Origin of the sequence: Acinetobacter sp. V89_7 (assembly GCF_029967895.1) — a bacterium.
GTDB classification, from domain to species: Bacteria; Pseudomonadota; Gammaproteobacteria; order Pseudomonadales; family Moraxellaceae; genus Acinetobacter; species Acinetobacter soli.
Genome location: NZ_JASCAJ010000030.1, coordinates 173,015 through 230,685, shown reverse-complemented (window position 1 = coordinate 230,685; position 57,671 = coordinate 173,015). Strand labels below are relative to the sequence as shown.

Below are 57,671 nucleotides of genomic sequence, written 5' to 3'. Positions count from 1 at the left end.
ATTGATCTGCTCGTTCAAAACAATAAAAATTACGCTGCAACATCTTATTTAACTTAAAATCTTTCGCTTTTGAGTTAATTGTTCTATTTAAAATAAAAGTTCATATCAGCGAGACTTAATGTTTGATATCTCATGAAACACAGATTTAAATTATGTAGTGCTTATCATTCGAACTATCAAAACATCATAGATTAATGAAATAGATAAACTATTAAATTTAATCATTTTAAATAGCCATTACACCTACATTGAATATACATTGTAATTACAAAAGACATTCAAATTCCATTACTTGCTACAGTAAAAAGCCAGCGCTTGAGGCTGGCTTTAATCAAAGTAAATATAAAGACTTAATAATAGTGATGTTTAGGACGAGCATGCAAAAATGCAGGAATTAACCCCGTGAGTGCAGCGCGAATATCCGCTCGCTCATTAATTAACTGATGCGAGCCTTCTTCAAGCATGAGTAAGGTTTGCAAACGAAACTTACGCCGAATGAACTCAATGTTATAGCGCCAATCGACAGTTTGATCGAGTGCGCCTTGTGCTAACCACACCGGGATCCTACAAGGTGGTCGCTCTTCCATTTCAAACATCCATTTAGACATTGCCAGAATCCAGTCCATCCCCATCATACGTGGTTGTAACGGATCTTTAAGACGCACAAAACGTAAAAATTCAGGATTATGATTGTTGCGTCTAAAGTGTCTTGGTACTTGACGGCGTATTCTGCGAATAATGCCAAGCCCGACCGGATTATGCCACCATGCCGTCTTGGCAGGTCGGATTAAAGGTGAAAGCAATAACACCCGATCTACAATAGGATCTTGGCGTTTCTGTGCATATTCTAGTAAATGATGCATCCAGATTGCACCACCCGTACTTTGTCCAATACCGACCCAAGGCTTTGGCAGCTGGTTTGCATGCTTCACGTACTGATAAACTGCTAGCAACACGTGTTGGTAATGATCAAAATTTTGAATACTCGCCGGCGAGCCATCACTCAAACCATGACCCGGTAAATCGTAAGTGAGTACACTAAAACCCTGATCCAGAATTTCTCGGATAATCGGCTGATAAATACCGCTATGCTCTAAATAACCATGCAGTAAAAAGACAGTACCCAATGGAACATCACGTTCAGGTTGAAACACCTGAACATGCAATTTAAACAGTGGCATTTGAATGTAGCCTTGCCAGTGCTTCGCAGACAATTGATCGAGTCCGTACAGTTTCTTATAGGCCAGTAAATCCCGAGATGGTTGCATTTCGTGATTCAGATTCAGTTGTGGCAAAATCTGTGGAGTCTGCTCACGATTCGGGACTGGCAGATCAAGTTGCTGTAATACTGTAGGATTTAGAAATGGAATATCTGACATTTAGGGCACCTCACGACAACCACTTGAGCCAAAAAGCATATCCCGTACTGTGGCCAAAAGTTCGTAATTGGCACGGCGACTATGATCATAATTTTGCTGGCTCGGCTGCCAAGCGCTTAATTGAGTAGGCATTGGAGCTTCAACTGGAATGGTTTCTATTCCATTCAATGCAAAAAGACGCCGTGTTCGCGGCATATGATATACATCTGTTACAAGCATCACAGTCGGCGCTCCACCTTTTTTCTGAAGCAATAAAGAGCTAAATCGCGAATTTTCACAGGTATTCATACTGCGGTTTTCAAGCAATTTTGCTTCTACGCCTCGTTCTTTTAACCATGCTTGCATATAAGGAGCCTCAACACCACTTAATACAATCGGTAATTTGTATTTTTTTTCAATTTCCAAAGTTTTTTCTAGGCGAAGTTTGGTGTAGGCATTCACTACAATATCTTTACGATTGTCTGCGAGTGTCAAACCGCCACCTAAAACCACAATGGCATATGGTTTGGCATGATAAGACGAAGCTCTGAGATCACTTTGATTTTGTCTAATAAACTCGATATCCTCGGTAATTTCATTTTTACTGGCTTCGTCTTCTGGTGTTGTAACAGGATGTGTTTTTAAAAAAACAATATATTTGTCACGTAGTGCCTTATTTTCAGAGTGATTTAAATCAAACAACTGGCTCACAATTACACTTGAGGCTGATGCTGGATTCTCTGGATTCTCTTTTTCATGCTTGGCAGCATCTTTTACGTGAGTCGTCTCATCTTTCTTGGCCAGTAAAGGCACACTGGTTGCATTTTTTTCGTCTTCTTGCTGCTCTTTAAGTTGCTCATCTTCAATGCGCTGTTGTAGTGCGCGATAACGCGCTTGTAACAGGCCAAGTTCTTCAAACTTCTGTTGACTCATGGCCTCTTCGACTAACCGCAAATAGGCTTGACGTGCAATCCAGAGATTTGAACCAGGCTCTAGATTTTCATGCTCGCTAAGCGATGCATTTTGCTGACTCTTTGCAGCCACTTGATTCACTTCGACAGGTACAAAGTAATTCAGTCCCTTTACGATCATTTTTGAATAAAACGGCGTGTAGATAAAAACCATTAGACATGCGGCAAGTACGAACAGTATAGCCACTGCTCGAACAAGTCGGATCATCCAATGTATTTGTGTCATACAGTTTTGTTCCTAATGTGAAGTAATCAAACCGTTTGAATTGAACAGCACGGGTTCAGGCTCAAGTCGAACATTAAATTTTTGTGCGACATCTGATTGTACTGCTCGGTAAGTGTGCTGCACATCGGTCAAGGTTGCATTGGCATAATTCACCAGAACAAGTGCTTGTTTTTCAAACATTCCTACACAGCCGAGCTTTTTACCTTTCCAGCCAGTCTGATCGATCAGCCATCCTGCTGCAATTTTGGTACGTCCGTCTGGCTGCGGGTAATGAGGAATCGTAGGAAATTTTGTGTGGATTTGGTCAAATTCCTGCGATGAAATCACCGGATTTTTAAAGAAACTACCTACATTAGGATATTCTTTAGGATCTGGCAATTTGCTTTGACGAATCGCAATCACTTGTTTTTGTAAATTTTCGGGCGTTTTGTCATCACCAACCGCTTTGAGCAAATCACCGTAATTTAGCTTCAGTTTCGGCGTTTTGAGTAATTTAAAACTGACATGTGTAATGACATATCGCTCAGGATCATCTTTAAAAATACTGTGCCGATAAGCAAATTCACAGTCTTGAGCCTCGATGGACTTTACAGCCTGACGCTTACGATCATACACATGAACCTGTTCAATAAACTCACCAACCTCAACACCGTATGCTCCAATATTCTGAACCGGAGATGCACCCACCAACCCCGGGATTAACGCCAGATTTTGAAGTCCATACCATCCATTTTCGGTAGTTTTTAAAACAAATTCATGCCAGTTTTCGCCTGCACCCACATTTACCAGTACATGCTCGGCGCTTTCATTGATTATTTCATATCCTTGAATATCCATATGAATCACCAACGCATCCACATATTGTGGCAGCAACATATTGCTCCCGCCAGATAACACGAGTACATTGAGATCATGAGTATGGGCATATTCGAGTGCATCGATTAGTACGTGCAAAGAATTGATCTTGACATAGTGCGATGCAATCACATCAAGCTGTAACGTATTAAATGGTTTGAGTTGAATCTGTTGTTGAATGTGTATCACGTTAAATCCTGTTTTGATCCACTATCCGTGGTGTTCACGTTTAAACTCGGCTACCCATGCTGCAGCACTGGATTCGCATTGATCCAATACACGTTCGAATCCATCTGCGCCGCCATAATAAGGGTCTGGGATGGCTTTGTGTTTGTATTTAGGATCATGTTCACTCATCAAAGCCACTTTAGAGCGTACACGTGATTTTCCAAAACGTTTAATCGCCTGACGCTCTAGGGTTTGAATGTCTTCAAGATTTTGATGATCCATCGCCAAAATCAGATCAAACTCAATAAAGTCTTCAAGCTGAATCTGGCGAGCACGCAGTGAAGATAGATCATAGCCACGCTTTAAAGCATGTGCTTGAGAACGCGCGTCTGGCGCTTTATTGGGATGATAATTGCTGGTGCCGGCCGAATCGACAGTTATATTGAGATTATTTGCATCACACGCGTGTCTTAATACGATTTCAGCCGTTGGCGAGCGGCAAATATTACCTAAACAGACACATAACACCTTATAAGGCGTTTGAGATGACATATCAAACCTCAGCAACAGATCACGATGAATAACTGTTATGTTAAGTGATTTAATTCACGAATCCTATAGAATCTCTTAAGAGTTTCGTGATCAAATGATTTGTCGATCAAAAAGCATTCTTTTGATGCGGCTTCACAATAAATTGATGGATTAACTCAATAAAACAATGATTTGTAATTGACAAGCAAATTAAATAAGGACGGAACGATGGGATATTTTCAGTTTCAGAGCGCATCAAGCATCATTTCAGGATTAGGATCAATTGCTGAGCTTAAAACTATTTTGATTGATCGCAACTATCAAAAAGTTTTGCTGGTAACGGATCCTGGAATGATTGCCCATCAGTATCACTTACCTGTCATTGAGTGTTTAGACGCAGCTCAGATTGATTATGTTATTTATTCAGATATTCAAGCCGACCCACCAGAAGAGATTGTTTTAAATGCGGCTGCTTATGCGAAACAAGAGAAAGTTGATGCTGTTTTAGGTTTTGGCGGTGGTAGCTCAATGGATGTCGCAAAAGTGATTGCGTTACTTGCCCATCCTGATCAAACACAACAGTTAAGCGACATGTATGGCGTAAATAATGCCAAAGGCCCCCGATTACCGCTGATCTTGATTCCGACTACGGCAGGAACCGGCTCCGAAGTCACACCGATTTCGATCATCACGACAGGTGAAACAACTAAAACCGGAATTGTATCACCAGTTTTGTATGCCGATGTTGCGATATTAGATGCGAACTTTACCCGTGATTTACCAGCACACATCACCGCGGCCACCGGAATTGATGCCATGGTGCATGCGATTGAAGCTTATACCAGTAAACTGAAAAAAAATGTCTATGCCGATATGCTGGCAAAACATGCACTGCGTTTACTTAATGATAATCTGCCTAAAGTTCTGAGTAATGGACATGACATGGATGCACGTCAAAACATGTTGCTTGGCTCAATGCTTGCAGGTCAAGCATTTGCAAATGCACCTGTAGGGGCTGTACATGCGCTGGCTTATCCATTGGGTGGTCATTTTCATTTGTCTCACGGACATACCAATGCGTTGGTATTGGTCGAAGTTTTAAAATACAACGCGCCACATGCTAAACAGTTATATGCAGAATTAATGCAATGGCTTGACCCTAAAAGTAATGGCTGTGCAGACGGCTTGTGCGATTTGTTTATCGACCATATGCAAAATCATCTTGATCATAGTGGGCTGACTTTAAAACTGAGCCAACTCAATGTACCGCACTCTAGCCTTGAAACACTGGCGCAAGATGCATTATTGCAAACCCGTCTATTACAAAATAACCCACGCGAAATGACACATCAGGCTGCGTATCAGATTTATGAGGCAATTTACGCATGAAACCAATACCCAAACGCCGTGACCAGTTTCATTATTTTTTAAATATCCAGACACGCTGGGCAGATAACGATATTTATGGTCATGTAAACAACGTGACTTATTATAGTTATTTTGATACAGCCGCTAACTCACTTTTGATTCAACATGCAGGCTTTGATATTCGTCAGTCACCGATCATCGGACTAGTTGTTGACTCGGCATGCAGTTTTTTTAAGGAACTCACCTTTCCAGATACCATTGAAGTGGGTGTTGCGATTTCAAAAATTGGGCAAAGCTCCTTACGCTATGAACTCGCAATATTTAAGCAACACCAGCTTGAGCCTTGTGCACAGGGACACTTTGTCCATGTTTTTGTTGATCGAGAGACACGAAAAAGCACCACAATTCCCGATGCGATGCGTGAGGCGCTTACAGCCTATCAGTTAAATCAAAGCTAAATGAAAAAATGGGCACCAACTTAAACGTTTGCCCCTTTTTATAGCTTAAGATTAACGTTCTGCAATTCGGCATCGAAAGTATCTAGTAGTGATTTCACCACCTTGTTTTCACTCATCAAGGATACCGCACGTTGGAAAGCTTTTTCTTTACGCTCTGACTGTTTGATAAACGGCGTAATTGAGGCCACTTCACCATATTGCACTTTAAACTGTGTGTTTGGCCAACGAGTGATCAACTCAGATTCAAGCGCATGTTGTAACTGAGACAACATCCCTTCATATTGCTGAGGAATAATAAAGATACTGGTTCCATCAATTTGCCCAGTCATCAATCCATATTGAGCGAGCTCTTGCACTGCAGGTGAAAGTTGACTGCCTCTAAACCAAAACTCCCATTTTTCAAGTGTCCACTCACCTTCAAGAACCTGTTCTTGAAGTTTCAAAATGTCTTGAGGCATTAGGTTATTAGGCTCAAGCGCTTCGCTACTCACATCCGCGTTAATTCCATGGGCTTGAAGAGGTTCATTTTCTAGCACTGGCTCAATGTTGCTTAGGTTTGACTCTTCAACAGCAAGCGCAGAAGTGTCTTCAATAGGCTGATCAAATAAATCAGTAGGTACATCGGACGCTACATCAGTTAAGGTTTGTGATTTTGGTTGTTCGAGATTTTCCTCTGGCTGAAGCTCGGTTTCCACTGGAAAAAGCGACATATCTTGTACGCTCAGTGCAGGCTCAACTGTGCTAGGTTCTAGACCGATTAATCCATCTGTTTCAATATCAAAAACCAAAACATCTGAATTTTCAGGTTCAGTTATAAGAGTTTGCTCAGAAACTGTATGATTGAGCACCACGTCATCCGACTCAACGTCGAGCGCTGGTTCTTCGAAATGATCTGGTATTCGTGTTGGCTCTGCTTGTACTGATGGCGCTTCAGTTAAGCGCTGTTTATGACTTTCATCAACTGCTTCTAATTCTTGTATAGATTGCTTAGATTCTAAGGCGGTATGTGTATGAACATTTGGTTCATCCGTTTCAGCTGATTCAACTGAAACAGTAGACGTACTTTGTGTAGAATGCTCCAGAGTCTTAGGTACAGATTCGTGCACTACAATTTCATCGAGGGCCAATGGGCGAAACGCCAGCAGACGTAATACACACATCTCGAAGCCCTGCTCCTGAGTCACCGCGAGCTGAAGTTCGGCACGTCCTTTACAGGCGATTTGGTAATAGAGCTGCAAATCTTGTGCAGATACAGTTTTCGACAGTGCAAGTATTTTTTGATTAATTTCGTCGCTATATTTTAAGCTTAGCTCAGGCAGATATTGTAGCAATGCCAGCTCGTGTAATGTCGAAATCAATTGATCTAGCACTAACGATACATCGAGCGCTTGTTGTCGAAATTGCATTAATAATTGACTGACACGCTGCGGGGCATTTTGATGGATTGCCAGAATCAGATCATAAATAATAGTACGATCAATTAGCCCCAGCATTTCTTTAACATCTCGATGCTGAATTTCACCCTGACCGTAGGCAATCGCCTGATCGGTCAGTGACAAAGCATCACGTAAAGAACCTTGCGCCGATTCAGCGATTTGCCAAATAGCGTCTTTTTCGGCTGAAATATCTTCTTTGGTTAAAATTTCGGTCAAATGCGATGTAATCTCATCGACTGCCAGCGGGCGCAAAGTAAATTGTAAGCATCTTGAAATCACCGTGATCGGAAGCTTTTGCGGATCGGTGGTGGCAAATAAGAATTTGACGTGTTCAGGTGGCTCTTCAAGTGTTTTGAGCAAGGCATTAAATGAATGCGTCGATAACATATGCACTTCATCAATCAAGTACACCTTAAAGCGCCCTTGAGTCGGTGCGTAAGGAACATTATCCAGCAGCTCTCGAGTGTCTTCTACTTTGGTTCGAGAAGCAGCATCAATCTCGATCAAATCAATAAACCGGCCTTCATTTACAGCCTTACAGGTCGTACAAACTTCACATGGTGTAGAGGTAATGCCAGTTTCACAGTTTAAACACTTCGCCAGAATACGGGCGATTGTAGTTTTACCTACGCCACGTGTTCCGGTAAATAAGTAGGCATGATGCAAGCGGCCACGTTCAAGCGCACTCGTAAGCGCACGAGACACATGATTTTGACCCACGAGTTCGATAAAGTTTCGTGGACGATATTTTCTGGCCAGTACTTGATACATGGATGCTCCTTGGTTTGCCCATAAGCATACTGTTTTTTTGAACGTTAGTGAATGAATAAGCACAATATCCGTTTAGAGTTGCTTTAAAGTGCAGCAGTTGCTCGGCGTATTTAAAGACGCTTATGGGCAGCAGAAAATTTACTCTGATATTTTGTGTGGTACTACAGTTGCTGTTTTTGGCAAGGTTATCCATACAAAAACAGATAAAATCACAAACATCACGCCTGCAATACTCAGCACAATACTATGTGATGCAGTAAATGCATTTGCAGCCGCAGCCATTACATCATGTGCCAAAGTAGGTTCGAGCATCTTTACTGCTTGAACTGCCTCTCCAACCGAAGCTGACGCTGTTTCTACCCACTGTATAGGCAGATTTTCTGGTAAAACGATTGCACGCGTGTAGAAAAATGACAGCATAAGGCCAAAAATTGCAATGCCTAATCCGGCTCCTAACTCGTAGGCCATACCCTCAATTGCACCCGCCGCAGTGGCTTTATGAGGGGGGACAGAAGACATAATTGCTGCCGTAGAAGAAAGTAGTGCAATTTCAACGCTAATTCCCATCATCACCATCCAAGCCCAAGCTTGCATATGTTGTGTATCAAAGTTGATTGAAGCCAGACCAAAAAAACTAAACCCACATGACAGCATTCCGAGTGTTGCCACTGGCCTTAAACCATAACGGTTCATCAAAACACTGGCAAAAGGCCCACCCACACTAATTGCCACCATAAACGGTACAATAAACAAACCGGCCTCAAGCGGTGAATAGCCATACACAAATTGCAACTCTTGCGAAAGCAGTAGTTCAAATCCGACTAACGCAATCATGGCCACCATCGCCATGATGACACTGGTTGAAATCACCGGATGCTTAAATAAGTGTACATCAATCATCGGCGCTGGCGTTTTTAGTTGATGACGAATAAAGCCAGTAAGGAGTACAAAACCTACAATCATGACCATAAAAATTGTCATGCTTGGTGCATGCATCGCAGTTTTGGCGGCATAAATTAATGTCAAAATAGCCACCACCAAGATCAACGCCTGAAATAGATTCAGGGCTTGTTTGTGTTGTATGTGCTGTTTAGGCACCCAAAAAGCCGTGAGTAGAATCACTGTAATAATAATTGGAACGTTGATTAAAAATACTGCACCCCAAGAGAAATGCTCCAGTATAAAGCCGCCGAGCAATGGTCCAAATGCAGCACCTCCTCCTCCGACTGTTCCCCAGATACCTAACGCATAATTACGCTGTTTTTCATCTAGAAATGTGGTTCTTAATCCTGAGAGCGTGGCAGGTAAAATCATAGCTGCACCTAAGCCCAAAAGCGCCCGTGCTGCTATTAGCAGTGCTGCAGAATTTGCAAAAGCAGCCAGTAAAGATGCAAGACCAAAAATGGAAGCCCCGACCAGCATGAGGCGCTTAAATCCAATTCTGTCGCCTAACGCCCCCATTGGTAAAATTAAACCTGCCATAATGAGTGAATAAATATCAATCACCCACAGCATTTGCGTGCTCGTGAGCGCCAAATCTGCACTAAGCGTTGGAATAGCGACATGCAATACTGTTGCATCAATCGATACTGGTAAATAAATAAGGACGATGATCGCCAAGATCATCCATTTGCGGTACATAACACACCCAAATTAAAGTTGGACACTTGTTCAAGTTAATCTTATTATATTCAAACTTGAACATATGTCCAACTTTATTTATGATAAGACTTGTATGTTTCACCACTATGGATGACATGAATTATTTAAATCGAGAAGAAAGACGCGCCATGATTTTAAGTGCCGCCAAACAGGTTGCCCTTCAAGATGGACTAAGTGGATTAACGGTTCGACGCGTGGCTGCTGAGGCGCAGGTTTCTACAGGTCAAGTTCATCATCATTTTCAGTCTAGCTCTCACTTAAAAGCCGAGGTTTTTGTCGAACTGATGGATCAGCTCAATGAAATTGAAGATAGCATCGAAACAAGTAATCAAATGGTACGGATTCGCTTGATCTTAGGTTATGAAGATACTGAACAGACTCAGGCATATCTCAGATTGTGGAACGAAGCTGAAGTATTGATGCAACAAGATGAACAGATCCGCCTGGCTTATCAACTGACCATGCAGCACTGGCATGCAGCACTGATAAAAGAAATCCAAACAGGTGTTATGCTTAAACAATTCAAAGATTTAACCATGCCCCAAATTCATGAAGTGGCATGGCGTCTGATTGCATTTGTTTGTGGGCTAGACGGTATATTTAAAATTGGCTTGCAAGGTTTTGAAGAAAGCTCCTTTAAACATCATGTACAGATTATGCTGGACTATGAGTTACTGGCTTCAAAACATTAAAACCAGCCTTTTTTACCCTTTAAAAATAAATCCGCACAGCGTAAGGTTTCTTGAGTCAAACTCCACAAGCGATAATCCCCTGTAATTGATCCGATTTTGAAATTATGAACATATGCGAAACTGAGATTGCGTTCTGGATCACACCATGCACCAGAACCGTTATAGCCAATGTGTCCAAATCCATGTTTGGCTCGCTTCCCCAGTGTAATTACGCGGTGGTAACCTAATCGCCAATGCATTGGTATTGGCATGACCTTGTCTCTAGAAAAACTCTGAATTGTGCTGAGCTGTTTAAAAACCGCAGGTTTGATCAGTGTTTTATCTTCAAAACGGCCTTGATTAGCCAGCATTGCATAAATCTTACTTAGGCTATTTGCAGTAAAAGCACCATTAGCAGCCGGAATAACCGCCTGTAAACCTTCATCACTAAAAAAACTGAAATGACGCATTCCTTTAGGCATCATGGCGTCCTGAAAATCTTGCGGGTTTTGGCCTGTCCATGTCACCAATTTATCCATTACACTCGTTTTCTTTTGCTGGTGAGATGTTTTGTGTATTGGCGTTCCGACTTTTTCTACAGACTTTACTGGCGCAATGAGTCGTGCCACACGCGAAAGTTCAGAAACTGGTACGCCAAAATAAGCACCATCTAATTTCAACGGCTCGACTAGATATTTTTGCATCAAGTCTGGAAGTGTCGCCCCTGTTGCCTTTTCTAGCACCCCGCCTACCAGCCAACCAAATGTTAATGCCTGATAAGCTTGAGCATGGGTCGCTGTAAATCGAGGTGCTGTGCTTTCAAAGACTTCTAGCATATGCGGCCAGTCCAGCATTTCACTGGCATCTTGGATTATATTTCGAATATCGTATAAACCGCTTTGATGACTCAGAACATCTCTTAAACTAATCTTTTGCTTATTCTGCTGAGCAAATTCAGGCCAGTAATAGGCAATTGGTCGGTCATATTCTAAATAACCCTCACTCACGAGGATATGTGCCAATGTTGCAAGTACGCCTTTACCCGTTGAGTAACTGACAGAAAGCGTATTGGCATCCCACAACTCATCACGAGATTTTTTACCCGTAAAAATATCGACAACTTTTTGTGTTCCGAAATACACGGCGAGTGCAGCTCCCCCTTGATCAGTTCGGGCATCTTGTAAACGACTAAAATGCACTGCCAGATCGTGGAATCGCTCATCTAGAATACCGTGATAATTTTGAGTATCGGCTGAGAAATATTGAGTTAGTGTATTCACTGTATGTCCCTATTTTTATTATTGTTACATTCCCGGCACATCACGATATGTACCGGGAAGAATTGTTTAAAGGCTCTTCACTTGGCCTGAAACATGTGGCTTTTGAGAACGCTGATTCCGAATTAAGAAATCGGTTTCAGAAGGACTTGATGCCGTTAAAAACTCAACGGTCGATGGCAAAAATAGCGGCAACTTAAACCAAACATCTGCTTCATAGGCCGAAGGTAAATCAATACTGGCCAAAGCACGTGCTTTGCTCCACATGCCGTGAGCAATTGCTTGCTTAAAGCCAAATGCCTTTGCTGTCATCGCATGAATATGGATCAGATTATAATCACCCGAGATTTTGGCATAGCGGCGCCCTGTGTTTTCAGCAACCGTCCAGACATCTTGAACTTCATAATCAGGTAATTGAGCTTCTTTGGTTTTTTCGGTTGTACTACTTGATGTTTTTTGGCGAGAAAGATAAGTCGTTATTCCTTCCATCACCGTCTCTGCTCCCACCTTTACTGTGGTGATAAAATCAAATTGCAGGCCTTTATCATGTGGCTGAATATCGCCAAATCGACATGAAAGACTCAGTGCTTCATTAACGCCAATTGGACGAGTTTGCTTGATCTGATTACGAATATGCACCAACCCCAGAATCGCAAAAGGAAAGTTTTCTGTCGTCATCATGTGCATTTGCAAACTTTGTGACAACACAGCCAAATAGATTGCCGGAATTGTATCGTCGCCTTTAAATCCACACACTTGATTGTAATCATTTAAATGATCTTGATCGATTCGAAAGGAGTCGACAACATATTCCACTTTAGGCAATACACGCTCGCCTTTGGATTTTTTAAATACCAAACCTTGTATGACTTTCGGATAAGCCAAATAGGCTTTCGGCAGTTGACTAAAATGACGCGTATTCATAACGAACCTTTTCATTAAAATGTATTTGTTTTTAAGTCTGTGTTTATGAAAAAGGGATGTTCTTACATCCCTCTTTACCCCTCATTATGCACCGAGCAGACTCTGACCACAAACCCGAACTACATTTCCATTCAGACCAGTGGATGCACTTGATGCAAACCATGCGATTGTCTCGGCAACATCAACAGGTAAGCCCCCCTGATTCATCGAGTTCATACGGCGCCCAGCCTCACGGATAGCAAACGGAATAGCGGCTGTCATTTGTGTTTCGATAAATCCTGGCGCCACTGCATTGATGGTGATTCCATTCTTCAAAATTGGTGCAGTAAATTTAACCAAACCAATCACGCCAGCCTTAGACGCTGCGTAATTGGTCTGACCCAAGTTGCCTGCAATCCCGCTGATTGAAGAAACACAGACAATTCGACCATTTGCATTCAAGCCATCATTTTCAAGTAAATAGTCGTTGATTCGCTCTGCTGCGCTCAGATTAATATTGATTACCAAGTCCCAAAGTTCTGGTTTCATGTTGGCCAGCATTTTGTCTCGAGTAATACCTGCATTGTGCACAATAATATCAAGGCCGCCATTTTTTTGTGCAGCCGCTTTTATTTTTTCGCCTGCATCGGCTGCCGTAATATCAAGCCCGAGAGCAGAACCAGAGATATCGGCAGCAACCCTTTCTAAATCAGCCTGTTGCTGTGGCACATCAAGGCAAATGACATGCGCACCATCACGTGCCAAAATATGGGCAATCGCTTCACCAATCCCACGGCTTGCTCCCGTCACCAAAGCAGTTTTACCTGCAAGTGGCTTGTTCCAGTCAACTTTTACCACTTCTGCTTTATAAATACGAATCACCTGACCAGATACATAAGCAGATCGCGGCGAAAGTAAGAAACGCAATGTAGACTCAAGATTGTTGGCTGCGCCTTCATCGACATAAACCAGTTGCGCAGTGATTCCTTTTTTAAACTCTTTTCCTACAGATTTTACAAAGCCTTCAAGAGCTCGCTGCGCAATCGCCTGTTTCACCGTTTTGGCAGACTCCGGTGTGGTAGCCACGACAATCACACGACCTGAACCTTCGATTTGACGGGCAATCGGATTAAAAAATTTATGTAACTCGTTTAATTGTTCTGAGTTTTGAATTCCTGATGCATCAAAAATAACGGCTTTAAATCGAGATTCTTTATCTCCAGAATTAAAAGCACGTAAGTTTAAGCCCACTTGTGCAGCAGCCTGCTGAATATCGGTATTGTTGCCTGCATAACTGTCTGCATGAATGGTACTGAGCACATTGGCGATAGCAGAAGATAAAACACCTTCAGGTGCTGCACCAACCAATACAGCACCACGAATCACTGGCTGACCTTGCTCGAAACGATCCAATACCACGGGCGATGGCAAGCCGAGATTCTTCACAACGAATTTACCGATTGGCGATTGAGTAAATGCTTGGTATTGATCAATCATCTTAATAATCTCTCATGCAAATTAATTTTTAAACATGTTCACAAGCTACGCGTTCCACATCATTGTGTTGTAAAGGTGTTAGCTCGATCGCATTGTGGATTTGAATAAAATAATACTTGAGTTAATCTTGATATGTGTTGACCCGAATACAATCTACAATGTCATTCTAGTCAATACAGGTCTATTTTAATTATGTTAATGTACCGTCAATAACATCATAATCATGCTTGGAAAAGCCTTATGAGTAAAACAACTCCAGAAAAATCGGCAGTCGAAAACTCTACTCAGGATGATGTGTCAAATACATCAAAACCGAAAGCGCGAAGCACCTCGCAAACACGTGGTACCAGTCGAACCTCATCTGCGGCTGACTCGTCAGCAGCTAAAAAAAGTACTGAAGCGACAGCAAAGCCAAAGCGTGCCAGTTCACGTGCTAAAACTGCTTCGGCAGGTACACAAGCCAAATCTTCTGCAAATACTTCAACATCTAAAAAAACGTCTGCTCAACAGGATCGCATCATGAGCCAAACTTCTATCCGTCGCGTCGCCATTATTGGTGGTAATCGTATTCCATTTGCACGTTCTAACGGTGCGTATTTTAAAGCGTCCAACATTGACATGCTGACTGCTGCACTCAATGGTTTAGTTGAACGCTATAAGCTTCAAGGCACACGTGTGGGCGAAGTGGTTGCAGGCGCTGTTTTAAAGCATAGCCGTGACTTTAATATGACCCGTGAATGCGTACTTAATACTCAATTGGCTCCTGAAACACCAGCTTACGATTTACAACAGGCTTGTGGCACTGGCTTGCAGGCAGCTTTTGCTGTGGCAAATAAAATCGCGTTGGGTCAGATTGAGGTCGGTATTGCAGGCGGTGTAGATACCACATCCGATGCCCCGATTGCATTTGGTGATGGCTTACGTAAGGCTTTACTTGAGCTCAACATTGCCAAAACAGCGAAAGATCGTTTAAAGGCATTGGCTAAAATCAACATTAAAGACTTGATGGATGCTCCTAAAAACGGTGAGCCTCGCACTGGGCTATCCATGGGAGATCATGCGGCCATTACCGCACTTGAATGGGGCATCGAACGCCAGGCTCAAGATGAACTTGCCGCCTCTTCACATCATAAAATGGCCAAAGCCTACGATGCTGGTTTCTTTGACGATCTGATCACACCGTTTATGGGTTTAACGCGAGACAATAACTTACGCCCAGATTCATCAGTAGAAAAACTGGCCAAACTCAAACCCGTATTTGGCAAGGGCGAAACCGCCACCATGACTGCGGGTAATTCGACGCCACTCACAGACGGTGCATCTGTAGTTTTGCTGGCATCCGAAGAATGGGCAAAAGCCAACGGTCATGAAGTACTGGCTTATTTAAGCTTTTCAGAAACTGCGGCCGTTGATTTTGTGGATAAAAAAGAAGGCTTACTCATGGCACCGGCTTATGCTGTTCCTCGTATGCTTGAACGCGCTGGTCTGAAATTACAAGATTTTGATTACTACGAGATTCATGAAGCCTTTGCATCTCAAGTGCTTTCGACCCTTAAAGCATGGGAAGATCCAAAATTCTGTAAAGAACGTTTAGGTCTTGATGCTCCTTTGGGCTCGATTGACCGTAGCAAACTGAACATTCATGGTTCTTCATTGGCTGCTGGACATCCATTTGCCGCAACGGGTGGACGCATCTTGGCGACTGCAGCGAAAATCTTGAATCAGAAAGGTTCTGGCAAAATTCTAGTGTCGATTTGTGCCGCAGGCGGTCAAGGCGTTGTCGCGATCGTTGAAAAATAAGCATAAAAAAAGCGCCTACAACAGGCGCTTTTTTTACGATGAATGCTGCGGTGCATAACCTAAGCGTTTCTCAATCGCGTCATAGCACCACTGAAAAATAAAGGTATACACCAAAATACACAAGGTCAGACCTAAATCTAAAATAAATGCATCGAGCAGGCTTAACTGCATCATATAAGCAATCATTGGAATCGTAGCAATGAGAAGTCCACCCTCAAACCCGATCGCATGCAATATACGCACACCAACTGTCCGCTTCCATTGTAACCGATGTTCAACTTTCTCAAAATAATGGTTGAAAATCATATTCCAGATGACCGACGTCACCGCCATAAAAATACCGAGCATTCCGGTTACTTCCATCGGCATATCAAAAATAAAGCTTAATGCAATCGCAATGATGACCAACAAGATCCCTTCATAGCTAAATGCATGAACAAGTCTTCTTTTGGAAATCAACATTTCTAAACACTCTTTTATTTGGATAGATTGCATTTTATTTTTATAATTCTGATAAATCTAATTAGGTTCTTTCAATTTTTCTGACAGATGAATATTAATCAAGAACAACTCATCATTTTTCAAAGCGTTATGGAAACCGGTTCATTTTCAGCAGCAGCCAGAAAATTGGGCAAGGTTCCATCCGCGGTAAGTATGTCGATTGCCAATATGGAAATTGACCTCAACTTAAATTTGTTTGAACGTAAAGGACGCGAACCAGTTCCTACACCTCAGGCACATGTTTTATATGAAAAATCAGCACAGCTCTTAATTGAGATGAATCAATGGAAGCAACAGGCGTTTGCCTTAAGTACTGGTTTGGAATCGGCACTGAATATTGTGATTGTGTCTGAACTATTACACACGCATTGGGTCGACTATATACGGCTGATTGAACAAAAATTTCCGACTTTACAAATTAATATTATCTCAGCGCCTCAAGAAGATGCTCTGGCCATGCTACTCGATCAAAGCGCGCAACTGGCTTTTATGTTTGAACGTGAACACTTAGACCATCGTGAACAATTTGTAGAAATTAAAAAAGAAGCACTGGTTGCTGTCGCTGCAAATGAACACTGTTTGGCGCAACTTGATCAGGTCAGTTTCAAAGATCTGGTGCAGCAGCGGCAAATTGTGGTGGCAAGTCGTGATAGTAAAATCAAACCCGAACTGTTATTTTCCAAGCAGTATTGGCGTACAGATAACCATCACTCGGCCTGTATGATGATTTTAGGTGAGTTGGGCTGGGGTGTATTACCTAGTGAAATGTTTATTGAAAATCCAAAGCTATCTAATCAATTAAAAATATTAAATATTTTAGATTTCACGCCTAAATTTGAATATTATATCGATTTGGTTTGGAGCCGCGAAAGTAGTCTTGGCGTGGCTGCACATTATCTGATTGATCACTTGCAATTGCAGAGAAAACGAGCAAAAGATTAAATAGTCATTGGGTTCACGCAAGATTATGCTATAACTAAATGCATCCGAATTCTTATATAAAGACGCTTGAAACAATGACACAATCTGCCCTCGATCAATTAAAAAAATGGACTACAGTGGTTGCTGATAGTAGTGATCTTGATGCAATTCAAAAATTTCGTCCTTTGGATGCAACCACAAATCCCTCCCTGATTACGGCTGCCGCCAGCATTCCTGACAATAAAGCGTTGATTGAAGCCGCGTTTGATCAAGCCAAGCAAGAAGGCTATCAAAATGATGAACTTATTGAACGTACTATTGATATTTTGACTGTTAAGTTTGGTGTTGAAATTTTAAAACTCATCGAAGGTCGTGTCTCTACCGAGGTCGATGCTTCGTTGTCTTACGATACCGAAGCAACAATTGCAAAAGCGCGCGAACTTTCTGCCTTGTACCATCAGTATGGTATCGATCAGTCTCGCGTACTGATCAAGATTGCATCTACTTGGCAAGGCATTCAGGCAGCCAAAGTTTTAGAAGCTGAAGGCATTGCGTGTAATCTTACCTTACTGTTTGGTTTACATCAGGCACAAGCCTGTGCAGATGCCAATGTAACGCTCATTTCGCCTTTTGTTGGACGCATTTTAGACTGGTACAAAAAAGCTGAAAATGTCGATCACTACCCAATCGAACAAGATCCGGGTGTGCTTTCAGTTAAGAAAATTTATAACTACTACAAGCAACAAGGTATCAAAACTCAAGTCATGGGCGCGAGCTTCCGTAGTACTGATCAGGTACTTGGCCTTGCTGGTAGTGATTTACTGACCATTGCCCCTGCACTTTTGGCTCAGCTTGAATCGGATACCCGTGAAATTAAGCCAGCACTCACAATTGAAGCCGCGCAGGCAGCAGATCCAGTCGAACGCTCTGCACAAACCGAACAAAGCTTTAGAGAAGAGCTTGAACATGACTTAATGGCATTTCAATTACTTCAAGGCGGTATCGATGGATTTATTAAAGCACGTGAACAGTTGACTCACCTATTGCGTCAATCATTTGGAATCGATGCTGAAATTCAAGCCTAATAGGTGAATATTCACATAATTTGACCAGTTTTTGTTATAGTACAAAAACTGGTTTTTTATGGACTTCGTGTTGTGTTGGGGATCACGGATTTAACAACCTATATCATAGGGACGCTTTTTATTGTTCTTTTGCCGGGGCCAAACTCCTTATATGTGATGTCCATTGCATCACGTTACGGTATTCAAACTGGATATCGAGGCGCAATGGGTATTGTCACAGGCGATGCAATTTTAATTTTGTGTACAGTTCTGGGCGCAGCGTCGTTGATGCATGCTTTTCCCTGGATTTTTACAACGCTTAAAGTGATAGGGGCAGCATATCTGTCTTACTTAGGCTTTAAGCTGCTTCAAGCCAGCTATCTACGTTATAAAAATCGTCATATTTCAGTGCCTGAAATGACTGATCTACCAAAACTCGATCAGATTCACCCTTATCGAACTGCGCTGAGTATCAGCCTGCTCAATCCCAAAGCGATCTTGTTCTTTTTGTCTTTTTTTATCCAGTTTGTAGATCCGGATTATCCCTATCCGGCGATTAGCTTTATTGCTCTTGCAATTATTTTACAATGCATTAGCTTAGGCTATTTAACGGCGCTAATTTTTTCAGGTGTTCGACTTTCTGATTTTTTTAAATCAAAACATAAAACATCCGCTATCTGCATTGCTCTGGTAGGTGTGCTGTTTTTTGGTTTTGGGCTGAGGCTTGCCACATCAACATTGTAATCTTTGAACCTATTTTCTATTCAATGAGATAGTTACACTGAGTTTTAAATTTAATGTGTCTCTATGAAAGACACTTCACTCACAAACAGATGATAAATATTGAATCATGCGTACATTTCTTCGTGATTTTTCTCTTCCGGCTGCTTTTGCAGGTTTTGTCACTTTTCTCATCGGGATTAGCGTATCCTCGGTATTAGTGATACAGGCTGCACAGATTTTAGGGGCCACCACGAGCCAGATTACCTCTTGGTTTTGGGCGTTGGGCATTGGAATCGGCGCTTCTGGTCTGTTTTTATCTTGGAAGTTTAAATATCCGGTCGCGACATCATGGTCGACCGCAGGCTTGGCACTGATCATAGCGACTGGCAGCGGTTACTCCTTACATGAAGCGATTGGCGCATTTTTTCTATGTGGTGTGTTAACTGCACTATTAGGCTTTTTAGGTATCTTTGAGAAAGTACTGGCGCATATTCCACAAAGCCTCACCAGCGCGATGCTGGCCGGTGTGCTGCTTAAATTTGGGATTGCACTCTTTGCCAATATGCAAAACGACTGGCAGTTTATTATTAGTCTGCTCGCAATCTATGTTATGAGTAAACGTATCTGGCCACGCTACTGTATCGTCATAACCGTGGTCGTTGGTGTAATCCTGTGTCCTTTGTTTATGACTTTCCATCCACCTGTTTTGCATTGGGATTTAGCAAAACCTGAATGGATCACACCACATTTTACAGGTTCTGCCATTTTGGGTTTGGCCTTACCACTTTTTGTAATTAATGTGGCATCGCAATATTTGCCGGGTATCGCCATGATCAAAAGCTATGGCTATACACCTCACGTTAATCAACTAATTGGATGGACTGGTGCCACCCAAGCCATTCTTGCACCTTTTGGTTGCTACACTGTAAATATTGCCGCCATCAGTGCGGCGGTAAGTCTAGATGATCAAGTTCATCCAGATCCAAGTAAGCGCTATATTGCAGGCATTAGCTGTGGATTTTTCTATATATTGATGGGCGTGTTCGCCGCAACCTTAACCAGCTTACTGATGTCATTCCCTTCGTTATTCATTATTGGATTGGCGGGTATTGCACTGTTTGGGACGATCAGTCACAACATTGCCCTGGCATTTCACGATGTGAATGACCGCGAGGCGGCACTGCTCACTTTTTTATGCAGCGCCTCGGGAATTCAGTTTTTTGGTATCGGCTCTGCCTTTTGGGGTTTGATTGTAGGCATCATCGTGATGATCGTCTTTAAGTTAAAACTTAAGAAAAGTCCATCTTAAACCTCATCATATGTATGCTGCTTATGCCATGGTATTTTTATCCCAATAGGCCTGTTGTACTTGCGGTACCTGATTGATCTGTTTAATGATTTCATTCATTTCGACTGGATCAATCGAGGTCGCAATCAGTGTCGCTTCAATTTCAATGTCATTTTCGCCAAAGGGTTCAACATCTAGGTCTTTTAATGGATAATTAAAATGATGCAGGATTTCGGTCAATTTATACATCACCAATTTACGATGACTTTTATTAGACGTTAGGTAAATGATATGCGTTACTTCAGATTCTGCATCTAGCGGCTGGCGATCAATCATATTCACCAAGGGTCGCAGTAATGTGTTGGCAGCCAGAATAAATGCTGTCGCGACCAATGCCTCCACAATCAGATCTGCTCCTGCGGCTGCGCCCACAGCGGCTGAGCACCAAAGTGTAGCTGCTGTATTTAAACCATGAATGTTACCTTCTTGGCGCATAATTACACCTGCACCTAAAAAACCGATCCCTGACACCACGTAAGCGATGACCCTCACAGCGCCATCCGACGCTGACAGGTTATTTGCAATATCGACAAAAATTGCAGCGCCAAGCGCAACCAAAACGTTGGTTCGCAGCCCGGCTGTCCGCTGTCGGTATTGTCGCTCGAATCCAATCAATCCACCCAAAATAAATGCGGCTGCCAGACTAATTAAGGTATCGGCCATATTGGACACACTGGTATTTTGTAAAAATTGTAAAGTCATGCTGTTTCTCTTATTGCCAGCCATATCGACGGATATAAATTTGTTTGATGAATTGAGTCAAACACATATAAGCAAACAAAATAAAAGGCAAATATACAAAGTAAATCCAAGGCAATGCTTCAAGCTTTAAGTAGCTTGCCAGAGGTCCCATTGGTAAAAAAATGCCAATTGCACAAATAATTATCGTCATGATCAACAGTGGCGGAGCTGCGCAACTTTGAATAAACGGTATTTTTTTGGTTCGAATCATATGCACAACCATGGTTTGCGTGAGTAGCCCCACGACAAACCAGCCAGATTGAAACATGGTTTGCTGCGCTGGCGTATTGGCATGAAAAATAAACCACATCATGCAAAAGGTCAGAATATCAAAGATGGAGCTAATCGGACCAAAAACCACCATAAAGCGCCCAACTTCAGAAGGCTGCCAGCGCTGCGGTTTTTTTAGTTGTTCTTCGTCCACATGATCAAACGGAATAGCAATCTGAGATACATCGTAGAGTAAATTTTGTACCAGTAGATGAATCGGCAGCATAGGTAAAAATGGAATAAAAGCACTCGCCACCAATACCGAAAAAACATTACCAAAATTTGAACTGGCCGTCATTTTGATATATTTGAGCATATTGGCAAATGTTCGACGCCCTTCAAGCACACCATTTTCAAGCACCATCAAACTCTTTTCTAGTAAAATCAGATCGGCAGATTCCTTGGCAATATCGACTGCTGAATCGACTGAAATGCCAATATCTGCAGCACGTATTGCGGCAGCATCATTGATTCCATCCCCCAAAAATCCGACCACATGTCCATTCGCTTTTAGCTGATCGACAATACGTTCTTTATGAATAGGACTTAGTTTTGCAAAAATAGTATGCTGCTCAACCGCAACTTTAAGCTGCGCGTCGGATAGCATTTCGATTTCGCCACCAAGGAGTACCTTGTGATGGGCAATCCCGATTTCACGGCATATTTTTTGTGTGACGAACTCGTTATCGCCCGTTAATACTTTCACAGCTACACCATGGGCATGTAACTGCTGGATGGCAGGTCGAGCTGACTCTTTCGGCGGATCTAAAAAGGTAAGATAGCCCATCAGAATCAGATCACGTTCATCTGCCACAGAAAAACTTTCTTGATGCGTATCAATATTACGGTATGCAACTGCTACAACACGCAATCCTTCGCGGTTGTAGTTTTGCGTTATGGTCTGTATCTCATGGCGTAACGCTGGGCTAAGCTGTTTAATCTCGCCTTGTAGCTCAACATGCGAACATACTTTTAAAATTTCCTCAACGGCTCCCTTGCTGACCATACGCACTTGGGCCTGTGGCGTACGCACAACAACAGACATTCTACGGCGTTCAAAATCGAAAGGTACTTCATCTAGCTTTTTAAAGCGTAGTTTTTCAAACTTCATGTCCTGATCAACCGCTTCTAATACGGCCACATCCAACAGGTTCTTAAGCCCCGTTTGGTAATAACTGTTTAAGAATGCCTGCATTAATACGGAATGCGATTTTTTACCAAGCACATCAACATGATGCGAAAGAAAGATTTTATCTTGCGTTAATGTGCCTGTTTTGTCTGTACACAGCACATCCATGGCACCAAAATTTTGTATAGCATCTAGTCGTTTTACAATCACTTTTTTACGCGATAAAAACACTGCTCCTTTTGCAAGGGTTGACGTCACAATCATGGGAAGCATTTCAGGCGTTAAACCCACCGCAACAGATAAAGCAAACAGCACAGCCTCACCCCAATCCCCTTTGGTGAAGCCATTGATAAACAAAACAATCGGTGCCATTACCAACATAAAACGGATTAGTAACCAACTGACTTTATTTACCCCTAGCTGAAAAGAAGTCACTGCATAATCAGTTGCCGTCACGCGGTGCGCCAGCGCACCAAAATAAGTTTGAATGCCTGTACTCATCACCACTGCACGCGCTGTTCCAGAGACAACATTGGTGCCCATAAACAGTAAATTGTCGAGTTCTAAAGGAGAATTTATGTCTGATGTATGTGCAGCTGCATATTTCTCCACAGGCATCGATTCACCTGTCATGGCTGCTTGCGAAACAAATAAATCTTTTGCCGTCAAAATTCGACAATCGGCTGGAATCATATCGCCAGCTGAAAGTAAAATAATATCGCCAGGCACCAAATACTGAATCGGTATTTCAAATTGAATACTTTTTAATTGCTTCACCTCAACGCCATAACGTTGCTTGATCAAAATCTGATCTTGAGTATTGACGTTATGGCGCAGCACCATAGTCGTATTGGTCACCATTGCTTTAAGCGACTCAGCAGCCTTGTTGGATTTAGATTCCTGCCAGTAACGTAATAAGGTCGATAGTGACACCATAATAGTGATGATTAATCCACCAATGAAATCATCAGTTAAAAAAGCAACAAGCGCTAAAAGACTAAGTAGCACATTAAATGGATTACGATAGCAATACCATACATGCTGCCACCAAGTAAGTGGCTTTTCCTGAGCAACTTCATTCAAACCATGTGTCTGTTGCTGTTGATACGCGTGCGCTTCTGTTAAACCATCTTGCGCTGTATGTAATTTTTCTAAAAGCTGACTCATTTCCATTTGAGCATTGGCCTTCAGCTGTTGCGATAAAGCCTGTCCAATTTCTTTGGCATAACTTGATTGATGCATTTCTTTAAAAGAACGATGTCGCTCAAAAAAACGCTTGAGATGAAATGTTTGCAAAAATCGAGTAAATAGACGTTGCCATAGATCATATTTCATAAAAGATCTCCTTTTTTCAGGCATACGAAGTCGTGACTTTTTTTATGTAAAAAAGCCGTTTGTTTAGAGATGTGTTTACAATGTAAAGAAAATAAAAATTAAGGCGTAAAGCTCAGGCCAAAGCCAAACCATCGCTGTCGAAAATCTTGTAAGCGCTGGCCAAATGAAAACTCTAAACTCAAAACATCTGAAAAAACATGATGTATAACAGCTTGAGTAAATGGCGCCTGACGGTCTTGATTAAAAAACTCTAAACTGATTCCTGTATTTTGGGTGAGCCCAATATCCATTGCTGTGCTCCAACGCATCAAATCGTCATGCGATTGCACCTTTTGATAGCCAATATTGCTATACAAGTGGATGTGTCCATCATTGAGTGAAACAGCAGAAGGAAAATTGAGAAACCAAGCTCGTTGGTCCCCTACCGGTGAATCATTTTTTGTTGTGCCAAGGCTTGCGGCAAGCCCCCAGCGTTGCATGGGCACCAATACCGATTTAATTTGCGCAGACCATGCTGTCGAGTTGGCTATGGCAGAGGTGTTCGCATATCCAAATGATGTTTCTACACCTTTCACTACTTGGCAGGCTGTATTGAATTGTGAAACAGTTGCTGATGGCTTAGATGCCACAACAGAAGTCTCAAGCTGGCAATGGGCATACGCTGTGATCTCAGGATCATCAGTATTTAAAAGCGGGCTTGCGTGTACATATTGCACAAACAAAATACATAGCCACGCACATAAGCATTGCATGCTCAAGAGTTTTAGTAACGAAGCATGTAACCACATAGGCTTCTCCCAGATCACAGGAGGCCTAAGCAAGAAGACGACATTCTGCCCAGCAAAAAATGCAGACGGATAAGAAGAACATGATGAAAAATGATAAACAGGCTATCTCATTGCAAGATAGCCACCCTAAATGTGTACTAACTTGCTCAGAGAATAACGCGCTTAACCGTTTGACAGCACAACCTCGAACAACTTCCCACTTAGGGTCTCCTCGTATTAAATTTGCACGTATTATATTTCTCTAAAATTAATTTACAAGACGTGCATTTAAAAATTTTAGCGGTCTATAGCTCGCGAACCACTACGGTTTTGGCCATTTTGTCATGCCAGCCTTGCTTCTTGCTATCAAAAGCGATCCAGAAAAAGCCCAAAAATAAAACCAAAGTAGATGGAAAATAACCAATATAGCGCAAAATAGCTTGCCCCCATGTTAAGGGATGTCCCGTTTGTTCATCGAGTACTTTTAAGCGCATCAGACGTTTTCCTGGCGTTCCTTTTAAAAAAATCCAAAATAAAATGGAATAAATAAATGGAAAAACGTAGTTGATGATTGCATCAAACCAAGGCGAAGATTGCCGATCACTTAATCCAGTCGAAAAGATCAAATCCATATCGCCATGGTAAAAAATCCAAGTCGCAGGAATCACTGCAAGCAAAATAATCAAGGTATCAATAACTGTTGCACCTACACGCAACCAAAATCCCGCATATTCATATTTATAGGTCATGATGATGTCTCATTATTGTGTTTTAGATTTTTTAAACTAAAAATGATCATGATTTCTTATTTGTGCAGACCTCAAAATGCTTTAGACACATGTTGAGATCTGTTTACAACTTATATTGATTGTACAATTTCAGGATAAATTCCGGTTCCTTCTGGCCACGGCGTGAGTAACTCAAAACCTGTCTCAGTCACCGCCACCATATGTTCCCATTGTGCAGATAAAGATTTATCTGTGGTTACCACAGTCCAGCCATCACTCAATTCTTTCACATGCTGTTTGCCCGCATTTACCATCGGCTCAATGGTAAATACCATCCCCTTTTGCAATACCATGCCCTGATTCGGTTGACCATAGTGCAGAATATTCGGCTGTTCATGATAGACCTTTCCAATTCCATGACCGCAATATTCACGCACAATGGAATAACCTTCAGTTTCGGCAACTTTTTGAATGGCATGACCAATGTCGCCCAAAGTAGCGCCAGGTTTGACACTGAGTATTCCGGCACGCATCGCATTATAAGTAGTCATCACCAGTTTTTTTGCTTCTGGTTGCACATCTCCCACCAGATACATGCGACTGGTATCGCCAAAATATCCATCTTTAATAATCGCAACATCGATATTGATAATATCGCCATCTTGTAAAATTTTACTTGGCGATGGAATACCATGACAGACTACCTCATTGACTGAGGTACAGATGGTCTTGGTAAAGCCGTGATAGCCGACATTTGCTGGAATTACGTTCAGCGTATTTACAATAAAATCATGACAACGTTGATCAAGCTCATCTGTACTCACGCCAGGCTTTACAAATTGACCGATCATTTCAAGCACTTGAGCAGCCAAACGCCCAGATACACGTAGATGTTCTAAGTCTTGCTGGTCTTTAATCGTTACAGTTGATGCACGCATGTAATTACCCTCGGTCGTATCCGACTTATTATACTAGTTTTGAGAATCATTAACATAACTATCATGGAATGGCTCAATTTCCAATTCGGCACATCACAATAAAAACTCAAAATAGATCAATATTTGCACATTTAATGTAAATTTGATGAATAAATGAATAAAAATTTTATTCGCAATAAAAGTTTGAAATTAAAAATGTTGGCAAAGATATCAAGTATATAAATTAAACAGTGTGCTTTTTTACTAAACAATCAGGCAGCAAATAGGTGTTTTTATTAATTTTTGGGCCGTGCGAATTGCACAAAAATGGCTCCTTTTGCTCTAAAATTCGCGCTTCTTTACTGCGTCTCACCTTTTTTATGACTAGTCTTCGTACTTCAGATATTATTGCATTGGGGTTTATGACCTTTGCTCTATTTATTGGGGCTGGCAATATTATCTTCCCACCGATTGTTGCACAACAAGCAGGTGAACACGTCTGGCTTGCTGCTGCAGGATTCTTGATCACCGCAGTGGGTCTACCAGTCATCACGATTATGGCCTTGTCTCGTATGGAAGGTTCAATCGCGATGATCAGCTCACCGCTTGGACGTGTTTTCAGCTTAATTTTGACCGTTGTGTGTTATCTGTCTGTCGGTCCACTTTTTGCTACTCCACGAACTGCCACTGTTTCGTATGAAATTGGCTTTTCATCGTTTTTTGGCACATCTGCAAGCAGTTTGCTGATCTACAGTATCGTGTATTTTGCTGTAGTAACTTTGGTTTCATTGTATCCAAACAAACTTCTCGATACCGTTGGCCATGTATTGGCACCTCTTAAGATTTTCGCGTTGGCGATTTTAGGTATTGCTGCGGTTGCAATTCCATCAGGTTATATCCCACCAGCCATCAACAACTACGTCACCAACCCGGTGTCGGAAGGTTTTGTAAATGGCTATTTGACTATGGATACTTTAGGTGCACTGGTTTTTGGTATCGTCATTATTCAGGCGATTTACTCGCGTGGTGTAAGTGATCCGAAACTGGTTACACGTTATGCTGTCATTGCCAGCATTATTTCTGGTATTGGTTTAACACTGGTTTATTTAAGCTTGTTCAAACTCGGCTTAGGTAGTCATGAAGTTGCACCAAATGCGAGCAACGGTGCTGTGATTTTGCACGCTTATGTGCAGCATGCCTTTGGAAACCTAGGTACTTGGTTTTTATCTGGCCTGATTTTTCTTGCCTGTATGGTGACCGCGATTGGCCTCACCTGTGCATGTGCTGAGTATTTTGCGCAATTAACTAAACTTCCTTACAAATTATTTGTATTTGTGCTGGTCGGTTTCTCGCTCATTATCTCAAATCTTGGTTTGACTAAACTGATTGCGGTGTCGGTACCGGTACTGACTGCAATTTATCCACCTGCAATTGTGGTGATTATGCTGAGTTTCTTCTGGAAATTCTGGAAAAAACCATCCAACGTTGTAGGCCCTGTGACTGCATGCTCATTCTTGTTTGGTATTATAGAAGGCTTAAAAACAGCCGGTTTCACAGATGCACTTCCATCGTTTGTGCAGCATTTGCCACTCAATGAGCAAAATTTAGCATGGTTGATCCCATCTTTAGTTGTACTCGTCATTTCTATTGTGATCGATAAAGTGAAAAATTAATCGTTTTCATCCATCGTTAATGTAAGCGCGTGCTTTATCCAAGCCGCATCTTGCAATCAATAAAAATGCCGTCGTTTTTACCCAAAACAGGCATTTTTTATTTGATACTGATAAAAATTCTAAAAATGTCTTTTCTGGCTCATTTTTTGCTTAACAATAATGAAGCATCTACGTGACACTTTTGTCGAATATTGATCGCGTTATTCCTATCGTATACTGAAGCTACACTTTAAGATGCTTTAATATTTTCGAGCTAAATATTATTATTTTTCTTGAATAATGATGCAGTGTATAATCATTTTTGTATATCAAGTGAAAAAATAATAGTATCAACTCTTGAAATAGAATCTAAATCGCAGTACAACAAATGATATAGCAATTCGCTACTGTGATTTAAACGTAAATAAACATGGGAGGGGTGGAGATGTCATCAATACATTTCAATAAGCAAGTCTTCATTAACACTCTGAAGACCTCAAATATGGTCGTATATGGAGTAACCACGTTTGCTCTGATGCTTACGATCATGTTTCAAGGCATGATTAAGGGTAACTTAAAGCCCGAATACTTTGGCTATGCCTTGATCGTATCTTTCGCCTTCTGTGTATGGGCTTTCGTCGACCATAAGTTTCGAAAACTGGGTGCCGAAAGAGCCAAATCTAAATTAGAGAAAGTGGATGAGTAATCATCCATTTTTTTCATCTGTTTGAACTTAAATTACTTACTCACTTTTATTATTTTTATTTTTTGACCATTTTTGCCAATTGCCCTTCTCTCTTATTTAATCTTATACGTTCTATTCAAAATATCATGACTTATCGCTTTAAAATACGTTCAATTACTCGTATCATTACTCCCGCTTAATACTTGCGTTTAAAGTCACCCACTTTTATAGCCGCATCCGCTTACTAAATCAATTTGACGAATTATATGTAACTTGCAGAAAAGTTTCTATTTTTGTTTGAGCTTTTGACTAAAAAATAAGTGAGTTGGTACTTTATCATATCGATAATTTTATGAAGTTCTGTTAAAGTTTCACCGGAAGCTAAGTCCTATTTTTAAGTTTAACTTGATTTAAAATGACGATGAATTGGCTTCTTTTTTATATCCTGAGCATTTCAAGGTCTTCATTAAAATTATCAAAGGAAGCTTTATGTTAGTACTTGAGCCCCAACATGTTCACATGCATCAACATGCTGGTGATAAAGCAGAAGCGCTACAATGTTTAATAAATATTCTGGTTGAAGACCAACTCGTAACTGCTGAATATCTTTCTGGACTTGAGGCACGTGAAAAGCAAAGCGCGACATATTTGGGTCAAGGGATTGCGATTCCACATGGAACACCACAATCACGAGAATTTATTTTAAACACAGGTGTTCGTTTAGCACATTTTCCAGACGGTGTTGTCTGGGACGGTGAAAATGTTATTTACTTGGCTGTGGTTATTGCAGCAAAATCAGATGAACATTTGCAGGTTTTACAAATTCTGACGCGTGCGTTGAGTAAAGATGTACATGAGTTGGTTAAGTCTGCTACAACAGCAGAACAGATTATCGAAATTTTACAAGCACAGCCCCAATCATTGGTCTTGCATGAAAATTTAATTCAAACCGATACACAGGTTGACGATATCGAAGACTTCTTCTGGAATGCAAGTAAGCTTCTCAAACAACAAAAATTGGTTGAACCTGGTTTTATTAGTCAACTTAATCCTAAAAATACGATTCAAATTCAAGATGATCTTTGGTCAATTTCAGGTTCAGGTTATGTAAAACAACCTGCCGTGAGTATTGTGAAAGCTAAACAACCATTGGCTTTTCAAGGCAGTACCATCAAAACCCTGATTTGTATTGCTGAAAACGAACAGCTCGATACACAACAATTTAACCGCTTGATGGATGTGCTGTTTCAACCACAAGTACAACAACAGCTAGACGATGAGCAATCTAGCAATCAAATTGCCAAACTTGTTGGTGCAGAAACGATTCCAGACTGGCCTTCACGCAATATTTTACTTGCCAATGCCCATGGTTTACATGCACGCCCGGCAACACAACTGGTAAACCTCACCAAAACCTTTAGTGGTGATCTTCAGGTATCAGTAGATGGTGGTAGTTTTGTTTCTGCAAAAAGCCTGACTAAACTCCTGTCTTTGGGTTGTCAACGTGGTCAACGCCTAACCTTTATTGCAGAACCTGATACAGATGCAATTTTGGCACTCGATCAGATTGTCGAGGCTGTACGTGATGGTTTAGGTGAAGAAGTTGAGCCAATTGAAGAAAATCTGTTTTTAAATTCAGTACTTGATCAGGACAGCTCGGCTGAAACCGAACAGTATGAAATTACCCATTGCGGTATTGCAGCCTCTTCTGGTTTAGCATTTGGCCCTGCGCATGTCATTAAGCCGAAAAAATTTAATTACGATCGTTATGCAGGCAGTTTAAAAGAAGAAAAAGAAAAGCTTGAAATTGCAATTCGTACGGTTAAAAACACCATTCACCAATACATTTCAAAATCTGCATCGAAAGACATCAAGCAAATTTTTCTTGCTCACCTTGAAATGCTTGATGACCCAGATCTGATTCAACAAGTTCATTTGGCGTTAAATCACAATTTAAGTGCGGCCGCTGCATGGCATGAACATATTGAAAAAGCAGCCAAGGCACAAGAAGGCTTGAAGGATAAACTGCTTGCAGAACGTGCTGCTGATTTGCGTGATATCGGCGATAAGGTTTTGGCCATTTTGTGTAATGAGCCTGAAGTGGAAGAGCCAGAGCAGCCTTATATCCTGATTATGCATGATGTAGGTCCGAGCGATGTTGCCCGCCTAAACAAAGATCGTGTCGCAGGTATTTTGACGTCGATTGGTGGTGCAAGTGCGCACAGTGCGATTGTCGCTCGTGCTTTAGGTATTCCGGCTGTTGTGGGTGCAGGTGATGCCGTACTGAACATTGATTCGCATGCAGTTGTACTCATTAACGGTGACACAGGTGAATTCGAAGTGAATCCTTCACCTGAACAGATTGAACATGCAATTCGTGAACGAGAAGTACAGCGTCTACGCCGTGAAGAAGCTGAAAAATCTGCACACGAGCCAGCGATTACCACAGACCAGCATCAAATCGAAATTGCTGCCAATGTTGGAAAAATTGTCGATACGGCTAAAGCTGTTCAAAACGGCGCAGAAGCCATTGGCTTATTGCGTACTGAACTGGTGTTTATGTCGCATAACAGCGCACCAGATGAATTAGCTCAAGAAAAAGATTACCGTCATGTACTTGATGCACTCGAAGGCCGTCCACTTGTCGTTCGTACACTTGATGTAGGTGGAGACAAGCCACTTCCATACTTACCGATTGCAGCCGAAGAAAATCCGTTTTTGGGATTACGCGGTATTCGTTTGACTTTACGCAAACCAACATTACTGCGTCAGCAATTAATTGCATTGCTTAAATCGGCAGATAATCGCCCACTGCGCATTATGTTCCCAATGGTTGGTCGAGTTGAAGAATGGCGCGCTGCTAAAGGCATCTTAGACGAAGTACTAGAGCAGTATCCGTGTGAAAACCTTGAAGTCGGCATCATGATTGAGGTTCCTTCCGCAGCGCTCTTGACCCCTATTTTAGCTAAAGAGGTCGACTTCTTTAGTATCGGTACAAATGACTTAACGCAATACACCATGGCAATTGACCGTGGTCATCCGATTTTATCGGCTGAAGCAGACGGACTTCACCCAAGTATCCTGCTTTTAATTGATCAAACGGTACGTGCTGCACATGCCAATAACAAATGGGTGGGTATTTGTGGTGAACTTGCCGCAGATCCTAAAGCTGTACCCATTTTAATGGGACTTGGTGTTGATGAGCTCAGTATGTCAATTTCTAGCATTCCACTGGTTAAGGCTCAAGTGCGCCACTTAAATTATGCTGAGTGTCAAAAACTCGCGCAAAAAGCATTACTTTGCGATAGTGCGACTGCAGTTCGTGAATTGGCGGAATAATAACCCATGGCAAAAATTTTAACGATTACTCTAAATCCAGCTATTGATATCACTATCGAACTTGAAACACTTCATGTCGGTGCAGTCAATCGTCAGCAGCATGTACAACTACATGCTGCAGGTAAAGGATTAAATGTTGCACAGGTCTTACATGATTTGGGGCATGATGTCATTGTTTCGGGCTTCTTAGGGGTAAGAAATCGAGAGATTTTTGATCGCCACTTTGAAGAAATGCACTTTGAAAATCAGTTTATCTATATTCCGGGCGAAACACGCCAGAACGTCAAAATTGCAGAACACTCTGGCCGCATGACGGATATTAACGGTAAAGGTTTTCTGGTTTCCGAAAGTGACAAGCAACGCTTGATGCTTCAGATTCATCAGGCTGCTCAAGAAGTCGAATGCGTTGTCATTGGTGGAAGTTTGCCACAAGGATTTTCAGTAGACGATTTAAAAGCATTAATGGATATGTTGCAAAAAGCCAATAAACTGGTCGCAATTGATACCAGTGGTGAAGCACTTGTCGCCGCGATTTCAATGCATCCTTGGATGATCAAACCCAATACCGATGAACTTGAAGAAAGTTATGGTAAGAAGCTCACCGAACTGTCTGAACAAATCGAATTGTTTAAAGCGCTCGATAGCCGTATTGAGCATGTTGTGATTTCGATGGGTGAAGACGGCGTGCACTGGCTCAACCCTGCTCAAGCATTAAAATCGTTGCCGCCTAAAGTAGAAGTGAAAAGTACAGTAGGTGCAGGTGATTCATTGTTGGCAGGAATGATACATGGTTTGGTCAGCAAGCTCTCTGCCGAAGAAACACTTCAAACGGCAACTGCAATTGCAAGTAATGCTGTGAGCCAAATTGGCTTTCGCGTACCAACAGAAGAAAAGCTGTTGAATCTTAAACAACAAACCACTATCAAATCATTGAGTTAATCTGATGCAGACAGTTCAATCCCTCTTATTTGTGATCAATAGTACGCAGCAGTACGTCAATGCTTCGATTTTGGCAAAAAAGTTGACTCAATCTGCAAACAAATTGGGCTATACCAGCACGACTATTGCATCAAAAGATGACATTCCACAGCATAATGTCGATGTTGTGGTGTTTCTGGGTGATCTACCGAGTAATGTTGCTGCGTACCCTGCAAACTTGGTCGCACAAATTCGTTTGGATGATGCCACAAAGAATACAGATGAATTACTCAGTCATGCCTTAAACAATGCTCAAGCTGCAAGTGAGTCTGCCTCACTCACAGCTTCAACTGGCACTCAGGCAAAACGCTTTGTTGCAATCACAGCTTGCCCAACGGGTGTAGCGCACACCTTTATGGCTGCTGAGGCTTTACAACAAGGTGCGACCAAGCACGACTATATCATTGATGTTGAAACCCAAGGCTCTGTTGGCGCAAAAAACATTCTGACAGCAGAAGCGATTGAAGCGGCCGACATTGTCATTTTGGCAACAGATATTGAAGTGAATACCGACCGCTTTGTGGGCAAACGCGTTTATCGTTGCAGCACAGGCTTTGCCTTAAAACAAACTGACAAGGCGTTTCAACAAGCGATTAGCGAAGCGAAGGTTCTTGAATCGTCCAAGCAAGCTGCAACCGCAGCGTCTGGCTCAGCGACAAAAGAAAAGGCTGGCGTGTACAAACACCTACTGACAGGTGTTTCTTTCATGCTACCTATGGTGGTTGCGGGTGGCTTGCTTATCGCACTATCGCTATGTTTTGGTTTAAATGCTGCTGAACAAAGCGGAAGTTTAGCTTATGTTTTGAAGCAAATTGGTGTAACAGCTTTTACACTCATGGTGCCGATGTTGTCTGGCTATATTGCCTATTCAATTGCCGACCGCCCAGGCTTAACACCAGGACTGATTGGTGGCTTATTGGCGACCCAGTTACAAGCAGGCTTTTTAGGCGGGATTGTTTCAGGTTTCCTTGCTGGTTATATCGCGTTGTTTTTGGCCAAAAAAATCAAGTTGCCAACCAGCCTTGAGTCATTAAAACCAATCCTCATTGTTCCATTATTGGGAACATTGTCGGTTGGTTTGATCATGTACTATGTTGTGGGTAGTCCGGTTGCTCAAATCTTTGAAATGATGAAAGACTTCCTGAACAACATGGGTACAACCAACGCTGTGTTGATGGGAATTGTTTTGGCATCGATGATGTGTATCGATTTGGGTGGGCCAATCAACAAAGCAGCTTATGCTTTTACTGTAGGCCTTTTAACCACCAATACGTATATGCCAATGGCTGCCACAATGGCGGGCGGTATGGTACCTGCACTTGGAATGGCGCTGGCTACATTCTTTGCGAAAAATAAATTTAATACGGGCGAACGCGATGCCGGTAAGGCTGCATTTGTTTTGGGCTTGTGTTTTATTTCTGAAGGTGCAATTCCATTTGCAGCAAAAGATCCGATGCGAGTAATTCCAACCTGTATCGCTGGTGGTGCAGTCACAGGTGCGCTTGTTGCACTATTTCATTGCGAGCTGGTTACACCGCATGGTGGCGTATTTGTATTACTGATTCCAAATGCAATCAACCACGCGTGGCTGTATCTCATTGCGATTGCTGCAGGCAGCTTAGTAACAGGTCTGAGCTACGCTTTACTCAAGCGCCGTGAAGCAGCACCTTTGATTGTACAGAAAGCTTAAGTTATACGTGTTATAAAAAAGAGAGGTTATCCTCTCTTTTTTTATGTCCTGATTTTTTGATTCGTCACGAATAAGCGAAATTGTCTGGATTTGTCATAAAGAATTGGTTATAAGTGATTTTTAAGCTTTAATATGAATACTCAGCAAAACGCTTATGACATCTTTAGAACAATCTCTTGCTGAAATTCCAGCCTTCGCACCTATCCATGCGCATCTTTTTAGTTCTGGTCAACCAAGCGCAGAACAGCTTAAGTGTATTAAAGAATATGGCTTTAGTACCGTCATTAATCTGGCCTTAAATGATGCTGATCCACACTTAGATCATGAAGATCGAATCTGTCTCGAACTTGGGCTCAATTATATCCATTTGCCTATGTTATGGGATATGCCAAATGCTGAACAAGGCTTGTTAATTTTAGACCTGATTGATCATCTTGTCGGTAATGAAATGGTCTGGATTCATTGTGCTAAAAATTATCGGGTCAGTTGTTTGATGTACCTATATCGTCAATATTATATGAATATTGATATTTCAGAGGCCCAAACACAACTTGAAGAAGTGTGGCAACCCAACGAAACTTGGACGGGTATTATTCATAGTATTGCTTTACAGCTTCAAGGCCGTAAAGCAACACGCGATATTCAAAATACCATGAATCAATCCGATCATTTTACCTGATGCGAGATCAATACGGTTGCTGTAGCCAGAATACCTTCCTGACGTCCCGTAAAACCTAGCTGTTCGGTTGTAGTGGCCTTGATACTGATCTGCGTCACATCAACCTCCAAAACATCAGCAATACTCTGACGCATGTCAAGATTATGCTTGGCTAGCTTAGGTCGCTCACAGGCAACCGTGATATCCGCATTATTGAGTACATAGCCACGATCCAAAATAAGCTGATAGACATGTTTAAGCAATACTCGGCTATCCGCACCTTTAAATGCTGGATCTGTATCTGGAAAGTGCTGACCGATATCGCCTAATGCCAATGCTCCTAAAAGTGCATCGGACAATGCATGTAACACGACATCACCATCTGAATGCGCTTTTAAGCCATGTGAATGCGGAATCTTGACTCCAGCCAGTGTGACATGATCGCCCTCTTCAAAGGCATGCACATCTAATCCCTGGCCAATTCGAACTTGTACAACCACTATTCATTCCTTCTATAAATAAACAACTCATCTTGTATTCTGGCTTGCGGTTTCGCTATAGTACGTGAAGCAAAGTCAAATGAAAGTATAAGCGATCATGCCGTTTAATACAGATAGATTTCCTTTAAAAAACGTAGCTTATGTTCTAATGATTGGTGGATGGTGTACATTTGCCCAAGCTTTTCCATTGAGCAATTGTGATGCAAAATCTGATACACCGCTTGAGGGAAAGATCTGCTCAGGTACGTTTAAAAGCTCACGCCAAGCACTCGACAGTAAATTTTTAACCGCTTATCTGGTTTCAGATGCACCAGTTCAGTTGCTCAAAGACACTCACACCTTGTGGCTGAATCAAACTAAACTTTGCAAAACCTCTCAATGTATCAAGCAACAATTTGACGTTCGCTCCGATGAACTCAATACTTATACATCTTTAAATCAAACGCTTACACAGCATTTTCTCAAATATGACAATGGAACATTAGCCACATCGCCAGTTCATTTACAAGTTCATCAATTAAGCAAAGATAAAATCAAGATTGAAGGAATTGCATATCGAAATCCGAACAATCGATCTGAAACCCAAACTGTGCCTTTTTTAGCTTATACCTCACCTGAGAAGAAAAATCAGATTGTCGATAACGAGCACGACTGTGCGTATACATTTAATTTTCAAAAAAGCCTTTTAGTTGTTAAAACCGAGCAAAAAGGCTGTGAGCGTTTTACAGGTATTTATCGGCTTTACGATTAAATCGGCATACACCTGAATGCATACCGTGCGTATATGCTTAGGCAGGAACCTTCATCGCAATTTCTTGACTAATCATGGAAGCAGTTGCGGCCGAAAGTGTCCATCCTAAATGGCCATGTCCAGTGTTGTAAAATACACGTGGATGTCTGCCCTGTTTTACAACTGGCATCATGTTGGGCATCATAGGTCTTAAGCCTGCCCAAGGCACCACATGCTCGGTTGAAAGATCAAAGTTTTCATTTACCCAGTTAATTAAAGGTTGAATACGATCTGCCCGAATATCTCGGTTATAGCCATTAAATTCGGCAGTCCCGGCTACACGTAAGCGATCTTCTCCTAAGCGTGATGTCACGATCTTGGCACGCTCATCGAGTAAACTCACCCAAGGCGCGTTGGCAATGCTTTTCGTATCTTTCAAATGCACTGTAATCGAATATCCTTTGACCGGATATACATTTACTCGATCGCCCAGCATATGTGCAAGCTGATAACTTCCCACACCACCACAGACAATAATACCGTCGGCCTCAATACAAAGCTCTTCTTTTGATAATTGCGACATGTTTTCATCACTTGGCAAACATGTCACACGAACCATATGCTCATTTAACTGAACATCTTTGACATCCCAACCAAACTGGTAATTCACGCCATACGTTTTTGAGCGCTCGGCCAACCCCACACTAAATTTATGAATGTCGCCTGTTGCATCTCCAGGCGTGTAATATCCACCAAAATATTCACCTGCCAAAGTCGGCTCAATCTGCTTCATTTGTTCAGGCGTGACACCAAAGCGCTCAAGCTGACCTTTAACCAACAGATCATTCACATTTTTGGCAATTATATAGTCCGATTCATTGTGATAAATGTGCAAAATACCGCGCTTTTCCAGATTAAAATCAATATTTTCATCTTTAGCAATTTCAAACAGGCGTTGGCGGGCTAAAAGTGCCAATCGTACTGTATCGATGGTATTTTTTTCATAATTTTTGATTTGTGATAAAAACTCAAATAGCCAACTATATTTATGCAAATTAAATGAAGGATTTAACAGTAACGGTGCATCTTTGTGAGACATCCATTTGATGCCCTTGGCCACTGTAGATTTTTGATTCCAGACTTCTGCATTACAGGCTGAAAGTTGTCCACCATTGGCAAATGATGTTTCCATGGCTGGAAACAAATGTCGGTCAATCACCGTGACCTGATACCCCAATTTCGCCAGCTCATAGGCCGATGTAACACCTGTAATACCCGCACCAATCACAATAATATGAGACATAATTGCTCCTTTGAAATGTTACAACATTTCAGAAGTTGCCCCATCTGTCATGGTACCTGAGAGCTTCGATGCGACGAGATTTACCATAAATCTGTCGACCATCCCCTTCGGTGAGTATACTAAGATACTTCTCTCCAGATTACTTATCGATCACTACAGTCCTTTTGCCTGAGAGTTTCCGGGGTCGTTGCTCCTTCGGCGTATCCTAAAAGGACATCTCTCCTGCAATAATCGTTATGTTTATAAAAGCAATGTATATGCCAATTCAGTATAAAATCAACTTATTATCGTTAATGAATTGTAGTGTATAAAAAAAAGCGCCTGTATCTTTTCAAATACAAGCGCTTTAAAAAATATAAACTCAAATCAACTCTGCCGCTGTGCATTTAGAATCAGGCGAGCAAGTTGTAAATCCTCTGAATAAGTAATTTTAATGTTATCAGAACGCCCTTGAACCACATCTACAGTTTCACCCATATATTCTAATGCGCTTGCTTCATCTGTGATCGGAATTTGATTCATTAAAGCGTACTCAATACAACGCTTTAAAATACCCAGCTTTGCCATTTGTGGTGTTTGGGCCTGCCAGAGGAAACTCCGATCAACAGTTTTCTCAATTTTTGGCTGTTGTTGTACTCGTTTAAGCGTATCTCTGACAGGTGTTGCCAAAATGGCATGTACATCATGCGCTGTACAATGTGTCATCAATGCCTCTAGGTTGGGCAAGCTCACACATGGACGAGCAGCATCATGCACCAAAACATAGTCATCTTCTGAAGCAAAGCGCAAAAGATGATTCAGCGCATTTAATACTGAGTCGGCTCGTTCTTTTCCGCCCAAACAAAAATGTGCTTTCTGGCGATTCTTTAAAGGAAGTGTCTGGGCAATATTGTCATCTTGACCAATGGCCAAAACATAACCATCGAGGGGTAAGCCATTTAATCGATCAACTGTGTGTTCTAAAACAGTTTTACCATCAATCAACTGGTATTGTTTTAACTCGGTTTTAGAAAAACGCGACCCACTTCCAGCAGCAGGAATAATTGCCCATAACTTAGTCTGGAATGTCGGGTGTTGGTGGGGTTTCATTGGTTTGCATATCTACTTTAGCATTTGGATCGATATAAATCGGCTTGTACTGGGTACTAATCGTACTCATTTGAACAAAGGTTTCATGAGGCTTAATTAAACCCAAATCGAGACGTGCATGTTCTTCAATCGCCTCTGTGCCATTTTTCAGATCATAGACTTCAGCAGCAAGAATTCGATTTCGCTCTTTTAATTCTTGATTGATTTCAGCTTGTTGAGCAATTTGCTGTGTTAAGGCTTGATGCGGAAAATAACCACCCTCACCCCACCAGAAACTGTACTGAAGACCTGCAACCAAAATGATGACAAGCCCCAATATAAGTTTGCTCGAAGTAGACTTAAAAACTTCTAACATAGTCTTGAGCACTTCAATTAAAACATCCTTTAATGTTTTGTATGATATAACAATTTGAAACTTGGCATGCACAATTGCGGCCAAATCTAAATAAAAAAATTAAAAGCCAATCATAACGTTATTGACCTTTTTGACGCGTCTCATTTTGTCAAAGTTCATCTCAATTGAAAAGGGTCTATCGGGTATGATTTGAGTAATCTACTCAAAACTAAGGCAACTTTCTGCTATTAATTTTATGCTATTTTTTACAATTCTTCTGGATGCTTGAAATGTGATTCAGCCACTTTTCATTGCTCAATAGAGAAATATAGTCAGTTTTCACACTCTTTAAATTAGCAACTCATTTCAAAAACTGTTGTGCAGTGTATGAATCACTAAATGCGAAAATATCACTCTAAAATAAAAAAAAAGGTGCTATTAAACATAGCACCTTTTATTACCTGCAAATCTCTTCAATTCAAAACTGACGATGATTTGCAATTACATTCAAAGATTAATTTAAACCTTTGAATTCCGCCTTACCACGGTAAGCCGCTTTAGTTAACTCTTCAATACGAAGCAACTGGTTGTATTTTGATACACGATCAGAACGGCATAATGAACCCGTTTTGATTTGACCCGCAGCAGTACCTACTGCAAGATCTGCAATAGTTGAATCTTCAGTTTCACCTGAACGGTGTGAAATCACTGTAGAATAACCATTGTCTTTCGCTAAATAGATTGCATCTAGCGTTTCAGTCAACGTACCAATTTGGTTGTACTTGATTAAGATAGAGTTACCTACTTTCTCATTGATACCACGTTGAAGGATTTTTGGATTGGTTACAAACAAGTCATCACCCACCAACTGGATTTTGTCACCCAGAATCGATGTCAAGTAAGACCAACCTTCCCAATCAGACTCATCTAAACCATCTTCAATTGAGATAATTGGATACTGGTTTACAAGACCTGCTAAATAGTCAGAGAACTGGTTGCTTGTGAATGCTTTATTGCCTTCACCAGCCAAGATGTACTGACCATTTTTATAAAATTCTGAAGATGCACAGTCAAGTGCAAGCATGATGTCAGAACCCGCCTTGTAACCAGTTTGACCAATCGCTTCAAGAATAACAGTGATTGCTTCTTCATTAGAACGCAAGTTTGGCGCAAAACCACCTTCATCACCCACAGCAGTGTTTAAACCTTTTTTGTTTAAAACTGATTTTAGAGAATGAAAGATTTCAGCACCTGCACGCAATGCTTCAGAGAATGAAGTGAAGCCAACAGGCTCAATCATAAACTCTTGAATATCAACGTTGTTGTCTGCATGCGAACCACCATTGATGATGTTCATCATAGGTACAGGCATCGTCAAGATAGTTTGACCACGTAAGTCTGCGATGTATTGGAAAAGAGGGATTTTCTTTTCCTCGGCAGCAGCGCGTGCAGCAGCTAGTGATACCGCCAAAGTTGCATTCGCACCTAATTTTTCTTTATTTTCAGTACCATCAAGCTCGATCATCGTGTTATCGATGTCTTTTTGTTCAAATACTGATTTGCCCACTAAAGCGTCACGGATAACGGTGTTGACGTTATTCACCGCAGTTTTAACGCCTTTACCCAAATAGCGTGCTTTATCGCCATCACGAAGTTCTAACGCTTCACGAGAACCAGTTGAAGCACCAGATGGTGCACATGCACGACCAACTACGCCAGATGCTAAGATTACGTCTGCTTCGATGGTCGGGTTACCACGAGAGTCCAAAATTTCACGTGCACGAATGTCAACGATTTGGCTCATGAACAATTCCTCAATTGAATGAAAAATAAGATGCAATCATTTGCATCAATCAGTATTTAACTTTTTGAATCCTTTAACTAAAGTATCCAATTCTTTTAATTGTGCCAAGAAAGGCTCAAGCTGTGATAGGCGTAACGCACAAGGACCATCACATTTGGCTTTTTCAGGATCTGGATGTGCTTCTAAGAACAATCCAGCCAATCCAGTCGCCATCCCTGCGCGAGCTAATGTCGTAATTTGTGCACGGCGTCCACCTGCCGAGTCAGCTCGACCACCAGGTGTTTGAAGTGCATGCGTGACATCAAAAAATACCGGCACATTCATCTCTTTCATGGTGTCGAAACCAAGCATGTCGACCACAAGATTGTTGTAGCCAAAAGAGGTTCCACGCTCACATAGAATCAGCTTGTCATTGCCCGCTTCAAGGCACTTGTTCAAGATATGATTCATTTCACGCGGCGACAAGAATTGTGCTTTTTTAATATTAATAATGGCTTGGGTTTTTGCCATTGCCTCAACCAGATCCGTTTGACGGCTCAAGAATGCAGGCAATTGAATAATATCGGCAACCTCTGCAACAGGAGCAGCCTGATACGGTTCATGCACATCGGTAATAATTGGAACATTAAAATGTTTTTTAATTTCACCGAGCCATTCAATACCTTTTTCGAGGCCAGGACCACGAAACGAATGTAGGCTTGAACGGTTTGCTTTATCAAAACTTGCTTTAAAAACGTAAGGGATTTCAAGGCGTTTGCAGATATCTACATAGGTTTCTGCAATTTCAAATGCAAGATCTTTCGACTCAAGTACATTCATTCCGCCAAATAATACAAATGGCAAATGATTTGCCATTTGTATATCGCCTAAACGTACAATCTCTTGGGGTTTTAATTGTGACATTTAAACAGTCCTAGTTTATGCGTCGTATTATTTCGTTTTAAGGTGCTGTTTTTTCGCAGCATCGATAAAGCTAGCAAATAATGGATGTCCATCACGTGGCGAACTTGTAAATTCAGGATGGAATTGTACAGCAATAAACCAAGGATGTTCAGGAATTTCGACTGTTTCAACCAAATGTTGCGCAGTTGAATAGCCCGAAATTTTCATACCCGCTTTTTCAATTGGCTCAATAAAGCGGTCGTTCATTTCATAGCGGTGACGATGACGCTCTACAATCTCAGCCTTACCATACACCTGACGTGTTTTGGTGCCTTCGACCAGTTCAGATTTTTGTGCACCTAAACGCATGGTTCCACCAAGATCTGACTCAACGCTGCGCTGTTGAAGTTCACCACGCTCGTCTAACCACTCTGTGATCAGACCAATGATTGGGAACTTGGTCGAACGGTTAAATTCAGTCGATGTAGCTTCTGCCAAACCTGCAACATTACGTGCGTATTCAATTACCGCAAGCTGCATGCCCAAGCAGATTCCTAAAAATGGAATACCTTGCTCACGCGCATACTTAATCGCCAACATCTTGCCTTCTGTTCCACGCTCACCAAAACCACCCGGTACAAGGATAGCGTCAGCCGTAGACAAAATAGAGATATCTTGGGTTTCAAGCGTTTCTGCATCGACATAGTCGATCTGAACTTTTACGCGATTTTGAATACCCGCATGAAGTAAAGCTTCATTGACAGACTTATAAGCATCTGGAAGTTCAACGTATTTACCTACCATTGCGACACGAACAATGTATTCAGGGTTAAATAACGCTTCACATACCTGATCCCAATCTGAAAGATCAGCTTGTGGCAAATCGTTGTAGCCGAAACGCTCACAGATGAGGTCGTCTACTTTTTGCTCGTAGAAGTTACGCGGAATTTGATAGATGGTTTTCGCATCTTTACATACCACAACCGCACGTGCTTCAACATTGGTAAACAATGCGATTTTACGTTTGGTGTCGGCATCTACGTCATGCTCTGTACGGCAGATCAAAATATCCGGTTGAATACCAATTGACAATAATTCTTTCACAGAATGTTGAGTTGGTTTGGTTTTCAACTCTGCTGCTGAACGAATATATGGGAGGAGTGTCAAATGCATCAACATCGTACGCTTATGGCCAAGTTCGACCATTAACTGACGTACAGATTCCATAAATGGTAAAGATTCGATATCACCAACCGTACCACCGATTTCGACAATCGCGACATCATAGCCTTCACCGGCTGCAAGAACACGTTCTTTGATGTTATCGGTAATATGTGGAATAACTTGAACCGTACCACCTAAGTAATCGCCACGACGTTCTTTATTTAAAACGTCTTGATAAACACGACCACTGGTGAAGTTGTTCAATTTGGTCATTTTCGCACGACGTAAGAAACGTTCGTAATAGCCCAAATCTAAATCTGTTTCGGCACCATCTTCAGTAACAAAAACTTCACCGTGTTGGAATGGACTCATTGTCCCCGGATCAACATTAATATATGGATCCATTTTTACCATGGTTACTTTTAAACCACGGGCTTCTAAAAGTGCAGCAACTGAAGCAGCTGAAATACCTTTACCTAGTGATGAAACAACACCACCAGTTACGAAAATAAAATGGGTCATTGGGTTTCTCGTACAATCGAGCCTAAATCGGCATGCAATGCTGGGCAATTTTACTTTACTCTGCACCTATAAAGCAAAGTCATTCAGCATCAAATGTTAGAACAATAAACAATTGGCTATTCTAGCAGCATTTTTATCGGAAAATTAGACTTTGTAACGAGGATTTTCATAGCGATTTTTATTGTTATAATAGGCGCACCTATTTCTAGATTTAATTTGTACACACATGAATAAAAAATTCTTAATTTGTGGATTGATTGCTGCTGGCTTATTTTTAACGGCTTGTTCAAAAAAAGAACAACCAAAAGATGAAAATCAGTCTCAAATGGAAACAAGCACTCAGGAGCAGCAACCAACTGAGCTCAAACCGCTTCAAGAGGCACAAAACCAACAGTCGACCACAGAACAGACCGTCGTAATTGAGCGTATGGAAACACCAAATACCACAACAGAGATTCGTCGTGAGCAGCACCATGCCGCAAAACCTGTTGAAACGCCAGTGAAAGAAGAACCAAAAGCCGAACCGAAAACGGAAGTTTCAACGGCGAATACGGAAGAACAGCCAGCTCGTTCAACCACCAAACAAAACCGTAGTGAAGATGATGCCGTGGCGGATGCGATTGCAGCAGCAACACCTGCCCTTAAAAACTAATTGCGTTTTGCGCAGTAAAAGATGCCCGTTAAGGATTACTTGCGGGCTTTTTTTGGATGTATATAACAAAACTTAGTGTTGGTAATTCGTGTTTAATTTGTTGATTATATGAAATTTTATCTCTAAAAAACTTCTAAATAGGCTTTATCTTTTAGACAGTATGTTAAGCTAAAAACGTAATTTAAGTTTTAAAAAGAGTAATAAAGGAGAATAACATGAGCTACCAACACATTCTTGTTCCCGTTGATGATTCGGAACTTTCAGAAATTGCTACCCGGCATGCACTTTTTATTGCTCAAGCTTTTGGCAGTCGAGTTACAGTCATGAGTGTTGTGGCAGTCGATCCATTTGTTGGTGTCGATTTTTATAAGGTAGCCCCCGCTATTACCAATCACTTTATGGATGCCGAAGCACATGCTCAAAAGCATCTTGAGCAGATTCAGCAACAGTTTCTCGCACATCAAATCGACACGGACGTTAAAATCATTCGCGAAGAACCAACTGCGACTGGCATTTTGAATATTGCCGATGAAGTAAATGCCGATCTGATTATTATGGGTTCTCACGGCCGATCAGGGCTGAAAAAATTTGTTTTAGGTAGTGTCGCACAAAAAGTCGCCAGTGAAAGTGTGGTCCCTGTAATGATCGTAAAAAAATAATTTTTTGTTCAAACTTATAAAAGCGCTGATCAATTCAGGGCTTTTTCATTTTTGTTGTTTTAATTCGGCATCGTGCCATTGTTGAAATGGAACGTCTAAAGTGACCATACCTGAACCAATCGCATGATTTAAATCTTTATTGATTTTGACCTGAGATTTATTCATTTGCATTACATCTGGTCGATAATCCAGATTGTATGATTCATTCAACAACAAAACGATGGCATTTAAGTGATTCAACCTGCTGTGTAAGCATGCTTTATTACGCTCTCCTTGTTCAGGATTGGCGTTTAGCAAACCCAATTGTGCGCTATCTGATGCAATCTTTCCAATTTGATGACATTCCTCAGAAAGTTTTAACAGCAAAAACTGTAGATGATTCATCTGACCTCCAAAAAATTAATCACTAAGATAATTGTTGAAAGTGCATCCTATCGACAACAGCGCTGCGTCCTAGCTTATGTAATCTGTCACAGTAAAATTGAAAATTCCTTTGACAATGTTGCTATGCCTAATAGCGAAATATTCATTCCAAAATGGCATATGCTTATAAGTTAAACAAAAAAGTAGTTGAGTCAATTGGTCATTCAATATAAACAACTCTGTATAATGACTGTCAAATTATTAAATATAATGAAACATTTATTCTGAAACCAAGTATAGCTTCACAAAATATATCTATCTCTTTCTATCCACTATTCGAGTTGAATAATTCAGGTCGATAGATTATAAAGGCCACGCAATCTTATATTTCAAAGATTGCATGACTATTTAATTATTTTTAAAACATTAAAAATAGGTCAAATCAACCACAACTTACCTTTACAATTTTTTTGGTTGAAGGATCGGTAACCACAGTGACACGATTTTCACGATAATCCATGGTCACTGGCTGCCCGGGTGCTATATTGCGCACAATTTGTGCACGTGATACCTGTTTAATCTGTTCATCAGTCAAACCCGACTGTCCAACAAGCTTTTGGGCTTCATCTGGCATACAATTTTTTTGTTGAGAACGAAATAATGCCCACTCCTCAACGACTTGTCCATTTGGCAAGTGGCAATAACCCGTTTGCCCTTCTGGTCCATTGCGAATTTCCAGCTTTCCTTTTTGCTCAACACAATACTGGCTGGCCGGATTAGGCATACCGATTTTTGGCATTTTTTCACCTGAATGCGGATAAGACGAACATGCTGCTAATGGCAGCAGTAAAGCAGCCCATAAAATATTCTTTTTCATTGAATAATATCCTTTTGAATAAAAGTCATTGTTGTTTATGAAAATCCAGCTTTCAAATTACAACGGGACCTCACAAGAATGGAAGTCCCGTTTATCATTTCACTGACAACTGATACGATCAGACACTCAAAATACTATTGAGTGTCTCTTTTACGTTCTTGGATTTAACTTTAGGTTGCAATGCTTGAAGTGCTTCTTTTACACGCGTTTTATGCGGCTCGGCCAAGGTGTACCAGCGAGATAATACTTGTAAGAGGCGTGAACCTAAAATCGGATTTTTTTCGTCAAAATACTGAGCCAAATCGATATAGTGTTCTACCCCATAACTCCATGCATTGACAGGATTATTACTCAAACCACCACTCACCGAGCGTACGCGGTTTGGTGTTCCCAAATCATAATCAGGATGCTGAGTAAGTGTACGAATGGTCTCTGCTGTAGCATCAGGATTCGCCGCCTGAATCATAAACCACTGATCAAGCGATAGCGCCTCATCCTTATAACGATTATAAAAGTCATCAAGTGCCTGCTGTGCCTGAGGCGCATCATTCCAGACCAGTACGCGTAACGCACCTAAACGCTCTGACATGTTGCCAGTTGTTTGATACTGGGTATAAGCGAGCTCGAACACCTCATCGTCACCTTGGCGCGCCATCATGCTGAGCATGATATTTTTAAGCGCACGCTCTCCCATTGCTTGAGAGAAATCGTGTTGTAGTGCTGGATTCAACGCTAAATAGGTTTCTTTCCAGAACCCATTTAATGCACGTGCTAGGGTTTCTAAAACAGAATTACGCTTTTCCTGCACTTGCTCAGGCTGATAATCGTGATCGATACGACTTCCCAAATAACCCTCTGTTGGAACATCAAAAAGTCGTGACGCCAATAATGGATCCTGACGTACTAGCGTAGGTAGCGTTTTTTGAATGGCGTCGATATAAGGCTCAACCGAGTGTTCCTGCAATAAAATGCGCTCAAGTAAGGTTTGACTCGCCTGCCACTGATTAAATCCATTGGTTTCGTGCTGAATTAAAAATGCCAGCTCTTCATCGGTATAATTAAAGACCAGATTCACCGGTGCAGAAAAGTTACGTAGTAACGAAATGACAGGCGGCTGATCGACACCTGAAAACTCAATACTTGCGTGATCTTGATCAAATAAATACACACCGTCTTTCACCTGATTTTCAAACAAATCTGGACTATTTAAGGTGTATTGTTCACCTGTTTGCGGGTTAAACAGCGCCAAAGCAACAGGAATAGGCACGGCCTTTAAATTTGGATATTTAGGATGCGCTTTAAGACTTTGTTTAAAGTTCAAACGATAGATGCGCTGATCAGGGTGATATTCGCTCTCAACTTCGAGCTTTGGTGTTCCCGGCTGGTTGTACCAGATCAAAAAGGTGGATAAATCGACACCCGATCCAGCTGAAAGTGCATCAATCCAGTCTTCAACCGTAACTGCTTGACCATCGAAGCGCTTAAAATACTCATCAGTGCCTTGGCGAAACTTTTCTTTGCCAAGAAGTGTCGCCATCATTCGGTTAATTTCGGCACCTTTTTCATACACCGTAGCGGTGTAAAAGTTATTAATTTCCACAAAATGATCTGGACGTGGTGGATGCGAAAGTGGGCCAGCATCTTCTGGAAATTGATGCGCTTTGAGTACCGCGACATCGTCAATGCGTTGTACCGCAGCAGATTGAAGGTCTTCAGAAAATGACTGATCTCTAAAAACGGTTAAACCTTCTTTTAGACACAACTGGAACCAGTCACGACAAGTAATACGGTTTCCAGTCCAGTTATGAAAGTATTCATGTGCAATCACGGACTGTACACGCATAATCGCGGCATCGGTGGTGTATTCTTCATCGGCCAGTACACAAGAGGTATTAAAAATATTTAAGCCTTTGTTTTCCATAGCCCCCATGTTGAACTGGCTGACCGCTACAATCATATAATTGTCTAGGTCGTATGGACGGCCATAGTGCTCTTCATCCCAACGCATAGAATGCTTGAGTGCTTCCATGGCAATTTTGCATTTTGGAATATCTTTTTCAATGGCATATATTTCAAGTGCAACATCGCGGCCTTCGGAAGTCGTATATCGTTCCTTCAGTACAGCCAAATCACCAATCACACAGGCAAATAAATAACTTGGTTTTTTAGTTGGATCTTGCCAGATGGCAAAGTGACGGTCTTCACCCACGGTACCCGTTTCAAGCAAGTTACCGTTAGCCAGTAATACAGGATATTTTTTATCGGCTTCAACACGTGTAGTGAATACTGACAATACATCTGGACGGTCAGGATAAAAGGTAATTTTGCGGAAACCTTCTGGTTCATTTTGCGTGACAAACAAATCGCCAGCTTTGTATAGACCTTCTAGCTGGGTATTACTTTCTGGATGAATCACCACTTGGGTTTCAAGTGTGAGTTGATCTGGTGCATTGGTAATCACCAATTGCTCATCATCAAGCGTGTAATCTTCACTGTTAAGCGGCTCGCCATTTAATTTAATCGATACCAGTTCAAGATCACGCCCCAATAGTACCAAATCACCAGCAGCATTTCGTTTCATCACCAGTGTAGAAAACACGTGCGTATGATCATCGTGTACCTGAATGTCAAGGTTGATCGAATCGACCAAGAAAGATGGCTGTTGATAATCTTTAAGATAAACCGTTTGATCTGCCGAAATATGAGGGTTTGCCGCAATATTCATATATTTTCCTATTTTGCCCTTATGCATGGCATCAGTCATTATTGTGTATGCATTTGATCATACGCCAACTTAATCAATGTGTCTGCGAAGTTTCAATTTAAAATTAAGATGCGTCTTATCGAATTATTTTTCAATTGTAAGTACGTACAAATGCTCAAAAAACGTTTTGTTTGGCTTGAGTTTTTTTAGCTCTTTCTTTTGCTTCGTTTAATTTTGGCTGAAAGTAAGACAATCTATTTCATTGTAACGCCGACTTACATTTTTAAGTTTCGATTACATTTTGTGCACGTTTTTTGCTTGTATTAGCAAGACCAAGTTAGTCAGTATAAAATACATAATGTCGAAGAGGTGATCGATATGGAACTCACACAACACTTACATCGCGTTGAAAATATCAAAGCCATTCATGATTTGCACAGTGCTGGCGTTTGCCCCAATGTTATTGCGGTGTTCATGACCGCAGAAGGAATTGAACTTACCGCACAAGATGTCACAGCCATTGTGAATACTTACGATGCATTGGGCAAAGAAAAAGCACCTTCGCGCAAGGTTAAAGCCCTTATTGCAGCCAAAAAACTTGGCCAACACGATGAATCTTTGCCCTGCCCTGTTTAAAATTATATAAAGTAGAAGGCTCAAAGATTTAACTTTGAGCCTTTTTTATGTGTTCTATTTATAGAGAGCTTTGATCTGATCATTTGATTTTGAAATCTGGATGTCGCAATTTGAACAGACGCGATATAATTCAACTCTCGTTCTTTACCTGAGTGTTATTTTGAATATTCTGCAAAAACAACTTGATGAAAGTAGTCAGTGCCCACTGTGCCAAGCCGCTATGTTTTGGGTTGAGGCAGAAGAGTATGAGCAGGATGTTCAATTTCAAGAATGCAGCCATTGTCAGCATCGTGTATTTCAAGATCATAAGCGTGTGTGCCATTGCATAAGCTGTACCGAACAACGCAAAAAAATGATTAAACAAGCTCGTCAGCAAGAGCAGAAAAAAAACCAGATTAAAGATGACAAAGTGTTCAATCTTGAAGACTTGAGCTTGATGCATAAACTGTTTTTGTTGGCTTTACTAGATGATCATGTGCATGAAAATATTCCGCACGATGAATTTGTACATTGGCATGCCATTAAGTACCACAGCATCAGCCCACATTATCTTTTCAACAATGCATTGTATAAAGAGCTGCTGCATTTGGGTATTTTGGTTATTCCTGAGCATCTTGATGAACAACAACAGATTGCTTATTTGAGGGTTCGACTCGATGGCTACTCCGACCCTAGCTTGTTTAGTATCGTACAACAGCTCAGACATTGGTTTTATGAAAATCTAAGTATGGGAATTCCTTACAAAACGACAGAAGACGTCAAAAACGTGTTGTTTGAATTGTTATATCAAGAAATTGTGCAATTTATGCAAATGTACTGTCGAACATGGAATATACAAATTGCAGGCAACCGTCATTTCCAGCAATTTTGTTATAAACTTCTTGATGGTTTGGCAGTGGGCCAGATTTACTATCTGATCCAGACGGCATTAGAGTATTTGTATACCCAAAAAGCGCTTCAGCCACGTAATGAAAGCTTCATCAATACGAATTTACTAAAAAAAACGCTAGAACAATATCGAGAGCGTGCCATTACAGAACGATGGGAAACCTCAACTTTACCTCGACCCATGAATTTACCTTTAAGTAAAATGAGTCAGATATTTTTGTATCGGTTTTTATCTTATGATGAACGCATCTTTATACAACCGATATGGAAAGCATGGCGCAAGATTGAGCCGCGCCTTAACTTTTTTTCTTTAAAACGGTGTATGAATTGTGGTTCAAACGACCTTGAGGTCGATTATGATGCGACAGATTATGTGTCGTTAATTTGCCGAAACTGCAAACATCAAGATCATTATTTTACCAAGTAAGCTTTTTCTTTTTAGGGGTCAACCATGTATAACTCATGCAACATTATTGAACATGTTATTGATACTTGGGAAAAATTACAGGCACAAGCACCGCTGGTACAATGTATTACCAACAGCGTGGCAGCCAACTATGCGGCAAATGTTTTGCTGGCAGCGGGTGCCTCACCTGCAATGATTGACAATCCATTTGAGGCTGAGAGTTTTACCCAAATTAGTGGCGCACTTAGCATCAATACTGGTACCCCGACCACAGAGCAGATGCAGGCCATGATGATTTCGGCTCAAACGGCGCACAAACATCACATTCCTTGGGTGCTGGATCCTGTAGGATACGGGCCAATTCTCAAATGGCGAAGTGACGCTGTCGATGCGCTATTACAGTATCACCCCTCGGTTATTCGCGGTAATGCTTCTGAAATTAGTGCCCTTGCAGGGCGCCTGACCCAATCTAAAGGTGTAGACAGTACTCTCAAAAGCGATGAAATGTTTCATCACGCCCAGCACCTTTTAACTAAAACCAGTTGTGTGGCGATTTCAGGTGAAACCGATTATATCTTGTCAAATGCAATGACCTGCATTGTCAAAATTCAAGGTGGTAGCCATTTACAGCCACGCATCACTGCAACAGGTTGTGCACTGGGTGCTTTAGTCGCAGCATACTGTGCTGTCGCACCTGTTCATTTGGCTGCAATTACTGCGCATGTGCATTTTGCAATTGCCGGAAAGCTTGCTTTTGATCAAGCACAAACGGTGGGGAGTTTTAATATTATGTTTATGGATTATATCCATATGCTCGATGCAAACTTGATTGAACAGTATGCGCGTATTGAATTAATTTCTGATGATTGATGTTTTCATACCTTTTACTTAAAGCATTCGTTATGATCTGGAATCATGCTTTGTAATAATTTTCTAGTTATCAATAGGATTAAAATAAGCGGCGATCAAGATCTTCCGCTTAAATATTCCATGACACTTTATATTAAGCTGATATAATTAAAATAAAATAAATAATTCCATCTTTAACAATTAAGATATCTAAGCGATTAAATTTTTAAAATAAATACCAAGGTTTTTTAGGCATACTTTCTTTAAATTCAGGGCTTACTTCAATTGGTCCCTGACCTTTTTCACAATCTGTTATTATCCATTCGCTAGGTCGAAAACGCGCATTCGGACCATCAGGCTCAGGTTTACCAAATTCCTTTATAATGTCATATTCAATCGATGGAATATCGACTACAACCAAATCACCACGTGAACACGTTACTAATGATTGCTGCTTATGATGCTTTGAATGATGTTGATTGATTGTTGTACCAGTGTTAGAGCGTCCAACTGGAATCACATATTGATCTTGAGCCAATTCAAGTCGAGGGGGCTCCATTGCAATGATCCATACTCCAGCAACTTTAACAGGATGTGGAAAACGAATAGCTTTTAGCCCTCTTAAACTGACAGGCAATTGCGGCTCACCGTTGTCAAAAGCATCATTTCGACTAATTAAGCTACCTTTGGGTACTAAAAGTTCACCATATTGATAATCTTGCGATAAAATAAAATGACTACGCTGCTCCTTATAATAACTTTTAAGTTCAAATTCATACTCAATCGATGTAAAAAAATAAAATACGCAGACTGCACATATATCACATATAAGTGTAATAACTGAGAGATAGATAATTTTCTTAGAGAAAAATTGAACAGAAAGTTTTTTATGCTTAAGCCAAAAAATCACTGCTTTTGCAAATAATATTAGTGTCAATACACCACCAATCAATGGTATAAAAACAAATAAAATGATAAATAAAAGTGAGATTGGGCCTATTGGTATCATGATTATTCTAAATTTAAATCCGTACGATTATTTTATTAAAAATAAGCTATTTATTTCTATAAAATCATAAATAGCTCATCACAAATATCAAAAATTCTTTATTTTATTGATTCGTGATCACTGTCTTAAAATACTGCTGACGAGGCATATCGACAATTTCAACACAGCTTTGGATCGGTTTTTTCTGATTCATCAAACTCTGATTGCTAGTTACTGTCTGTAATACCTTTTCACCTATCTCAGTCTTTTGTTGTTCGGTACGTCCAGAGAGCAAATAAACTTTGACATGCACATAGGCCTGATTATGATCTCCCTCTCCAATCAAAAAGATATCATCTTTTCGGGCACGGGATTTAATATCTATCGCATCGCAATAGCCTGTCGCGATGATGCTGATATTGATTTGAGACAACAGTTGCTTCGGATCGAAATATTCAATATTGGCCGAATAATCCACAATAATATGGGGCATGCGGTTTGACTTCCTATTCTATAAATAACAGTGCAAGACGTACCTGATCATAACCCATTCTCGGGCTAGTGAGATCCACAATCGGCTTGAGTTTGATTGAACCATCGTCATTAAAATTTTCTGGCCGTTTGCTTTTTTGCACACGTTTAAACAATTTACGTACTTGCTCGACTACCTCATCACCTGGGTGGGCCACCGAAATATCCAGTCCTTGCTCACGATGTAAACGCGCCAGATGATTAATAATGGTGGCCGGTGTGAGCCCTCGCTCTTGGGCGATATCCTGAATGTCGTACCCGCCCTCAAATAGCTCACGAGTTTCATCTAAGGTCGCAGAGCCATAATTTTGCTTTTCACCTTTGGCGAGTTTTTTCTCGTTACGGGCAATTTCGGTTTCATTGAGCGTACCACCACAATGTCGAATAAACGCTTTGTGCTTATCGGTTAAATCAATTTCTGCAAAATGATCTTCTGCCTCTTGAGACAACTCCTGAAAACGCTTGTCTGCTTTAAGCGCAAGGGTATCAAGCTCCAAAGCTTGCTCGTTAAAACCAAGTAAACGCAAACCCGTTAATGACTTGAGCCGAGATAAAGCCACATAACCCTGACCTTTTTCAAACGTATGGGTTAGATTAATTTCTGCGGCTTCCAAAGTCATACCTTGGCTTTTATGAATGGTAATCGCCCAAGCCAAACGCAATGGAATTTGCTGGAAACTTGCAATCACCTTCCCGGCTTCGTTTTCGATCGACCATGTTTCAGGCTCTACCAGCAACGTGGTTCCATCTGTCATTTTGACTTTAGGCAGTAAGCCAAATTCGTCGTCTTCTTCAAATCCGATCACTTCGCCTAAACTGCCATTGATATATCCCATATCGAAGTTGTTTTTTACAAACATCACTTTGGCATGTTTTTTAAGCGTAAGCTCTTCAGGCGCGCGTACCGACGATTTTAATGTTTCAAGTAATTTTTCATTGCCATCTAATGTGGCATTAAACTGATGGCCATCATTTTCAATTTCATTCAAATGCTGAAAATTGATCGCGTCTACATCCATATTGTGGGTGTAAAGCCGTGTAAACGTATCCCCAATATCATGCTGACGCGATGACAATAAGGCTTGCTTATGATTTGATTGTATATTTTGCGCTCGAATGGCATTTAAAATCTGATTTAAAATTTCATCGTCCTGACGGTGTTGTTCTGTCAAATAACAAACTCGAAATTTTGCCTCAACCCACGCATCCGACATAAAGCAAAATTTATCGCGGTTGCGTTCATCATTTTTACCAACAGGCGGCAACTGAAAAAAATCACCGGCCACAATGACTTGTACACCGCCAAATGCTTCGTCGCTTTCTTTGAAGTATTTCAGAACCTGATTCACCAGATTAAGCTGTTTGGCATGTAACATTGAAATTTCATCAATAATCAGCACTTGAGCGTTTTCAAGGTGTTCTTTTAAATACTTGCGCTCTTTCATACGTTTCAGATCATCATCGGATAGATGATCCTTAATGCCAATACCTGCCCATGTATGAATGGTCATGCCATTCATATGCGTCGCCGCGATACCTGTTGAGGCAGTAATGGCAACGGGTACCTTACGCGCCTTTAAATACTGAATGTACTGATTAAGTGTATAGGTTTTACCTGCACCGGCCGAGCCAGTTAGGAATACATTTTCTCCGGCTTTTAATAACTTCAGTGCAGTTTCTTGCTTCATAATCCAACGACTTCTAACAACGAGCACATAGCTTAACGACTTTGACATAAAAGTAAAATGCTAAAGCTCAATCGATTAAAATATCACTTAAAATACAAAATCTTAATTCAAAAATTCTTGGTAGGTGTTTGGTAGGTACACATTATTTTACGCTCAGATAATACTAGTGACATGGTGAAGGACACCTAGATAACAAGACATAAACAGATTGAATAAGGAATATCTCAATGGCGTTTAAACAAATTGCAGATCAAACCAACGGTTTTTTCATCCCGAGCGTTTCACTTTTTGGTCCAGGATGTGCCAAAGAAATTGGAAATAAAGCAATTGATTTAGGAGCAAAAAAAGCTCTGATTGTGACCGATGAAGGCCTCTTTAAATTTGGTGTGGCCGACACAATTGCAGAATATCTACATAGCGCCGGTGTAAAAAGTCATATTTTTTCAGGTGCAGAACCTAATCCGACCGACATCAATGTACATCGCGGTGTAGAGGCCTATACTCACAATGACTGTGATTTTATTGTGTCTTTAGGAGGCGGTTCATCACATGACTGCGCCAAAGGCATTGGACTGGTGACTGCCGGCGGTGGTCACATCCGTGACTATGAAGGAATTGATAAAAGCAAAGTCCCAATGACGCCGCTGATTTCCGTCAATACTACAGCAGGCACCGCTTCTGAAATGACACGCTTTTGTATCATCACCAATACAGATACGCACGTAAAAATGGCAATTGTCGATTGGCGCTGCACACCATTGATTGCCATAGACGACCCTAAACTTATGATTGCAAAACCGACAGGCTTGACCGCTGCCACAGGGATGGATGCCTTGACACATGCGGTTGAAGCTTATGTATCGACAGCAGCCAACCCCATTACCGATGCCTGTGCAGAAAAAGCTATTAGCATGATCAGTCAATGGCTCAGACCCGCAGTAGCCAACGGTGAAGATATCGAGGCGCGCGATGCCATGAGCTATGCGCAGTATCTGGCAGGAATGGCATTTAACAACGCCTCATTGGGTTATGTACATGCCATGGCACATCAATTAGGTGGTTTTTATAATCTGCCGCACGGCGTATGTAACGCCATCTTATTGCCCCATGTTTGTGAATTCAACCTAATTGCGTGCCCTGAACGTTATGCCCGAATTGCAGAACTGATGGGTGTAAATACTCAAGGCTTGAGTACCACTGCCGCGGCATATGCAGCGATTAATGCGATACGTGAGTTGTCTTCTTCAATTGGTATACCATCTGGTTTAACAGAATTGGGCGTTAAACCAGAAGATTTGGCAGTTATGGCAGAAAATGCACAAAATGATGCCTGTATGCTTACCAATCCACGTAAAGCAACGCATGCACAAGTGGTCGAGATGTTTAAAGCAGCATTGTAACTGGCTTAAACAGTAAAAATCCTCTTCTGAGTAGGTTTTCTCCAACCAACTTACTCGGATTTTGGGAATATCTCCATCATGGATATTCCCTTTTTTTATTCACATGTCGTAATTGACAAAGTTTAAATTTCAGATAACGATGAAGACATTATGATTCAATAGAAAAAACAAGAATGTCAGATTACAGCGTCGATCTCTTAGGTGAAGGCTATGAACAGCAAATCCTGAATTTTCCTGACGATTATGAAGGTCGAGTGATCGCCACACTGGTAAGAAAAAAAGCCAATCATACTACTGATAAGGCTGTGCTATATATTCATGGCTATATTGACTATTTTTTTCAAAAAGAAATGGCCGAGCAATTTAATCTACATGGTTATGATTTTTACGCCCTTGATTTACGCAAATATGGCCGCTCTAAACTCCCCCATCAAACATTTTTTAATGTGCACGATTTACGCGAATACGATGCCGAAATTAGTCGGGCACTTGAGCTAATCGAGCAAGAATCTCATCATCAAGTGTTACTTGCAGGTCACTCTACTGGCGGGCTGATTGCCACTTTGTATGCTGCACATTATCGTCAGAATTCACTGATCAAAGCACTCTGGGTAAACAGTCCATTTTATGAGTTTAATTTGAGTCTTGCCGAAAAGAAACTGGGAATTCCGCTGTTGAGTCAGGTTGGTCGAGTATTGCCGCGTCAACCTTTTCCGAGCAAACTCAACCGATGGTACGTTACCAGTTTGCATCAAAGCCTAAAAGGTGAATGGGATTTTGATCTGAACTGGAAGCCAGTATCTGCACCGACCGTTTTACTTAGTTTTGTACATGCTATACATAGTGCCCAAAAAGAAATTCACAAAGGTGTGTATATTGATATTCCTGTACTGGTGATGCATTCACATCAAACTAAAAATCCGAAACGCTGGCATAAGAGCGTCACACAAAGTGATGTGATTTTAAATGTAAAAGACATTCGCAAATATGCCAAAAAAATCAAGGGCGATGTGACAATCCAGAGCATCCAAAACGGTGTGCATGATCTGGTCTTATCAGCGCCCGCTGTACGCGAAGCTGTCTATCAAAAGTTATTTCAATGGCTTAACAGCAAAATCAGTTCATACTGACCTTATCCTTCATAATATTTGACCAATAATTGGTGTGCAGGATGATCCAGTGGAAGCAGCTCGGTTAATCGTTGTACAGCATCTATGGCTTCTGGAAAGCGTGCTAGATGCTTGAGCAACATATCAGGCTCTTTTGCTTTGTAAATTGCATCACTCAGACGTGATTCAAGACAG

51 protein-coding genes and 1 riboswitch (1 of these 52 cut by a window edge) are annotated in these 57,671 nt (G+C 41.2%); of the genes, 22 read left to right on the top strand and 29 right to left on the bottom strand.

Features of this window, described 5'->3' with window-relative positions; all coding sequences use genetic code 11:
- Positions 1–350 precede the first annotated feature (350 nt).
- The 4 genes from QLG00_RS10930 to QLG00_RS10915 are packed head-to-tail and all read right to left on the bottom strand — an operon-like array spanning position 351 to position 4,130.
- On the bottom strand, positions 351–1,379 hold the full coding sequence (locus QLG00_RS10930; RefSeq protein WP_025095135.1) for an alpha/beta hydrolase: 1,029 nt from the start codon (positions 1,377–1,379) through the stop codon (positions 351–353).
- Positions 1,380–2,555: a YdcF family protein gene (locus QLG00_RS10925; RefSeq protein ID WP_151764118.1), complete on the bottom strand. Its 1,176-nt coding sequence runs from the start codon at positions 2,553–2,555 to the stop codon at positions 1,380–1,382. It abuts the gene before it with no gap.
- Between the two features lie 12 nt (positions 2,556–2,567).
- Positions 2,568–3,596 (bottom strand): UDP-N-acetylmuramate dehydrogenase, encoded by a 1,029-nt coding sequence (gene murB / locus QLG00_RS10920; RefSeq protein ID WP_282471027.1) that lies wholly within the window; start codon positions 3,594–3,596, stop codon positions 2,568–2,570.
- Between the two features lie 24 nt (positions 3,597–3,620).
- Positions 3,621–4,130, bottom strand: coding sequence for a low molecular weight protein-tyrosine-phosphatase (locus tag QLG00_RS10915; protein WP_004937328.1), 510 nt, complete (start codon positions 4,128–4,130; stop codon positions 3,621–3,623).
- Positions 4,131–4,337: 207 nt separating this feature from the next.
- On the opposite strand from QLG00_RS10915, the gene QLG00_RS10910 reads away from it, so the two are divergent.
- The gene (locus QLG00_RS10910) at positions 4,338–5,498 is read left to right on the top strand and encodes an iron-containing alcohol dehydrogenase (protein ID WP_282470970.1); all 1,161 of its coding nucleotides are present in this window, start codon (positions 4,338–4,340) and stop codon (positions 5,496–5,498) included.
- A complete protein-coding gene (locus tag QLG00_RS10905) occupies positions 5,495–5,935 on the top strand; it encodes a thioesterase family protein (protein ID WP_004937324.1) in 441 nt (146 codons plus the stop codon). The genes QLG00_RS10910 and QLG00_RS10905 overlap by 4 nt, the downstream gene beginning before the upstream one ends.
- A gap of 38 nt (positions 5,936–5,973) precedes the next feature.
- Here the strand turns inward: QLG00_RS10905 and dnaX are convergent, their stop codons facing one another.
- Together dnaX and QLG00_RS10895 are read right to left on the bottom strand one after the other, a co-directional pair.
- Positions 5,974–8,142: a DNA polymerase III subunit gamma/tau gene (dnaX, locus tag QLG00_RS10900; protein WP_282470969.1), complete on the bottom strand. Its 2,169-nt coding sequence runs from the start codon at positions 8,140–8,142 to the stop codon at positions 5,974–5,976.
- 138 nt (positions 8,143–8,280) lie between these two features.
- Positions 8,281–9,783, bottom strand: coding sequence for a SmvA family efflux MFS transporter (locus QLG00_RS10895; RefSeq protein WP_151746236.1), 1,503 nt, complete (start codon positions 9,781–9,783; stop codon positions 8,281–8,283).
- 116 nt (positions 9,784–9,899) lie between these two features.
- On the opposite strand from QLG00_RS10895, the gene QLG00_RS10890 reads away from it, so the two are divergent.
- Positions 9,900–10,496 (top strand): TetR family transcriptional regulator, encoded by a 597-nt coding sequence (locus QLG00_RS10890; RefSeq protein WP_282470968.1) that lies wholly within the window; start codon positions 9,900–9,902, stop codon positions 10,494–10,496.
- Here the strand turns inward: QLG00_RS10890 and QLG00_RS10885 are convergent.
- From QLG00_RS10885 to QLG00_RS10875, 3 genes are all read right to left on the bottom strand, one after another.
- On the bottom strand, positions 10,493–11,755 hold the full coding sequence (locus QLG00_RS10885; RefSeq protein WP_282470967.1) for a serine hydrolase domain-containing protein: 1,263 nt from the start codon (positions 11,753–11,755) through the stop codon (positions 10,493–10,495). The genes QLG00_RS10890 and QLG00_RS10885 overlap by 4 nt on opposite strands.
- A 66-nt stretch (positions 11,756–11,821) precedes the next feature.
- A complete protein-coding gene (locus QLG00_RS10880) occupies positions 11,822–12,676 on the bottom strand; it encodes a MaoC/PaaZ C-terminal domain-containing protein (RefSeq protein ID WP_282470966.1) in 855 nt (284 codons plus the stop codon).
- A gap of 84 nt (positions 12,677–12,760) precedes the next feature.
- A complete protein-coding gene (locus QLG00_RS10875; protein ID WP_282470965.1) occupies positions 12,761–14,152 on the bottom strand; it encodes a 3-oxoacyl-ACP reductase in 1,392 nt (463 codons plus the stop codon).
- A 240-nt stretch (positions 14,153–14,392) separates the two neighbouring features.
- On the opposite strand from QLG00_RS10875, the gene QLG00_RS10870 reads away from it, so the two are divergent.
- Positions 14,393–15,952 (top strand): acetyl-CoA C-acetyltransferase, encoded by a 1,560-nt coding sequence (locus tag QLG00_RS10870; RefSeq protein WP_282470964.1) that lies wholly within the window; start codon positions 14,393–14,395, stop codon positions 15,950–15,952.
- Positions 15,953–15,985: 33 nt separating this feature from the next.
- Here QLG00_RS10870 and aceI read toward each other — a convergent pair whose 3' ends face one another.
- The gene (aceI, locus tag QLG00_RS10865) at positions 15,986–16,414 is read right to left on the bottom strand and encodes a chlorhexidine efflux PACE transporter AceI (RefSeq protein ID WP_004937309.1); all 429 of its coding nucleotides are present in this window, start codon (positions 16,412–16,414) and stop codon (positions 15,986–15,988) included.
- A gap of 87 nt (positions 16,415–16,501) precedes the next feature.
- Here aceI and QLG00_RS10860 point away from each other — a divergent pair, with 87 nt between their 5' ends.
- From QLG00_RS10860 to QLG00_RS10845, 4 genes are all read left to right on the top strand, one after another.
- Positions 16,502–17,395 carry a LysR family transcriptional regulator gene (locus QLG00_RS10860; RefSeq protein WP_004937308.1) on the top strand — a complete coding sequence of 298 codons (894 nt, stop codon included), beginning with the start codon at positions 16,502–16,504 and terminating at the stop codon, positions 17,393–17,395.
- Positions 17,396–17,469: 74 nt separating this feature from the next.
- Positions 17,470–18,459: a transaldolase gene (gene tal, locus QLG00_RS10855; protein WP_004937306.1), complete on the top strand. Its 990-nt coding sequence runs from the start codon at positions 17,470–17,472 to the stop codon at positions 18,457–18,459.
- A gap of 72 nt (positions 18,460–18,531) precedes the next feature.
- Positions 18,532–19,182, top strand: coding sequence for a leucine efflux protein LeuE (gene leuE / locus QLG00_RS10850; RefSeq protein WP_088458489.1), 651 nt, complete (start codon positions 18,532–18,534; stop codon positions 19,180–19,182).
- 106 nt (positions 19,183–19,288) lie between these two features.
- Positions 19,289–20,470, top strand: a complete 1,182-nt coding sequence (locus QLG00_RS10845) for a benzoate/H(+) symporter BenE family transporter (RefSeq protein WP_282470963.1) — start codon at positions 19,289–19,291, stop codon at positions 20,468–20,470.
- A 21-nt stretch (positions 20,471–20,491) separates the two neighbouring features.
- On the opposite strand, the gene QLG00_RS10840 is transcribed toward QLG00_RS10845, so the two are convergent.
- The 5 genes from QLG00_RS10840 to map form a co-directional block, all read right to left on the bottom strand.
- Positions 20,492–21,211: an MgtC/SapB family protein gene (locus tag QLG00_RS10840; RefSeq protein ID WP_004937301.1), complete on the bottom strand. Its 720-nt coding sequence runs from the start codon at positions 21,209–21,211 to the stop codon at positions 20,492–20,494.
- Between the two features lie 10 nt (positions 21,212–21,221).
- Positions 21,222–23,984 (bottom strand): magnesium-translocating P-type ATPase, encoded by a 2,763-nt coding sequence (gene mgtA / locus QLG00_RS10835; RefSeq protein WP_282470962.1) that lies wholly within the window; start codon positions 23,982–23,984, stop codon positions 21,222–21,224.
- Positions 23,985–24,082: 98 nt separating this feature from the next.
- Entirely contained in the window at positions 24,083–24,772 is a 690-nt protein-coding gene (locus QLG00_RS10830) for a hypothetical protein (RefSeq protein WP_048763086.1), read from the bottom strand.
- Between the two features lie 284 nt (positions 24,773–25,056).
- Positions 25,057–25,500 (bottom strand): RDD family protein, encoded by a 444-nt coding sequence (locus tag QLG00_RS10825; RefSeq protein WP_282470961.1) that lies wholly within the window; start codon positions 25,498–25,500, stop codon positions 25,057–25,059.
- A gap of 110 nt (positions 25,501–25,610) precedes the next feature.
- Entirely contained in the window at positions 25,611–26,417 is an 807-nt protein-coding gene (gene map / locus QLG00_RS10820) for a type I methionyl aminopeptidase (protein ID WP_048763084.1), read from the bottom strand.
- 359 nt (positions 26,418–26,776) lie between these two features.
- Between map and brnQ the strand changes: the two genes are divergently transcribed.
- From brnQ to QLG00_RS10790, 6 genes are all read left to right on the top strand, one after another.
- Positions 26,777–28,069, top strand: coding sequence for a branched-chain amino acid transport system II carrier protein (gene brnQ, locus QLG00_RS10815; RefSeq protein ID WP_040053985.1), 1,293 nt, complete (start codon positions 26,777–26,779; stop codon positions 28,067–28,069).
- Between the two features lie 424 nt (positions 28,070–28,493).
- The gene (locus QLG00_RS10810) at positions 28,494–28,754 is read left to right on the top strand and encodes a hypothetical protein (RefSeq protein WP_004947091.1); all 261 of its coding nucleotides are present in this window, start codon (positions 28,494–28,496) and stop codon (positions 28,752–28,754) included.
- A gap of 468 nt (positions 28,755–29,222) precedes the next feature.
- Positions 29,223–32,072 carry a phosphoenolpyruvate--protein phosphotransferase gene (gene ptsP, locus QLG00_RS10805; protein ID WP_119689804.1) on the top strand — a complete coding sequence of 950 codons (2,850 nt, stop codon included), beginning with the start codon at positions 29,223–29,225 and terminating at the stop codon, positions 32,070–32,072.
- Between the two features lie 6 nt (positions 32,073–32,078).
- Positions 32,079–33,011: a 1-phosphofructokinase gene (gene pfkB / locus QLG00_RS10800; RefSeq protein WP_004947086.1), complete on the top strand. Its 933-nt coding sequence runs from the start codon at positions 32,079–32,081 to the stop codon at positions 33,009–33,011.
- Positions 33,012–33,015: 4 nt separating this feature from the next.
- On the top strand, positions 33,016–34,740 hold the full coding sequence (locus QLG00_RS10795; protein ID WP_282470960.1) for a fructose-specific PTS transporter subunit EIIC: 1,725 nt from the start codon (positions 33,016–33,018) through the stop codon (positions 34,738–34,740).
- A gap of 154 nt (positions 34,741–34,894) precedes the next feature.
- A complete protein-coding gene (locus QLG00_RS10790) occupies positions 34,895–35,419 on the top strand; it encodes a protein tyrosine phosphatase family protein (RefSeq protein WP_104124314.1) in 525 nt (174 codons plus the stop codon).
- On the opposite strand, the gene ispF is transcribed toward QLG00_RS10790, so the two are convergent.
- The gene (gene ispF, locus QLG00_RS10785; protein ID WP_004937279.1) at positions 35,407–35,898 is read right to left on the bottom strand and encodes a 2-C-methyl-D-erythritol 2,4-cyclodiphosphate synthase; all 492 of its coding nucleotides are present in this window, start codon (positions 35,896–35,898) and stop codon (positions 35,407–35,409) included. The two genes, QLG00_RS10790 and ispF, sit on opposite strands and share 13 nt — an antisense overlap.
- Before the next feature lie 97 nt (positions 35,899–35,995).
- Between ispF and QLG00_RS10780 the strand changes: the two genes are divergently transcribed.
- Entirely contained in the window at positions 35,996–36,649 is a 654-nt protein-coding gene (locus tag QLG00_RS10780; protein ID WP_004937277.1) for a hypothetical protein, read from the top strand.
- A gap of 37 nt (positions 36,650–36,686) precedes the next feature.
- Here the strand turns inward: QLG00_RS10780 and QLG00_RS10775 are convergent, their stop codons facing one another.
- The 6 genes from QLG00_RS10775 to QLG00_RS10750 all read right to left on the bottom strand — a co-directional run bounded on the left by QLG00_RS10775 (position 36,687) and on the right by QLG00_RS10750 (position 43,726).
- The gene (locus QLG00_RS10775) at positions 36,687–37,931 is read right to left on the bottom strand and encodes a D-amino acid dehydrogenase (protein WP_151815982.1); all 1,245 of its coding nucleotides are present in this window, start codon (positions 37,929–37,931) and stop codon (positions 36,687–36,689) included.
- A gap of 146 nt (positions 37,932–38,077) precedes the next feature.
- Positions 38,078–38,166, bottom strand: a riboswitch (glycine riboswitch).
- A 131-nt stretch (positions 38,167–38,297) separates the two neighbouring features.
- Entirely contained in the window at positions 38,298–39,020 is a 723-nt protein-coding gene (gene ispD, locus QLG00_RS10770; RefSeq protein WP_151815849.1) for a 2-C-methyl-D-erythritol 4-phosphate cytidylyltransferase, read from the bottom strand.
- Positions 38,986–39,375, bottom strand: coding sequence for a cell division protein FtsB (gene ftsB / locus QLG00_RS10765; RefSeq protein WP_004937272.1), 390 nt, complete (start codon positions 39,373–39,375; stop codon positions 38,986–38,988). The genes ispD and ftsB overlap by 35 nt, the downstream gene beginning before the upstream one ends.
- 493 nt (positions 39,376–39,868) lie before the next feature.
- Entirely contained in the window at positions 39,869–41,158 is a 1,290-nt protein-coding gene (gene eno / locus QLG00_RS10760; RefSeq protein ID WP_282470959.1) for a phosphopyruvate hydratase, read from the bottom strand.
- A 45-nt stretch (positions 41,159–41,203) separates the two neighbouring features.
- A complete protein-coding gene (gene kdsA / locus QLG00_RS10755) occupies positions 41,204–42,061 on the bottom strand; it encodes a 3-deoxy-8-phosphooctulonate synthase (protein WP_004937268.1) in 858 nt (285 codons plus the stop codon).
- A gap of 27 nt (positions 42,062–42,088) precedes the next feature.
- Entirely contained in the window at positions 42,089–43,726 is a 1,638-nt protein-coding gene (locus tag QLG00_RS10750; RefSeq protein ID WP_004927357.1) for a CTP synthase, read from the bottom strand.
- Positions 43,727–43,952: 226 nt separating this feature from the next.
- On the opposite strand from QLG00_RS10750, the gene QLG00_RS10745 reads away from it, so the two are divergent.
- Both QLG00_RS10745 and QLG00_RS10740 read left to right on the top strand, forming a co-directional pair.
- Positions 43,953–44,378, top strand: a complete 426-nt coding sequence (locus QLG00_RS10745; RefSeq protein WP_004947060.1) for a hypothetical protein — start codon at positions 43,953–43,955, stop codon at positions 44,376–44,378.
- Positions 44,379–44,593: 215 nt separating this feature from the next.
- Positions 44,594–45,037, top strand: a complete 444-nt coding sequence (locus QLG00_RS10740; protein WP_004937265.1) for a universal stress protein — start codon at positions 44,594–44,596, stop codon at positions 45,035–45,037.
- A gap of 45 nt (positions 45,038–45,082) precedes the next feature.
- Here QLG00_RS10740 and QLG00_RS10735 read toward each other — a convergent pair whose 3' ends face one another.
- The 3 genes from QLG00_RS10735 to pepN form a co-directional block, all read right to left on the bottom strand.
- Complete coding sequence (locus QLG00_RS10735) at positions 45,083–45,421, bottom strand: hypothetical protein (protein ID WP_151764129.1); 339 nt, start codon at positions 45,419–45,421, stop codon at positions 45,083–45,085.
- A 421-nt stretch (positions 45,422–45,842) separates the two neighbouring features.
- Positions 45,843–46,277, bottom strand: coding sequence for an I78 family peptidase inhibitor (locus tag QLG00_RS10730; RefSeq protein ID WP_025095165.1), 435 nt, complete (start codon positions 46,275–46,277; stop codon positions 45,843–45,845).
- A 118-nt stretch (positions 46,278–46,395) separates the two neighbouring features.
- On the bottom strand, positions 46,396–49,002 hold the full coding sequence (gene pepN, locus QLG00_RS10725) for an aminopeptidase N (protein ID WP_282470958.1): 2,607 nt from the start codon (positions 49,000–49,002) through the stop codon (positions 46,396–46,398).
- 357 nt (positions 49,003–49,359) lie between these two features.
- On the opposite strand from pepN, the gene QLG00_RS10720 reads away from it, so the two are divergent.
- The 3 genes from QLG00_RS10720 to thiM all read left to right on the top strand — a co-directional run bounded on the left by QLG00_RS10720 (position 49,360) and on the right by thiM (position 51,781).
- Positions 49,360–49,617 (top strand): hypothetical protein, encoded by a 258-nt coding sequence (locus tag QLG00_RS10720; RefSeq protein ID WP_055414673.1) that lies wholly within the window; start codon positions 49,360–49,362, stop codon positions 49,615–49,617.
- A gap of 100 nt (positions 49,618–49,717) precedes the next feature.
- Positions 49,718–50,932: a TFIIB-type zinc ribbon-containing protein gene (locus tag QLG00_RS10715; RefSeq protein ID WP_111812564.1), complete on the top strand. Its 1,215-nt coding sequence runs from the start codon at positions 49,718–49,720 to the stop codon at positions 50,930–50,932.
- Positions 50,933–50,956: 24 nt separating this feature from the next.
- Positions 50,957–51,781 (top strand): hydroxyethylthiazole kinase, encoded by an 825-nt coding sequence (thiM, locus tag QLG00_RS10710; RefSeq protein ID WP_004937253.1) that lies wholly within the window; start codon positions 50,957–50,959, stop codon positions 51,779–51,781.
- A 205-nt stretch (positions 51,782–51,986) separates the two neighbouring features.
- On the opposite strand, the gene QLG00_RS10705 is transcribed toward thiM, so the two are convergent.
- The 3 genes from QLG00_RS10705 to QLG00_RS10695 all read right to left on the bottom strand — a co-directional run bounded on the left by QLG00_RS10705 (position 51,987) and on the right by QLG00_RS10695 (position 54,967).
- On the bottom strand, positions 51,987–52,769 hold the full coding sequence (locus QLG00_RS10705) for a hypothetical protein (RefSeq protein ID WP_208477633.1): 783 nt from the start codon (positions 52,767–52,769) through the stop codon (positions 51,987–51,989).
- A 103-nt stretch (positions 52,770–52,872) separates the two neighbouring features.
- Positions 52,873–53,241 (bottom strand): 5-carboxymethyl-2-hydroxymuconate Delta-isomerase, encoded by a 369-nt coding sequence (locus QLG00_RS10700; protein WP_282470957.1) that lies wholly within the window; start codon positions 53,239–53,241, stop codon positions 52,873–52,875.
- Between the two features lie 13 nt (positions 53,242–53,254).
- Positions 53,255–54,967, bottom strand: a complete 1,713-nt coding sequence (locus QLG00_RS10695; protein ID WP_119689809.1) for an AAA family ATPase — start codon at positions 54,965–54,967, stop codon at positions 53,255–53,257.
- Positions 54,968–55,194: 227 nt separating this feature from the next.
- Here QLG00_RS10695 and QLG00_RS10690 point away from each other — a divergent pair, with 227 nt between their 5' ends.
- Together QLG00_RS10690 and QLG00_RS10685 are read left to right on the top strand one after the other, a co-directional pair.
- Positions 55,195–56,367, top strand: a complete 1,173-nt coding sequence (locus QLG00_RS10690; protein WP_004937247.1) for an iron-containing alcohol dehydrogenase — start codon at positions 55,195–55,197, stop codon at positions 56,365–56,367.
- A gap of 173 nt (positions 56,368–56,540) precedes the next feature.
- Positions 56,541–57,497, top strand: coding sequence for an alpha/beta hydrolase (locus QLG00_RS10685; protein WP_119689810.1), 957 nt, complete (start codon positions 56,541–56,543; stop codon positions 57,495–57,497).
- A 2-nt stretch (positions 57,498–57,499) separates the two neighbouring features.
- On the opposite strand, the gene QLG00_RS10680 is transcribed toward QLG00_RS10685, so the two are convergent.
- Positions 57,500–57,671: the 3' end of a transcriptional regulator gene (locus QLG00_RS10680; protein ID WP_111812559.1), read on the bottom strand. The gene runs 1,010 nt beyond the window's last position; the window shows 172 of its 1,182 coding nt (coding positions 1,011–1,182); the start codon falls outside the window, past its right edge; it ends in the stop codon at positions 57,500–57,502.

Coding starts and splice junctions, on each gene's coding strand:
- QLG00_RS10890 (WP_282470968.1), top strand. CDS start 9,900: ATGAATTATTTAAATCGAGAAGAAAGACGCGCCATGATTTTAAGTGCC.
- ptsP (WP_119689804.1), top strand. CDS start 29,223: ATGTTAGTACTTGAGCCCCAACATGTTCACATGCATCAACATGCTGGT.
- QLG00_RS10740 (WP_004937265.1), top strand. CDS start 44,594: ATGAGCTACCAACACATTCTTGTTCCCGTTGATGATTCGGAACTTTCA.
- QLG00_RS10795 (WP_282470960.1), top strand. CDS start 33,016: ATGCAGACAGTTCAATCCCTCTTATTTGTGATCAATAGTACGCAGCAG.
- QLG00_RS10925 (WP_151764118.1), bottom strand. CDS start 2,555: ATGACACAAATACATTGGATGATCCGACTTGTTCGAGCAGTGGCTATA.
- QLG00_RS10880 (WP_282470966.1), bottom strand. CDS start 12,676: ATGAATACGCGTCATTTTAGTCAACTGCCGAAAGCCTATTTGGCTTAT.
- eno (WP_282470959.1), bottom strand. CDS start 41,158: ATGAGCCAAATCGTTGACATTCGTGCACGTGAAATTTTGGACTCTCGT.
- QLG00_RS10845 (WP_282470963.1), top strand. CDS start 19,289: ATGCGTACATTTCTTCGTGATTTTTCTCTTCCGGCTGCTTTTGCAGGT.
- QLG00_RS10870 (WP_282470964.1), top strand. CDS start 14,393: ATGAGTAAAACAACTCCAGAAAAATCGGCAGTCGAAAACTCTACTCAG.
- mgtA (WP_282470962.1), bottom strand. CDS start 23,984: ATGAAATATGATCTATGGCAACGTCTATTTACTCGATTTTTGCAAACA.
- QLG00_RS10915 (WP_004937328.1), bottom strand. CDS start 4,130: ATGTCATCTCAAACGCCTTATAAGGTGTTATGTGTCTGTTTAGGTAAT.
- QLG00_RS10840 (WP_004937301.1), bottom strand. CDS start 21,211: ATGACTTTACAATTTTTACAAAATACCAGTGTGTCCAATATGGCCGAT.
- QLG00_RS10910 (WP_282470970.1), top strand. CDS start 4,338: ATGGGATATTTTCAGTTTCAGAGCGCATCAAGCATCATTTCAGGATTA.
- QLG00_RS10720 (WP_055414673.1), top strand. CDS start 49,360: ATGGAACTCACACAACACTTACATCGCGTTGAAAATATCAAAGCCATT.
- ispD (WP_151815849.1), bottom strand. CDS start 39,020: ATGAAACCCCACCAACACCCGACATTCCAGACTAAGTTATGGGCAATT.
- map (WP_048763084.1), bottom strand. CDS start 26,417: ATGCGTGCATCAACTGTAACGATTAAAGACCAGCAAGACTTAGAACAT.
- kdsA (WP_004937268.1), bottom strand. CDS start 42,061: ATGTCACAATTAAAACCCCAAGAGATTGTACGTTTAGGCGATATACAA.
- QLG00_RS10930 (WP_025095135.1), bottom strand. CDS start 1,379: ATGTCAGATATTCCATTTCTAAATCCTACAGTATTACAGCAACTTGAT.
- QLG00_RS10875 (WP_282470965.1), bottom strand. CDS start 14,152: ATGATTGATCAATACCAAGCATTTACTCAATCGCCAATCGGTAAATTC.
- QLG00_RS10690 (WP_004937247.1), top strand. CDS start 55,195: ATGGCGTTTAAACAAATTGCAGATCAAACCAACGGTTTTTTCATCCCG.
- brnQ (WP_040053985.1), top strand. CDS start 26,777: ATGACTAGTCTTCGTACTTCAGATATTATTGCATTGGGGTTTATGACC.
- QLG00_RS10700 (WP_282470957.1), bottom strand. CDS start 53,241: ATGCCCCATATTATTGTGGATTATTCGGCCAATATTGAATATTTCGAT.
- ftsB (WP_004937272.1), bottom strand. CDS start 39,375: ATGTTAGAAGTTTTTAAGTCTACTTCGAGCAAACTTATATTGGGGCTT.
- QLG00_RS10860 (WP_004937308.1), top strand. CDS start 16,502: ATGAATATTAATCAAGAACAACTCATCATTTTTCAAAGCGTTATGGAA.
- QLG00_RS10830 (WP_048763086.1), bottom strand. CDS start 24,772: ATGTGGTTACATGCTTCGTTACTAAAACTCTTGAGCATGCAATGCTTA.
- tal (WP_004937306.1), top strand. CDS start 17,470: ATGACACAATCTGCCCTCGATCAATTAAAAAAATGGACTACAGTGGTT.
- thiM (WP_004937253.1), top strand. CDS start 50,957: ATGTATAACTCATGCAACATTATTGAACATGTTATTGATACTTGGGAA.
- QLG00_RS10745 (WP_004947060.1), top strand. CDS start 43,953: ATGAATAAAAAATTCTTAATTTGTGGATTGATTGCTGCTGGCTTATTT.
- QLG00_RS10750 (WP_004927357.1), bottom strand. CDS start 43,726: ATGACCCATTTTATTTTCGTAACTGGTGGTGTTGTTTCATCACTAGGT.
- pfkB (WP_004947086.1), top strand. CDS start 32,079: ATGGCAAAAATTTTAACGATTACTCTAAATCCAGCTATTGATATCACT.
- aceI (WP_004937309.1), bottom strand. CDS start 16,414: ATGTTGATTTCCAAAAGAAGACTTGTTCATGCATTTAGCTATGAAGGG.
- QLG00_RS10825 (WP_282470961.1), bottom strand. CDS start 25,500: ATGACCTATAAATATGAATATGCGGGATTTTGGTTGCGTGTAGGTGCA.
- QLG00_RS10895 (WP_151746236.1), bottom strand. CDS start 9,783: ATGTACCGCAAATGGATGATCTTGGCGATCATCGTCCTTATTTATTTA.
- pepN (WP_282470958.1), bottom strand. CDS start 49,002: ATGAATATTGCGGCAAACCCTCATATTTCGGCAGATCAAACGGTTTAT.
- QLG00_RS10905 (WP_004937324.1), top strand. CDS start 5,495: ATGAAACCAATACCCAAACGCCGTGACCAGTTTCATTATTTTTTAAAT.
- QLG00_RS10790 (WP_104124314.1), top strand. CDS start 34,895: ATGACATCTTTAGAACAATCTCTTGCTGAAATTCCAGCCTTCGCACCT.
- QLG00_RS10810 (WP_004947091.1), top strand. CDS start 28,494: ATGTCATCAATACATTTCAATAAGCAAGTCTTCATTAACACTCTGAAG.
- QLG00_RS10705 (WP_208477633.1), bottom strand. CDS start 52,769: ATGATACCAATAGGCCCAATCTCACTTTTATTTATCATTTTATTTGTT.
- QLG00_RS10775 (WP_151815982.1), bottom strand. CDS start 37,931: ATGTCTCATATTATTGTGATTGGTGCGGGTATTACAGGTGTTACATCG.
- QLG00_RS10735 (WP_151764129.1), bottom strand. CDS start 45,421: ATGAATCATCTACAGTTTTTGCTGTTAAAACTTTCTGAGGAATGTCAT.
- QLG00_RS10715 (WP_111812564.1), top strand. CDS start 49,718: ATGTCGCAATTTGAACAGACGCGATATAATTCAACTCTCGTTCTTTAC.
- QLG00_RS10730 (WP_025095165.1), bottom strand. CDS start 46,277: ATGAAAAAGAATATTTTATGGGCTGCTTTACTGCTGCCATTAGCAGCA.
- QLG00_RS10780 (WP_004937277.1), top strand. CDS start 35,996: ATGCCGTTTAATACAGATAGATTTCCTTTAAAAAACGTAGCTTATGTT.
- QLG00_RS10695 (WP_119689809.1), bottom strand. CDS start 54,967: ATGAAGCAAGAAACTGCACTGAAGTTATTAAAAGCCGGAGAAAATGTA.
- QLG00_RS10685 (WP_119689810.1), top strand. CDS start 56,541: ATGTCAGATTACAGCGTCGATCTCTTAGGTGAAGGCTATGAACAGCAA.
- dnaX (WP_282470969.1), bottom strand. CDS start 8,142: ATGTATCAAGTACTGGCCAGAAAATATCGTCCACGAAACTTTATCGAA.